We start from the raw sequence: 54336 nt of genomic DNA, 5'->3' as shown, positions 1-54336 counted from the left end.
CGAGCGCCCCAGCCACGAGATCGCAGAGGCGGTGGCAAGTGGTGCCGCCGATCTCGGCATCGCCGCGACCTGGGCGGGTCTTTCGCATCTGGAGCAGAAGCCGTTCTTCATCGACAGGCTCGTGGTGATCGCCGCGCGAGACTGGCCCGGCCTCAAGGGCCACACCGCCAGCCTCGGCGACCTGCTCGGCGAAGCCTTTGTCGGCCTGAGCGCCGGCCATCCCTTGCAGGAGCACATCACCCGTCAGGCCGCCCGCCTTGGCGGCCATCTGCACTTCCGCATCCGCGTGCCCGGCCTCGACAATGTCTGCCGGCTGGTCGCCCAGGGCGCCGGCATCGCCATTGTGCCCGAAAGTGCCGCGCGCCGCTCCGCCCGCACGTTGCGCAGCCTACGGTTGACCGACGACTGGGCAACACGCCAGCTCAATCTCTGCGTCCGCAGCTTCGACGAGTTGACGCCGCAGGCAAAGCTGCTCGCCGCGGCCTTGGCCTGAACCCGACAACGGAACGCCGGCGGTGGCAACCGGCGCAAAGCGGTGTGGCCGTTCACGCTAAAACAACACCTTGCTTTTCAAAAGTCTGCGACGTAGCTTATTTGCATATAGGCAAAATAATTGCCGGTTTTCTTTCTCTTTATGAAAGACGGGGGCTTTGCGGGAACATCTCGATCTGACCGACCGGCGGCTCGTCAAGCAGCTGTCGCAGGATGCGCAGCCGGGCATCAACCGCCTCGCCGAGATGTTGGCGATTTCGGTGCCGACGGTGCGCTCGCGGCTGCGCAACCTGCTCGACCGCAACCTGCTCAAGGTCGTCGGGCTCTTGAACCTCACCGAACGCCCCGAGTTGATCTCGGCCATTGTCGGCATCAATGCCCAGGGGCGCGGCCGTGCCCGCGAACTGGCGCAGCGCATTTCGGAACTGCCCTTCGTCAATTCGGCCTCGGTGGTCACCGGACGCTTCGACATCATCGTCGACGTGACGGTGGCCGGTGACGTCGCCGATCTCTACCGCGTCACCAGCGAGCTGATCCCGGGTGCTGGCGAGCCGGGCGAAGTCGTGCGCAGCGAGACCTTCGTCGTCATGGCGTCTTGCAACAAATGGGTCAGCCTGCCGGAAGGCTGCTGGTCGGACGATCGCAAGGAGCCGGCATGAAGATCGCGGTTCTCGGAGGCCTCGGCCTGCAAGGCCGGGCGGCCATCGCCGATCTCGTCGCCAGTGGCGTCGAGGAGGTGGTTTGCGTCGATACCGCGCCGGACGGCCCTGCCCGGCTTAACGGCCTGGCCGATCTTTCCCGTGTGCGTTTCGTCGTACCCGAGGGCGCGATCGGCCCGGCCCTGACCACCGTGCTGGCCGATGTCGACGCCGTCATCGACCTGTTGCCGCAACCGCTGATGCGCGAGGCGGTGCAAGCCGCGATCGCAACCCGCACGCCGCTGATCACCACCAACTACGGCAAGGCGATCGCCGACCTGGCGCCGGCCGCCGAACAGGCCGGTGTGCCCATCATGACCGAATGCGGGCTCGACCCCGGCATCGACCTCGTGCTCTACGCGCGCGCCGCGCGCCAGTTCGACGCGATCACCGCGATCGATTCCTATTGCGGCGGCATCCCCGAGCCGAAGGCGATGGCCAAGCCGCTTTGCTACAAGGTGAGCTGGAACTTCGACATGGTTCTGGTCAGCCAGAACCGCGACAGCGTGATGATCGAGGACGGGCAACGCGTCGCGGTGCCGGCTGGCCAGCAGCACCACAATCCTTTCATCCATGAGATCGAGGTCGCGGGCCTCGGCATGCTGGAAGCCTTCCCCAACGGCGATGCGCTGCATTACGTCGAGATGCTTCCCGCGGCGAAAGGGCTGCGCCGCTCCGGACGCTATACGCTACGCTGGCCGGGATGGTCGGCCTTCTGGGCACCGCTGAAAGAACTCGGCTTCCTCTCGGAAAAAAAGGTGCCCGGCACGGGCGCCAGTCCGCGCGAATTCCTCGGCCGGCTGCTCGGCCCGCAATTGCAATATGGCCCCGGCGAAAAGGATCTGTGCGTGATGCGCAATGTCTTTTCCGGCCTCGAGGGCGGCCGCGCCAAGACGGTCACTTCGGACCTGATCATCGAGCGCGACCTGGCTTCGGGCCTGTTCGGCATGAGCCTGGGCGTCGGCTATCCCGCCAGCATCGTGGCGCAGATGCTGGCGCGCGGCGAGATCACCAAGCCCGGCCTGCTCAACCCGCTGCTCGACGTGCCGGACATCAGCTTCTTCGACGAACTGGCCCGGCGTGGCATCACGGTTTCCGAGACGGTGGCCCGGGACTGAGGAAAGAGATTTGCGAACGGTGGCCGCCGCCGGCAACGGCGCTGCCGCTCAAAAAGCACCCCGAAGGGTGAAACAACAACGTGGAACAATAAAACAAGGAGGAATGCCAAATGAAGATTGTCAGACTTTTCATCGCCGGACTCGCACTCGCCGGCCTCACCACGGCCGCCAGTGCCGGCGCGCTCGACGACATTACCAAGCGCGGGGAACTGCGCGTTGCCGTGCAGACCCAGGGACCGCCCTTCTCGCTGGTCGGCGCCAATGGCGAGCGCACCGGCAGTTCGGTCGAACTTGCCGAACTGATGGCCAAGGAAATGGGTGTGAAAATCACCTTCCTCGACTTCGACTGGGATGGCTTGATCCCCGCACTCTTGTCGGGCAAGGCCGATCTCTTGGTCGCCGACATGACGCCGACGCTGGCGCGCGGCATGAAGGTCGCTTTCACCACGCCCTATATGTACACAGGCAGCACCGTCTTCACCAAGGCCGACAGCAAGTTCAAGACCACCGAGGACTGCAAGGCCAAGGGCACCAAGATCGCCGTGCTGCTCGGCGCGACCGGCGAGAAGGAAGCCAAGGCCGCCTTCCCCGATGCCGACATCAAGAGCTACAAGGGCGGCGGTCCGCTGCTGCTCGACGCCGTCAACAACGGCCAGGCCGACTGCGGCGTCAACGACGTCTCGGCGGTCAAGGGCCAGTCGACCGCCTACCCGGCCGGCACCTTCACCATCATGCCGGACCTGCTGTCGAAGGAGCCGCTTGCCTTCGCCACTCGCTACGACGAGCCGGACTTGCTTGTCTGGATGAACCTGTTCCTCAACCAGGTCACCATCGACGGCCGCCTGCAGAAGAACCTCGACTACTGGGTCAATTCCGACGCCTGGAAGAAGGATCACTGAGAAAATAGGGGGTAGGGAGTAGGGGAGTAGTGAGTAGGGAATAGTGACCGGTGAATGGAGAATCGCCCATTCCGGACACGCTTCGCTACTCCCCACTCACTACTCCCTACTCACTGTTCACGCCCATGCTCGAAAATTTCAGTTTCCGCACCATCGTCGAATATCTGCCCCTGTTCGGGCAGGGCCTGGTCACGACCGTCTGGCTGTCGGCGCTGTCCTTCGTCGGCGCGCTGATCGTCGGCATCGTGCTGTGCGCCATGGGCCTGCAGCGCGGCTGGCTGTTTCGGGTTCCGGCCAAGGCCTATATCGACGCCGTGCGTGCCACGCCGTTGCTGGCACAGCTCTATTTCCTCTATTTCGGCCTGCCCCGGCTCGGCTTCGTGTTGCCCGAGCTGGTCGTAGGCATCCTCGCTTTGTCACTGAACAGCGGCGCCTATGTCGCTGAAATCATTCGCGCCGGCATCCTGTCGATCCCGCGCGGCCAGGTCGAAGCCAGCGTCGCCTCGGGCATGACCTACGTCCAGCGCATGCACCTGGTCGTACTGCCGCAAGCCTTCAAGGTGACGATCCCGCCGCTGCTCGGACAGGCGATCGTGCTGGTCAAGGATTCCGCTCTGCTGTCGCTGATCTCGGTCGCCGAACTGACGCGCGCCGGCCAGTTGCTCGCTTCCGACCGCTTCATGCCGGCCGAGGGCTTTCTCACCATCGCAGCCTTCTACCTGCTGCTCTACTACTGCTTGAAAGGACTGGCCGTGCTGTCCAGCCGCTGGCTCGGAACAGCGGGGGCGCGGACATGATCTGGCAACAGTTCCTCAGCCTCGCCGGCTCCTATCCCCTCGCCTTGCGCGGCCTCGGCATGACCGTCGTGCTGTCGCTGATCAGCCTGGTGCTCGGCACCGTGCTCGGCTTCGGCCTCGGCATCTTGCGCACCGGCGGCAACCGGCTGATCGCCGGCGTCATCGGCGCCTGGGTCGACCTGATCCGCGGCACGCCGTTCCTGGTGCAGATATTCCTGATCTTCTTCATCCTGCCGGAATTCGGCGTCGAGCTCGACGCCTTCACCGCCGGCATCATCGCGCTGACCAATCTGGCCGCCTGCTTCATCTGTGAGATCGTCGTCGCCGGCATCCGTTCCGTGCCGACAGGCCAGGTCGAGGCAGCCCTTGCATCCGGCCTGTCGCGCTGGCAGCGCATGCGTCAGGTGGTGCTGCCGCAGGCGATGCGCATCGTGCTGCCGCCGCTGGTCGGGCAATATGTGCTGCTGATCAAGGATTCTTCGGTCGTCTCGGCCATCGGCCTGACCGACCTCACCCGCGTCGGCTGGCTGGTGGTGCAGCGCGTGCCCAACGGTCTCCTGGTATTCTTCCTTGTCGGCGTCGGCTATTTCATCGTCTGCTATCCGCTGATCATGCTGGCTCGCCGGCTCGAACGCCGCATGGGCGCGGCCCATGGCGAGGTGCAGCTGTGACATCGAACCCCAAAGGGCCAACAGACATGACCAATGCGGGTCTCAACAAAACGGGCATGATCGACTTTCGCGGCGTCAACAAATGGTTCGGCTCGCTCAACGTGCTCAGGGATATCACGCTAAGCGTCGAGCCGCGTGAAGTGGTCGTCGTCTGCGGACCGAGCGGCTCCGGCAAGAGCACGCTGATCCGTTGCATCAACGGGCTGGAGACGATCAAGGACGGCGATCTCGTCGTCGACGGCCAGCGCCTTGGCGACCGCGCCACCAACATGACGCAGCTGCGCACCGAGATCGGCTTCGTCTTCCAGTCGTTCAACCTCTACCCGCACAAGACCGCGCTCGAGAATGTCACGCTGGCGCCCATCCATGTCCGCAAGATCCCGCGCGCCGAGGCCGAGCATGCCGGGCGCGAATTGCTGGCCAAGGTGGGGCTCGCCGACAAGGTCAACGCTTATCCGGCGCAGCTCTCCGGCGGCCAGCAGCAGCGCGTGGCGATCGCGCGCTGCCTCGGCATGCGGCCCAAGATCATGCTGTTCGACGAGCCGACCTCGGCACTCGACCCCGAAATGATCTCCGAAGTGCTCGACGTCATGGTGGCGGTCGCCGAGGAAGGCATGACCATGATGGTGGTGACGCACGAGATGGGCTTTGCCCGCAAGGTCGCCCAGCGCGTGGTGTTCATGGATGCCGGCGCCATCGTCGAAAGCGGCACGCCCGATGAGTTCTTCTCGCACCCCAAGACCGACCGCAGCCGTGCCTTCCTGAGCAAGATTCTCAGGCACTGAGGACCGTTGGGCTTGGAATGCAATGGCCGTTCGGACCGAAATTCGGTCCGGATCGTCGCGTCAGGCGACCAGCTGCCCTTCCGCCGCGGGCGAAGGGGCAAACCGTCCGGGATCAGGCCGCCGTCGGGTAATCCGTATAGCCCCTGGCGTCGCCGCCATAAAACGTCGCCTTGTCCGGCGCGTTCAGTTCGGCATTCCGCTTCAGCCGGCTGACGAGGTCGGGATTGGCGATGAACAGCTTGCCGAACGCGACAAGGTCGGCGTAGCCGTCCCCGACAGCCTTTTCGGCCAATTCCTTGTCATAGCCATTGTTCACCAGCCAGGCACCGGTGCCGCCGGCCTTGCGGTAGGAGGCCTTGAGGTCTTCGTAATCGAACGGCCTGTCGCCCTGGCTGAAGTCGCGCGCGCCGCCGGTCGCGCCTTCGACGATGTGGACATAGGCGAGGCCCCGGCTGCCCAGGCCCGCCGCAACATGGTTGAACAGAGGCTGCGGATCGGCATCCGAAGCGTCGTTGGCGGGCGTTACCGGCGACAGCCTGATCCCGGTCCTGCCGGCGCCGACAGCGCCCGTGACCGCGTCGACCACCTCGAACAGGAGGCGCGCCCGGTTTTCGATGGAGCCGCCATAATCGTCGGTGCGATGATTGGTGCCCGAGCGCAGGAACTGGTCGACGAGATATCCATTGGCACCATGGATCTCGACGCCGTCGAAACCCGCTACCTCGATCGCCGCCTTGGCGGCGCGGCGGAAATCATCGACGATGCCGGGGATTTCGGCCGCGTCGAGCGCGCGCGGCTCGGAGGTGTCGACGAACTCGCCGCTGCCATCCGGCTTGACCAGGAACGTCTTGGATTTTGCCCTGATCGCCGATGGCGCCACCGGCTTGCCGCCACCAGGCTGCAACGAATTGTGCGAGATGCGTCCGACATGCCAGAGCTGGACCACGATCTTGCCGCCACCTTTATGAACCGCGTCCGTGACACGCTTCCAGCCGGCAAGCTGATCCGCCCCGTAGAGGCCGGGCACGTCGGCATAGCCTTGGCCTTGATGGCTGATGGCGGTTGCCTCCGTCACGATCAGCCCCGCCGTGGCGCGCTGGCCGTAGTAGGTGACCGACAGGTCGCCGGGTACCGCATTGGGTGAGCGATTGCGCGTCAGCGGCGCCATGACGATGCGGTTCGCCAGCGTTAGGTCACCGGCCCGCAAGGGATCAAAGAGGGTAGCCATGAGAAATGCCTTTCATGCATTTTGGGGGAATGGGGAGGATCGTCAGAGATCGGACAAGGCAGCCTGGAAGGCGGCGATGGTTTCTTCGTTGCGCTTGTAGAACACCCATTGGCCGACCCGCCGCGTCGTAACGAGGTCGGCAGACGCCAGCGTCGCCAGATGTGCCGAAACACTGGACTGAGCCAGGCCGCGGTGGTCGAACTGGCTGGCGCAGACGCCCATCTCGAGCGGATGCGCCTGCGCGGCGAAGTGCTGTTCAGGCTCCTTCAGCCACGCCAGGACATCCCGTCGAAACGGATGCGCCAGCGCCTTCAATATGATGTCGTGGTCCATCTTCACCTGCATCGATCTCAACCGATATATAGATCGGGCAGAGGCGATATGGCAGGTAATCCATGCCATTTTTGAGGGTGATCGGAGAACGTTGCTCTCAGGTCACGGCCGGACCGCAATAGCGCCGCCGGGTGCTTCCGTCGCCTGTTGAGGGATGCGCTCCCATCAGGTGACCGACAGCACTTTGCCCGTGTCGTGCTGACGTACGAAATCCACGCGGGTGCCATCCCAGTGGTAGGAGTAATGCCGGCCCTGCACCGGGACGGGAATGACATCGGGCCAGAAGATGCCGATACATTGCCCGTCCGCCATCCGCACGCTGTTCCACACCAGCCCGTCGCTGCCTTGCGCCCGCAGCGCCCGCCCTTCCGCCTGCGAGGCGGTGTAGTCGTCGGGGTCTAGCACGCCGGGCACCGCGTTGACGTCGTCGAGGTCACGGTCGACGCTGCCGATCAGCACGCGGAAATCCGCCGTCCAGCCCGGATCCTCACTGGTGGCGCGCATAAAATTCTGGTGGTGGTGGATGGTCTCGGCCAGCGCCACCTCCTCGCTGTCGCCGGCATAGTAGATGCCGTAGCTGCCATCCGAGAAACGGCCGGGCCGCAGCGTCGAACAATGCACGAAGGGCGCCATCACGAAGCTTGCGCCGGGACCCGACACCCGCCTTGCGGCAGGCACCTTGCCGAGCTCGCCGATCTCGAGCCGGATGCGCGGATTGGTCTTCGCCTCGACGGCGGCCAGCGCCTCCCAGTCGCGCGGGTCGGCAATGTCCTCGAACAGGTCGATCGGCGGATGGATGGAGCGGATGATGCGAAAAGTCTGGTGCCAGTGGACGCGGCGCCGGACCGCGAGCCCACTCACCATGCGCCACGCTCCGCATCGAGCCATTCACGCATGGCCGCAAGATCGGAAATTTCGCCACGCAGCATCAGGTCGAGCGCCGACTGGCCGCCGAAGGTCGCGTTGGGCTTGCGGATCCAGGCATAGCCGCGCGCCGGCTCTGTGAAGAGATAGCGCAGGCCCTTGTGGATGCCCATCAGATGCGCCATGCGGGTGCGCAGGTCGCGGTCGATCCGGCCGATGCCGCCTTCCTTCCAGCGTGCCCAGGTCCGCGCCGACATGCCGCCAAGCAGGATGCAGGCCTCGAGATCTGTGAGGTTCCACGCCTTGAACAGATTGACCGTGGTGCGCGCCAGCGCACCGGCCTCTTCCTCCGAAATGGCGCTGCCGACCGTGGCCGGCGTGGCGACGATGGACTGAAGTTGCATTTTGCTCACCCTTGCTACTGGCAGAGATATAGCATGTATTTGCCAATTGGCAAGTACGGAGCTAACGTTCCTCGCCCCCATGAAATGGGGGAGAGGTGGCTCGGCGAAGCCGAGACGGAGCGGGGGATGGCGCAGCCCTGGAAGAATTCAGCGCGACCTCATCAGCGCCGCAGCCCCTCTCCGACCGCTTCGCGGCCACCTCTCCCCCACTCCGCTGGGGCGAGGAACTCCTGCAAGGTCGGCGCCAGTGTCGTGCCTACTCCGCCGCCTCATACCCAGCGATACCCTTGATCTCCAGAAAATCCTCAAGCCCATACTCGGCATACTCGCGGCCGTTGCCCGACTGCTTGTAGCCGCCGAAGGGCAGGCCGGCGTCCCAAGTCGGATAGTTGATGTAGACATTGCCGGAGCGCATGCGCGCCGCCACGTCGCGGGCCTTCTGGATGTCCTTGGCCTGGATGTAGGAGGCCAGGCCGTAGACCGTGTCGTTGGCCTGCTCGACCGCCTGCTCGACCGTGTCGTAGGGCATGATCGCCAGCACCGGCCCGAATATCTCCTCGCGCGCGATGCGCATGTCGTGGGTGACGTCGGCGAACACGGTCGGCCTGATGTAGTAGCCACGGTTGAGTTCGGCGGGGCGGCCGGGGCCGCCGGCGACCAGCGTCGCACCCTCGTCGACGCCGGCCTGGATCAGGTCCTGGATCTTGTCGAACTGAACCTGACTGACGACAGGGCCAAGCTTGGTGTTGGCGCCGTCGGCGGGGCCGACCACGAACTTTTCCGCCGCCGCCTTGGCGTAGCCCGCCGCCTCGTCATGACGGTCGCGCGGCACGAACATGCGCGTCGGCGCATTGCAGGACTGGCCGCTGTTGCTGAAGCAGCCGGCGACGCCCTTGCTGACGGCGGTGGCGAGGTCGACATCGGGGAACAGGATGTTGGCCGACTTGCCGCCAAGCTCCTGATGCACGCGCTTGACCGTGTCGGCAGCCGCCTTGGCCACCAGGATGCCGGCCCGCGTCGAACCGGTGAACGACATCATGTCGATGTCGGGATGGCTGGACAGCGCCTGGCCGACGCCGGGGCCGTCGCCGTTGACAAGATTAAACACGCCTTTCGGCACGCCGGCCTCGTCGAGGATCTCGGCGAAGATGATGGCATCGATCGGCGCGATCTCCGATGGCTTCAGCACCATGGTGCAGCCGGAGGCGAGCGCCGGACCCACCTTGCAGGTGATCTGGTTCAGCGGCCAGTTCCACGGCGTGATCAGGCCGACGACGCCGATCGGTTCCTTGACGATCAGCGAGGAACCCTTGACGTGGCGAAACTCGAACGATTTCAACACTTCCGCCATCTTCGTCAGATGCGCGAGGCCGACGCCCACCTGGCTGTCGAGCGCGAACTGGCGCGGCGCGCCCATCTCGCGCGACACGGCGAGCGCTAGGTCGGAACTGCGCTTCTTGTAGACCGCGATGACGCGATTCAGGATATCGAGGCGCTCCTCCACCGAGGTGAAGCCGAATGTGTTGAAGGCGCGCTTGGCCGCGGCCACCGCCTTGTCGACATCGGCCTTGGTGCCGAGCGATATCTGCGCGAAGGCATCCTCGGTCGACGGATCGATGACATCGAGCGTCTTGGCCACAACAGGATCGACCCACGCGCCATCGATATAGAACTGCAGATCGTGTGACATGGTTTTCTCCTGGGGGCGCGTCGCATGGCTGTTTCGGCCGTGATATATGGCTAGAAATAACGATGCGCAAACGCCGCTGTCAAACGCAACCCCCGAAGTGGTTGAGCCAGCACGCCAGTGATTGAGCCAGACGCGTTGGGCCAGCGAACCCAGCCGTTTTCGATGACATGGATGAACTACAGCAGCGTGTGTCCTGCCTCAACCAGACGCTGTCTCGCCGCATCCCGGTCCGCCGCTTTCACCAGCAGATGATCGCCGTCGAAGGTGGACACCAAGAAGATGCCCAGCCCGTTTTCCGACAGCGGCCGGATGACCGACAACACGATGCCGGTTTCGTCGAAAGCAAACGGCCCCTGCAATTTGAAGGCGACCCAGTCGCCATCGTGCTTGACCGTGCCTGGAACGCGATCCTCCAGGCAAGTGATCGAAAGCTCGTCATCGGTCCTGGTGATGCTGACGAAGCCCGGCCCGTCCGCCCAGCCGGGAATGCTGTCGCTCGCCCCGAGCCGTGAAATCGCGTAAATCCCTGGAAGTTGCTTCAATTTGATCCTGGCAGCCATCTTCGTACCATTCCTCCGCTTGCCCGCTATCGCGTCAATTTCTTGCTCATATAGACCGTCATGCCGCCCATGAACGGCTCCTCCCTGTCGATCGTATAGCCGTGCCGTTTATACAGCGACACATTGGCCTCGAAAGCGCCGTTGGTCAGCAGGCGCAGCTGCGGACGGCCTGCTTCGATCGCCTTGCGCTCGGCCCGCTCCAGCAGCAGCCGGCCGATCCCCCTGCCCTGCGCCTCCGGCGCGACGCAGACATTCTCGATCCAGAGATGGTCGTCGGCAAGCATGGTTTCGATCATCCCGACAATGCGGCCCTCTTCGATGGCCAAGTCGAACGGATGCTCGGCAACGGCCTTCTCATAGTCGGCGCGCATCGGCAGCGGCTCGCGGCCGATCAGCGGCACCCATTTGCCATAGGCTGATCGCACGATGTCCCTGATCGCGGCGGCGTCAGCGGGTTCGGCCGGCCGGAACCGGATGGAGGAATTGATGGTCATGACAGGGCTCCAGACATGGAAAACCCCGCCGGTGGGTGTCGCGGGCGGGGCTGGAAACGAGCGAACCGGATCTATCCTGCCGGGTTTTGTCGTCGCGCAATGAGCTTGCCCCTCCGCACTGAACTGCGGCGGCGTCGTTTGGCGAGGGTAGGCGCGAGAACGAACATGCCGCCAAGCTGGAATAGGAAGGGCAGCGCTGTCAAGGCAGCGTCGCCATCTCCGGGGGTCGCGTGCGCCTCAGCGGTCGATCCTTGCCGCTTGTTGCGGCGAGTAGCGCTCTCCCTGCACGGCAATCGCCGAGACCGCGTTCTCGATGTTGACCAGATCATCCTCCGTCAGCGCCACGGTGGGCGACGCGATGTTCTCCTCCAGTCGGTTGAGTTTGGTGGTGCCGGGGATCGGGACGATCCAGGGCTTTTGCGCCAGCAGCCAGGCAAGCGCGACCTGCGCCGGAGTCACCTTCTTCTGCGCCGCGATCGCGGCGATGGCGTCGACCAGCGCCTGGTTCGCTCGCCTGGCCTCCTCCGCGAAGCGCGGCACGGTGTTGCGGAAGTCGCTGCTGGCGAACGTCGTGTCGGCGTTGATGGCGCCGGTGAGGAAACCCTTGCCCAACGGGCTGAAGGGCACGAAGCCGATCCCCAGTTCTTCGAGGACCGGCAGGATCGCCTCCTCGGGTTCGCGCCACCAGAGCGAGTATTCGCTTTGCAGGGCGGCGACCGACTGCACCGCATGCGCGCGCCGGATGTTGCGAACGCCCGCCTCGGAGAGGCCGAAATGCTTCACCTTGCCTTGGCTGATCAGCTCCTTCACCGTACCCGCCACGTCTTCGATCGGCACGACCGGATCCACGCGGTGCTGATAGAGCAGGTCGATGCGGTCTGTTCTCAGCCGCTTGAGCGAAGCCTCGACGACCTGGCGAATATGCTCCGGCCGGCTGTCCATGCCCTGGTGTCCGGCCGTCCCGGCGATGTCGATGCCGAACTTGGTCGCGATCACCACCTGGTCGCGGATCGGCTGCAGCGCTTCACCGACGACCTCCTCGTTCTTGAACGGTCCATAGACTTCCGCCGTGTCGAAGAAGGTTATGCCGCGCTCGAAGGCCGAGCGGATCAGGCGGACTGCATCCGGCGTTTCCATCGGTGTCCCGTAGGACTGGCTCATGCCCATGCAGCCGAGCCCGATCGCCGAGACTTCGAGGCCGCTGTTTCCAAGTATGCGCTTTTGCATTTCAATTCTCCTTCGGTGTGATCCGCACGGTCGCGGCGCGGGCGCGCGCGGCGATCATCGGCGCGAGATAAGGGCTCGCCGCGTATTTCGCCCGGTAGGCATCATCGATGCGTTCATTGACGGTTCCCTCGACCGGCTCGAAGGTGACATCCCTGGTCATGCCGGCAGCAGTGATACGGCCGGCCTTCTGGGTGGTCGCCGCCTGATACCAGCGCGACTGCCGGCCGTTGTAGCCACGCACATAAAGTGCGCCGTCGGCGACGACCGACCAGATCCAGGTCGGCGTGCCCAAGGTCACGCCGTCATCGCGCAACGGCGAGATGTACAGATCGTCGGCTGCCGCGATCTTGTCGAGTTCGTCCTTCGACCACGGCATTTCCTTATGCCTTCTTCTCGCCGTCGGCCTGTTCGAAAACCTTGCGGGCAATGCCCAGGGCCGTGGCCGCCGTCGGCCATCCGGCGTAGAAGGCAAGATGCGTGATCGTTTCGATCAGTTCATCGCGGGTGACGCCATTGTCGAGCGCCCGCTTCATGTGGAAAGGCATTTCGTTGATCCGGTAGTTCGAGACCAGGCTGGTGACGGTGACGAGGCTGCGGTCGCGCGGCGAAAGGCCTGGGCGCTTCCAGACATCACCAAACAGCACCTCGTCGGTGTATTTGCCGAGCGCTGGCGCGATATCGGAGAATGGGCTTTTGGGTGCGTCTGTCATGAGAGCTTCCTTCGTTGAGGGTGTATCCGGAAATGGATCCGGGAACCGCCGTGTCAAACCCCGTATTGTTCGTCGCTGACCTTCTCCATCCAGTCGACGAGCTTGCCGTCGAGCGCTTCGGCGATGGCGATGTGGCTCATCGCCGTGGTCGGCGCGGCGCCATGCCAATGCTTCTCGCCGGGCGCGAACCAGACGATGTCGCCGGGGCGGATCTGCTCGACCGGTCCGCCTTCGCGCTGCACCAGGCCGGCGCCCGAAAGCACGATCAGCGTCTGGCCAAGCGGATGGGTGTGCCAGGCGGTGCGCGCGCCGGGCTCGAAAGTGACGGTGGCGCCGCTGACCCGGGCGGGTTCGCTGCCCTTGAAGGGCGCATCGATGCGCACCGTGCCGGTGAAATACTCCGCGGGGCCTTTCGCCGAGGCTTGCGAGCCGCTTCGTTGGATATCCATGGTTTTTTCCTTTTTTCTCGGCGCCCGGCAACTCACCGCCATGGCTCCAAGGCCGTCGACTTCGGCGGCCCGATTGGATGGAGTGTATTTAGCGCCCGTGATTAGCCGCGATTAGGTGCTATATCCGGCATGTACTTATGAGAAAGGCTCATCAATGCCTCGCGACAATCTGAACGAACTGACCGCCTTCCTCGCCGTCGCGCGCGAAAAGAGCTTCACCAGGGCGGCGGCGCAGCTCGGCGTCTCGCAATCGGCGCTTAGCCACACGGTGCGCGCGCTGGAGGAGCGGCTGGGCGTGAGATTGCTCACCCGCACCACGCGCAGCGTGTCGCCCACCGAGGCCGGCGAGCGCATGGTGCGCTCGGTCGGACCGAGGCTCGACGAGATCGAGGCTGAGCTCACCGCGCTCAGTGCCTTGCGTGAAAAGCCCGCTGGCACCATCCGCATCACCGCCGGCGAGCATTCAGCCGATGTGATCCTGTGGCCTGTTTTGGCGAAATTCCTGCCCGACCATCCCGACATCAAGGTCGAGATCATCGTCGACTATAGCCTGACCGACATCGTCGCCGAGCGCTTCGATGCCGGCGTGCGGCTGGGCGAACAGGTGGCGCGCGACATGATCGCCGTGCGCATCGGCCCGGACATGCGCATGGCGGTGGTCGGATCGCCTGCCTATTTCGCCATCCATCCAAAGCCGCGCACGCCGCAGGACCTGACCAATCACAACTGCATAAACCTGCGCCTGCCGACCTATGGCGGGCTCTATGCCTGGGAGTTCGAAAAGGCCGGGCGCGAACTGAAGGTGCGTGTCGAGGGCCAGCTGGTGTTCAACACAAGCGCGCTGCGCATGAACGCGGTGCTGGCCGGCCTCGGCCTCGCCTATCTGCCGGAGGAGCAGGTGACGGCGCATCTGGCCGATGGCCGCCTGGTGCGGGTACTGGCCGACTGGTGCGCGCCTTTCCCCGGCTATCATCTCTACTACCCCAGCCGGCGCCAGGCGACGCCGGCCTTCTCGCTGTTGGTCGACGCGCTGCGCTATCGGGGGTAGAGCGTGATCCCGAAAAGTGGAACCCGGTTTTCTCGGACAAACGGTTTCCGCTTGTCCAGGGATCATGCTCAAAAAAACAGATAGAGCCCCATCCCGATTCTCCCGGGATGGAACAGGCTCAAGCGCGGCTGGACTGTGTCCACTGTCGTTCTATCTTCCAGGGTGTCAGCACCGGAGCCATCGCGATGACCGAGACCGACCTCTATCGAGGCTACATCGATTGCCTCAACAATCAGGATTGGGAGCGACTGCATCGCTTCGTCCATGACGAGGTGCACTACAACAGTGAGCGGGTCGGCCTGTCGGGTTATCGCAAGATGCTGGAGCGGGATTTCCGGGAAATTCCGGACCTCTTTTTCGACGTCCAGATCTTGATCTCCGAGCCGCCGTTCATCGCGAGCCGCTTGCAGTTCAACTGCACGCCGAAGGGAACTTTCTTCGGTCTTCCCATCAACGGCCGGAAAGTCTCCTTCAGCGAGAACGTCTTCTATGAATTTCTCAACGACAGGATCAGGAATGTCTGGTCGGTGATCGACAAGGCAGCGATCGAAGCGCAGCTTGATGCCATGTGATGAATGCCTCCTTCTTGCGGCCGGTGGTAAACTTGCGTCAGTGGCAGGATTTGTTGTGGCTAGGGCGATCTGTGCCATTGCTAAAACAGACCGTTCATAAAAATCGATCATTCTGACAATAACAATTCGTTGGAAAGATCGTTTCAGGAATGGCATTCTCCAAGGATACTCGCCTGGAGAATTGCATTGTCTTCCCTGACCAACATCGCGAACGATATTCCGAAAAGCACGATTTCCGCCGATCTGGCCGCAGGCCGCAAGCGCCTCGATTCGGTGTGGAACGGCATCATCCCCGGCATCGTCCTTGTCGCGATGATCACCGGCGTTGCCTTTTCGGCCCGCAATGTCTCCGGCTTCGCCCTGTTCAGCCCGATGATCCTCGCCGTCGTCGCCGGCATGGTCTATTCCAATATGCTCGGCACGCCCGCCCATGCCAAGGCCGGCATCGCCTTCTCGCAAAAACGCCTGCTACGCTTCGCCATCGTGCTGCTCGGCTTCCAGCTGACTCTCGGCCAGGTCGTCTCGATCGGCGCCGGCGGCGTCGGCATCGTGGCGGCCACCCTTGGCGCCACCTTCGTCTTCACCATCACGCTTGGCCGCCTGATCGGCGTCGACGCCAAGCTTGCGCAGCTGATCGCCGCCGGTACCTCGATCTGCGGCGCCTCGGCCATCGTCGCCACCAACATCGTCACCGATGCGCGCGACGAGGACGTCACCTACGCCGTCGCCTCGATCACACTGTTCGGCACCGTGGCCATGCTCGGCTTTCCGTTGCTGGCTCCCGTGCTCGGCCTCGACCAGCACGCTTTCGGCCTGTGGGCAGGGGCCTCGATCCATGAGGTCGCGCAGGTCATCGGCGCCGGCTTCCAGAACGGCACCCAGTCCGGCGAGATCGCCACCGTCGCCAAGCTCACCCGTGTCGCCATGCTGGCGCCGATGGTCGTCGCGCTCGGCCTGATGGCCCGCCGCGGCAGCCGCGATCAAGCTGGGGCGCGGCCGCCCATGCCGTGGTTCGTCGTCGCCTTCGTCGCTATCGTGGCGTTGAACAGCCTTGTCGCGATCCCCGCCGAAGTGAAGACGGCGATGGCGCTCGCCACCGCCGTCATGCTGACCATGGGGCTGGCCGCCATGGGCCTGCAGGCCGACATTTCGCAGCTGCGCTCGCGTGGCCTGCGCCCGCTGGCCCTCGCCTTCTCGGCCTTCCTGTTCATCGGCGGCTTCAGCCTGATGCTGGTGAAGTTTGTAGGCTGATTAGTCCTCGAACGAACTTGCCGCGACATAGATCGCGGCCAGCGCTTCGACGCCGGCTTGGTCGGCCTTGTCGAAGCGGCCGGGCAGCGGGCTGTCGAGATCGAGCACACCGAAGACGCCGTTGTCGTCTTCCAGGAGCACGACCAGTTCCGAGCGCGAATCGGCGTCGCAGGCGATGTGGCCGGGGAAATCGTGGACGTCCTTGATCAGCATCGAGGTGCCGAGTTCGACCGCGGTTCCGCACACGCCCTTGCCGACGGCGATGCGCACGCAGGCCGGCTTGCCCTGGAATGGGCCGAGCACCATCTCCTCGTCCGATGCCAGGAAATAGAAGCCGGCCCAATTGAGGTCGGGCACCATCTGGAAGATCAGCGCCGAGGTGTTGGCGGCATTGGCGATCGAGTCGCCCTCGCCGTCGAGCAGCGCCTTCAATTGCGTGGCAAGGTCGCGGTAGAACGCGGCCTTGTCCGAGGTGTCGATCGCCTTGGCGGCAAACATGGCTTGTCTCCGAGCTGAGAATCGCGGTTCCGTTTCCGGCAAGCTGCACCAAACGACCACCGGGCCATATTAGCGTGAATTCCATCCCCCGCGAAAGCCGCAAGATCAGGATCGCCGCCGCAATCATCGCGGACGTGCGGCTCGATCTTGCCGCCGGGCTATACATGAAGGCGCTGGTGCTGCGGTTGAGTGGGAAGTAGCAGCATCAATACGAGCGTCCTTCTCCCCGTTCACGGAGAGAAGATGGCGGCAGCAGATGAGGGGCAGCGCGACGCTCGCAACAGGCCCGTTGCCGCGGCGAAGGACTGGATATGGAAAGGTCGCACTCTCCTTGCGGAGCGTTGGAGCCGCCCTTCACCTGCCTGCCGGCATCCTCTCCCCGTATAGTGACGGGGAGAGGGACGATGTTGTCGCCGCTTTCGCCAATCGCTGGCGTCGCGGCTCTGAATCCTAGTAGCCGCCGCCTGCCGGTGCCGCATCCTTCGGCGGAACGTCGGTGATCATCGCCTCGGCGGTGATCAGCAGGGCCGCGATCGAGCCGGCGTCCTGCAGCGCAGTGCGAACGACTTTCGCCGGATCGACGATGCCGGCCTTGATCATATCGACATAGGTCTCGTTCTGGGCGTCGAAGCCCTGATTGTGGTCCTTGCTGTCGGCGAGCTTGCCGACCACGATCGAGCCTTCGACGCCAGAATTCTCGGCGATCTGGCGGATCGGCGCTTCCAACGCCCGCAGAACGATCGAGATGCCGGCGGTGACATCGGCATTGGCGCCGTTCAGGCCTGACAGCGCCGATTTGGCGCGCAGCAGGGCCACGCCGCCGCCGGGCACGATGCCTTCCTCGACCGCCGCGCGCGTTGCGTTCAGCGCGTCGTCGATGCGATCCTTCTTTTCCTTCACTTCCGACTCGGTGACGCCGCCGACGCGGATAACGGCAACGCCGCCTGACAGCTTGGCCAGCCGTTCCTGCAGCTTTTCCTTGTCGTAGTCGGACGTCGTCTCCTCGATCTGGCCCTTGATCTGGGCAACGCGCGCCTGGATGGTCGCCTTGGTGCCGGCGCCGTCGACGATCGTGGTGGTATCCTTCTCGATCAGCACGCGCTTGGCGCGGCCGAGCATCTCGATGGTGACGTTTTCGAGCTTGATGCCGAGATCCTCGGAGATCATCTGGCCTGCCGTCAGTACCGCTATGTCTTCCAGCATCGCCTTGCGACGGTCGCCGAAGCCCGGCGCCTTGACCGCCGCGACCTTGAGGCCGCCACGCAGCTTGTTGACGACCAGCGTGGCCAGCGCCTCGCCTTCGACGTCCTCGGAGATGATCAAGAGCGGCCTGCCGCTCTGCACCACGGCTTCGAGGATCGGCAGCATCGCCTGCAGATTGCCGAGTTTCTTCTCGTGGATGAGCACATAGGGCTCTTCCAGTTCGGCGCGCATCTTGTCGGCATTGGTGACGAAATAGGGTGAGAGATAGCCGCGATCGAACTGCATGCCCTCGACGACGTCAAGCTCGGTTTCGGCGGTCTTGGCTTCCTCGACGGTAATGACGCCGTCATTGCCGACCTTGTCCATCGCCTTGGCGATCATGGCGCCGACGCTGGCATCGCCATTGGCGGCGATGGTGCCGACCTGGGCGATCTCGGCCGACGATTTGACCTTCTTGGCCTTGGCCTTGATTTCCACGACAACGGCGGCGACGGCCTGGTCGATGCCGCGCTTCAAGTCCATCGGGTTCATGCCGGCGGCGACCAGCTTGGCGCCTTCGCGCAGGATCGAGGCGGCCAGCACGGTTGCCGTGGTGGTGCCGTCACCGGCGAGGTCGTTGGTCTTCGAGGCCACTTCGCGCACCATCTGCGCGCCCATGTTCTCGAACTTGTCGGCAAGCTCGATTTCCTTGGCGACGGTGACGCCGTCCTTGGTGATGCGCGGCGCGCCATAGGCCTTGTCGATGACAACATTGCGGCCCTTGGGACCGAGGGTAACCTTGACGGCGTTGTTGAGGAGCTCGACGCCGCGCAGCATGCGGTCGCGCGCGTCGGTGGCGAATTTGATTTCCTTGGCAGACATTTTTTCAATCCCGTTCGTGTGGTGAAGCAAGCAGTTCGCCGGAGCCTGGCCAGGCCGGTCAGGCGGCCTTCTTGGCCTTGACGCTCTTCTCGGTAACGGCAGTCTCGCTCTTGTCGATGACGCCAGTCTCGCTCTTGTCGATGACGCCAGTCTCGCTCTTGTCGATGACGCCAGTCTCGCTCTTGTCGATGACGCCCATGATGTCGGCTTCCTTCATGATCAGAAGATCCTCGCCGTCGATCTTGACCTCGGTGCCCGACCATTTACCGAACAGGATGAGGTCGCCGGCCTTGACGTCGAGCGGCACAAGCGCGCCGTTTTCGTCGCGTGCGCCGGGGCCGATGGCGACAACTTCGCCTTCCTGCGGCTTTTCCTTGGCAGTGTCGGGGATGATGATGCCGCCCTTGGATTTGATATCGCCTTCGGCGCGCCGGATGACGACGCGGTCGTGGAGTGGCCGAAACTTCATGAGAACTTCTTTCTGGGGCCGGCTTAGGCGGCCGCGCCCATCCTATAGGCGCTTTGGCACTCGATAGATAGGAGTGCCAAAATTATTCGCGACCAAAATTAAATATTGAAAAGTATTATTTCGGCACCCGGTTTCGTGGTACCCAAAACCGGTCAAATAATTCAAAAAATTGAATTTTGCCGGTCGAGTGCCTATTTATCGGACAAGTTCACTTTCACGATTTCAGGGCACAAGGAGATTTCCACAATGGCCGACGGCAATCAGACGATCATGGAAAAAGCTGAAGCCCGCTTTGTCGACAAGCAGAAGAAGACGGCGGAGCGCAACAAGGCCACCGCCGAGTACATGTCCGAGGCAAGGGCCAGGGAAATCAAGACGGCAAGGCTGAGGCAATTGCGCCTGGCCAAGGAAGAGGCCGACCGGGTCGCGGAAGCCTTGAATCCGACGCCGAAGAAGAAGCGGGCGGTGAAGAAAGCCTAAGCAATTCCAGGAAGAGTGCGAGCGCTTTCCCTTGGGAATTGCGCCAAAACAAAGGAGGCAAGAACATGAGCCTGACCTTTCCCAACCACAGCCGCAGCTATGACGAAGCCGGCAAGCGGATCCGCTTCGTCGGCCATGACGGCATGTTCCAGATTTCCTTTTCCGTCGCCGCCGATGCGATGACCAAGATCCAGCCGCGAACCAGCGCCACCGAAGCCGGCTACCTCGCCACCTTCGACATCGAAAGCAGCGTCATCCGCGATGTGGCGTCGAAGGCCTACGACCGCACACGCAAGAGCATGTATGTGTTGACATCGGACGATTTCCGCTGAGACCCGCTTCCGAACGCGGTGGCCCGGATCAGGCCCTGCGTTCTGCTCCCTGCATTGCAGTGCACTGACGGCTAGTGCATGTCGCCCAAAAGTGCCTCGGTTTTGGGATGATGACATGCATAAAAACAACGACCCAAAGCGCATCGCATGAATCCGTTTCCACGCGACGCGATTTGGGAATCAGCCCTTGCGTTCCGCCCTCTCCCGGCGTTTGACGTCGCGGACATTCATCTGCACCACCATGTCCTCGGCATCGCGCGGGCTCATGCCCACCATCACTCTTTGCCGCACCACGGCGGGCTGGCCGGTGAAGACATCGATGATGGTCCAGCTCTGGGGAAGCTCCATGCGCAATGCGTAGCGATTTGCCATCTGGCGTCCCGTCTTTCGGCCCGGCCGCTCTGTCGAGCCTCAACCCTTGATCAAGAAAAATACGGCAGCCAGGATCATTACCGTCCAGGCTATGACCGATAGCTTCAACGCCATGCCGCCATGCGTGACCAGGACCTCGCGCAGTCGAGGCACGATACCCGCCGGCCGGGCTCGCACCGCCCCTGCGGCGGGCGCCTTGACGCCCTGTTTCCCAAAGACCGGCAGCAGCGACGGTTCACGCACGAAGATGGCCTCGAATGTCAGGGAAAAATCGGCAAGCAAGGATGCTCGCTTGACCTCCATAGCACCCTTTTCGCCGGCGCCCGCATGCCAAATCAAGAATGGCACTACAGAAACGATGGTACAATGATGCTAGCCGGAACCGCGGTTGACGCTCAAGCGGCGGCGCTGCGACCCTTCACGCCGGGCTCGGCCTTGAAGATGCGGATCGTCGCCGCCAACTTGGCGAAGGATAATTCGAAGCGCTTGGCTTAATCCCCACCACTTTTCCCTCTTGAACGCTCACCCAATCTGGCCTAGCCTTGGCTTGAGAAAAGGTTTTTCCAAACATTTCCGATCAAGCTCGGCCATCGACCGGGCTCTGTTTCGATCTATAAGAGAAAACCTTTTCTCAAGCTAAGGATTTTCGGCGCGATGCCATCGGACGATCAGCCTGTTCCGGTCTTTCCCAAGCCTGTCACCTTGCGTGACGTGGCCGCGCAGGCCGGCGTCAGCGTCGCCACCGCCTCAAAAGCGCTCAACGACCAGGGGCGCATGACCGCCGAGACCCGCGAGCGCATCCGCGAGACGGCGCGCAGCCTCGGCTTCCGCCCCAACAGCCTGGCGCAGAGCCTGCTCAGGCGCCGCAGCTTCACCGTCGGCCTGCTCACCAACGATACTTATGGCCGCTTCTCGCTGCCGCTGATGTCGGGCATTTCGGACGCGCTGGTCGACAAGGGTGTCTCGGTGTTCCTGTGCAATGTCGAGGAGGATCCTCGGCTCGGCCAGATGCACGTGGACGCCATGCTCGATAAGCGCGTCGACGGCATCATCGCCACCGGCAAGCGCATCGACCGCCATCTGCCTGTCGATCTCTCCAACCTGCGCGTGCCGGTGATCTATGCCTTCACCCAGCCCGATCCCGACGCCGTCGCCTTCGTTTCCGACGACGCCGGCGGCGCGCGGCTGGCCGTCGAGCATTTCTGCCGGCTCGGCCGCTGGCGCATCGTCCATGTCAGCGGACCGGCGAGCTTTGCCGTGGTCCACGCCCGCGCCCAGGCCTATCGCGACGTGCTCGCCGAAAACGGCCTGCCGGTCACCGAACCGCTGCTCGGCTCCTGGTCGGAAGCCTGGGGGCACGAGGCGGTAGCGCAACTGTTCGACGGCAAAAGCGACAGGCCGGACGCCGTCTTTTGCGGCAACGACCAGATTGCGCGCGGCGTCATCGATGCGTTGCGCGAGCGCGGCCTCGACGTGCCCAATGATGTCGGCGTCATCGGCTTCGACAATTGGGAGATCGTGGCGGAAGCGACGCGTCCGCCGCTGACTTCGGTCGACATGAACCTGACCGCGCTCGGCCGCGAGGCCGGGCTAACCCTGCTTTCACTGGTCGGCGGCACACCCCCCGCGCCGGGCATTCGAAAACTGCCGTGCCGGTTGGTGGTGCGGCATTCCTGCGGCCGTCCGATGGACGGCTGACAACGAAGCGCCGCGCGAGCGACGCCAAGCCGCGGACAGCGGCCAACCCTGGAGGAGGAGAACATGAGGAACCTGATTGCCAAACTGGCCCTGGCCGCTGCCGTTCTGGGCGGAGGCCTCGGCACTGCCGCCGCCGAAACGGCCAACATCTGGGTGCGCGCCGACGGCTCGAATTTCATGCCGAGGATCGTCGACGCCTTCAACAAGGCGCACAAGGACCAGGTCAAGCTCGACATCATTCCCAATGCCGAGATCATCCCGAAATACGGTGCGGCCGCCGCCGGCGGCACGGCGCCCGACGCGCTGTCGCTCGACCTGATCTATACGCCCTCCTTCGCTGCCGCCGGCCAGTTGGAGGACATCACCGACTGGGCCAAGTCCCTGCCCTATTTCTCCAGCCTGTCGCCGGCGCATGTGAAGACCGGCACCTACAAGGACCATATTTACGGCCTGCCCTTCTCGGCCGACGCATCGGTGCTGATCTGGAACAAGAAGCTGTTCAAGCAGGCCGGGCTCGACCCTGAAAAGGGCCCGGCCAACTGGGCCGAGATCGCCGCCGACGCCGAAAAGGTCAACGCGCTCGGCGGCAACGTCAAAGGCTTCTACTTCTCCGGCAATTGCGGCGGCTGCAACATCTTCACCTTCACGCCGCTGATCTGGGCCTCCGGCGGCGACATCCTCTCCGCCGACGGCTCGAAGGCGACACTCGACAGCCCGCAGTTGCGCGGCGCCATCGATCTCTACCGCTCGATGGTCAAGAAGGATCTGGTGCCGGCCGGCGCGCAGACCGATACCGGCGCCAACTTCTTCGCGGCGTTTGCCGCCGGCAATATCGGCATCTCGCCGTCCGGGGCCTTCGCCATCGGCGCGCTCAACACCCAGTATCCCAATGTCGATTACGGCGTCACCTTCCTGCCGGGCAAGGATGGCGGCTGGTCGTCCTTTGCCGGTGGCGACAATTTCGTCGTCACCAAGGGCACCACGAAGCTCGCCGTGGTGAAGGAATTCCTGGACTTCGCCTATTCGCTGGAAGGCCAGACCATCCTGGCGAAATATGGCAGCCTGCCGGTGCGCGGCGACATCGCCAAGGACGCGCTGAAGGATCTCGATCCCCGCTACCAGATCGCCGCCGAGGCCATGGCCAAGGGCAAGACGCCCTATTCGGTGGTGTTCAACGATTTGATCAACTCCGCCAACGGCCCGTGGACGCAGATGATCAACGAGGTCTTCTTCGGCGACGACGTCGACGGCGCGATCGCCAACGCCCAGGAGACCATGCAGTCGATCATCGACCAGGCGCCGCAGAAGTAAGCGCCAACCCCACCTCCCCCTCGAGGGGAGGTCGGACCACAGGTCCGGGTGGGGTCGTCTCGGCAGTGCTCGACGGTCTTTTTCGTCGGCGCGTTGCGGACAGGACCCCACCCCCGGCCTTCGGCCGGACCCTCCCCTCGAGGGGGAGGGGGACGAAGCGCCAAGGAACAGCCATGACAACCATCGCCACAGCCACCACTGCCCCGTCCCGTGCCCGAAAACTGGTCGGCGCCGGGCGCCGGCAATGGATTGGCCTCATCTACGTTGCGCCGGCCGTGGCCTTGGTGATGGTGTTCTTCGTCATCCCGCTCGGCATGACGGCGTGGATGTCGCTGCACAACTGGCCGTTGATGGGCGAGCACTCCTTCATCGGCTTCGACAACTACTTCGCGATCCTGCGCGACACCAGGTTCTGGAACGCGCTCAAATTCACCGGCTACTACACCGTCATCGTCACCATCGCGATCTTCGTCATTGCCTTTCCGCTGGCGATCTTCATCGAAAAACCGCGGCCGCTGACCAACCTCTACCGGACCGCCTTCTTCATGCCGGCGGTCGTCGGCTTTGCCTCGGCGAGCCTGCTCTGGTCATGGCTCTTGAACGTCGATTCCGGCCTGTTCAGCCCGGCCGCCTACGAGCTCGGCCTGATCGACAAGAAGTTCAACCTTCTGGCCACCTTCCAGCCGGCCTTCTGGTCGATCATCGCCATGGTCGTGTGGAAGGTCGCCGGCTTCACCATGATCATCCTGATGACCGGCCTGCAATCGATCCCGCAGGATCTGCAGGAGGCGGCCGTCATCGATGGCGCCGGGCCGTTCGCCCGCTTCCGCGCGATCACTCTGCCGCTGATGCGCCGCACGCTCGCGCTGGCGCTGATCCTGTCGGTCGCCGGCTCCATCCTCGCCTTCGACCAGTTCTACATCATCCTGCGCGGCGGTCCGCGCAACCAGACGCTGACGGCGGTCTACTGGATCTTCAACCAGTCCTTCGTCTCGTTCAAGCTCGGCTATGGCGCCGCACTTTCGATGGTGCTGCTGGTGATCCTGGTGGCGCTCAGCCTCATCCAGCTCTGGCTGCTGCGCAAGCCGGAAGGGATCGACTGATGGCGCAGGCAATATCAGCCCGAGGCAAGCTCGCCGCCCGCTTGGCCAGGCACTCCACCGGCATCGTCGCCTCGGTGCTGTTCGTGGCGCCGATCGTCTGGACCGTGCTGTCGGCCTTCAAGCCGGCCGCCGAAGCACGCCTGCCGCCGCTGCCGCCATGGCCGACCACGGGCTTCTCGCTCGAAAACTACGCCACGCTCAACTCCTTCGGCGACGGCCTGTGGGCTTCGGCGCAGAACAGCATCTACGTCTCGGTGATGACCGTCCTGCTGTCGGTCATCGTCAGCGTGCTGGCCGGCTACGGCTTCTCGCGCTTCCGCTTTCCGTTCAAGGACCTGTTCTTCGTCCTCATCCTGTCGACGATCATGATCCCGTTCCAGTCGATCCTGACGCCGATCTTCCTGGTGCTGACCAAGCTTGGCCTGCACAACACGCTGACCGGGCTGGTCGGCGTCTATGTGACGCTGCAACTGCCGTTCTCGATCTTCATGATGCGCAACGCCTTCGACGCGGTGCCACGCGAGATCGAGGAGGCCGCCCGCATGGACGGCGCCGGCAACGCCACCATGCTGGTCAAGGTGATGCTGCCGCTGGTCTGGCCGGGCGTCGTCACCATCGCGCTGTTTGCCTTTCTCGGCGCCTGGAACGAGTTCCTCGCAGCCCTCGTGCTGATGACCGACCAGTCAAAATTCACGCTGCCGGTGATGATGACCGCGCTTCAGTCGGGCCGCTTCGGCGCCATCGACTGGGGCGCCGTGCAGGCGGGCGTTACCGTGATGATGGTGCCGTGCCTGATCCTCTTCCTCGCTCTGCAACGCTTCTACATCCGCGGCCTGATGGCCGGGGCCGTCAAATAATCGACCAAATGGAGTCCAGTTCATGACCGCATCGCCATCCCCGCGGCCCGCCGCAACGAGAAAACCCAAGCTTGCCTTCCGTCCGCTGCCGGTGCCGCAGGTCGACGTGCACGGCTTCTGGGGCGACCGCGCCGACGCGGTCGCCGCGCGCACCGCCAACATCCTCTACGAGCGCTGCGTCGAAGCCCGCATGCTGGAGCAGATCGACCCGGACCGCCCCTCGCCCGGCGTCGTGATTCCCTTCCATTCGCCCTCGCCCGACGAAGCGGACCGCCAGGGCGCCGAGTTCACCGGCTCAACGGTCACCACGCAGATGTTTTGGGATTCCGATCTCGGCAAGACGATCGAGACTGCGGCCTATTCGCTTTACCGGTGCAAGAACCCCGAGCTGGAGAAGAAGATCGACGCCGTCATCGATATGTATGGCAAGCTCCAGCAAGAGGACGGCTATCTCTCCAGTTGGTACCAACGCATCCAGCCCGGCAAGCGCTGGACAAACCTGCGCGACTGCCACGAACTCTATTGCGCCGGGCACCTGATCGAGGGTGCGGTTGCCTACTACCAGGCGACGGGCAAGCGCAAGCTGCTCGACATCATGTGCCGCTATGCCGACCACATCGCCTCGGTGCTCGGACCCGAGCCCGGCAAGAAAAAGGGCTATTGCGGCCATGAGGAGGTCGAGCTGGCCCTGGTCAAGCTGGCGCGGGTGACGGGCGAGCAAAAATATATGGAGCTGGCGAAATACTTCATCGACCAGCGCGGCCAGCAGCCGCATTATTTCGACGAGGAAGCGCGCGCCCGCGGCGCCGACCCGAAAGCCTATCATTTCAAGACCTACGAGTACAATCAGTCGCACATTCCGGTGCGCGAGCAGGACAAGGTCGTCGGCCATGCGGTGCGGGCCATGTACCTCTATTCGGGCATGGCCGACATCGCCACCGAATATGGCGACGACACGCTGCGGGTGGCGCTCGACCGGTTGTGGGACGATCTCACCACGAAAAACCTCTACATCACCGGCGGGCTTGGACCGTCGGCGCACAATGAGGGTTTCACCAGCGACTACGACCTGCCCAACGAGAGCGCCTATGCCGAGACCTGCGCGGCGGTCGGCCTGGTGTTCTGGGCGAGCCGCATGCTCGGCATGGGACCGAACAGGCGCTATGCCGACATGATGGAGCGCGCGCTCTACAACGGTTCGATCTCGGGTCTGTCGCTCGACGGCTCGCTGTTCTTCTACGAGAATCCGCTGGAAAGCCGGGGCCGGCACAACAGATGGAAATGGCACCGCTGCCCGTGCTGTCCGCCCAATGTCGGGCGCATGGTGGCTTCCATTGGCAGCTATTTCTACAGCCTGGCGGACGACGCACTTGCCGTTCATCTCTACGGCGACTCGACAGCCCGCTTCGAGATTGCGGGCACGCCGGTCAGCCTGACGCAGGCGAGCCGCTATCCCTGGGACGGCGCCGTCGAGATCACGCTCGAACCGCAGGCGCCAGTGGAGTTCACCCTTCACCTGCGGGTGCCGGGTTGGAGTTCCAGCGCGACGCTTCAGATCAACGGCGAGACGGTCGAACTTGCCGGGATGACCAGCGACGGTTATGCCGCGATCCGGCGTGTCTGGAAGAAGGGCGACAGCGTCCGGCTCGATCTCGAAATGCCGATCGAGCGGCTCTACGCCAATCCCGAGGTCAAGCAGGATGCCGGCCGCGTCGCGCTGTCGCGCGGACCGCTGATCTACTGCGTCGAGGCGACGGACAATGAGACCCGGCTGCACCGTCTCGCTCTGCCACGCACGGCAGATATAGAGGCGCATGATCAGCCCGGGCTTCTCGGCGGCGTGGTGACGCTTTCAGCCACGGCACAAGCCGACGCCGGCTGGCAGGACGGGCTCTACCGCTCGAAGCCGCCAGCAAGCGTCGAGACGCGGCTGACCGCCATCCCCTATTTCGCCTGGGACAACCGTGAGCCTGGCGAGATGCTGGTGTGGCTGCGGGACGGATGACGGCCCCTCCCCACGCGCTTGGAGACACCATCCGGCTTTGGAAAACACCGTCCGAACAAAGGGATAGAGCCGGATTCTGATTCAGCCCGGATCGAAATCTCTAGCGTTTGGCTGTGGCCTTGGACTTGTTCAAGGCGATCGCCGCGCGCACGAGTGCCTTGAATGCCTCCTCGTCCACTTCCTCGCCTTTCTGGAAGTCAATGGCACGCCGTGTATTGCCTTCGAGACTGGAGTTGAACAGGCGCGTCGGATCGGGCAGTGCAGCCCCCTTGGCGAAGGTCAGTTTGACGAGGCTCTTGTAGGTCTCGCCGGTGCAGATGATGCCGTCATGTTCCCACACAGGGACACCGCGCCATTTCCACGTCTCGACCACCTGGGGATCGGTTTGCCGGATCAGGGCGCGCAGCCGGCCGAGCATCTCGCCGCGCCAGTCGCCGAGTTCCTCGATCCTGCCGTCTATCAGCTGGGATGGAGATTTGCCGTCCTGCATTTCGGTGTCTGTCATGTCGTTTCTCCTCCGAGCTTCGATGGATAGAGCAATCCCGGCAAAGTGTGCAGCGGTTTTGCGTCCGCAATTGCGTAGAACACCCTGGAGCACTCACATGCGCTCGCCAGGCAATTGGCTGGCCTGCTTCACCCAGGCGCTGAATTGGGCCTCGTCGAACGCATCGTCCTCATGGATGTCGAGATAACGCGTGTCCTTGCTCTTGGATTCGCCCGGTGGCACCGGATCGAGCGACAGGCCGCGGAAGAAGGCTACCTTGATGTAACGGGTGAAGCAGTGAAAGCTCAGGAACCAACCCTCGCCTTCGACGCCGTAGAACGGCGAGTTCCATTTGACGGCCTTGTGCACGCCGGGCACCGCGCGCTCGATGAGCGCATCGAGGCGCTCTCCCACCTCGCGCTTCCAGCCCGGCATGGCCGCGATGTAGGCCTGCACCGGAGCGTCGCCACAACCCTTGGCGATCTGCGGGTTGCCGCCCGAAAGCAGCTTCGGCTCAGCCTTTGCGGGTTTGGTCGACTTTGCCATGCCTTCCTGTCTTGTTCGCTGGCCTATCCGATGGCACGCTGCACGCTGCGCGTCTTAGCAACATAGGGCAGCACGAACATATAGAGGCCGCTGAACAGCAAAAGGAAGAGCGGCGGGAGTGGCGAATAGACCACCCAGGCAGGCGGCTGCCCGAACGCCATGGTGACGAAGTTGGCGACGACGGTTGCCGTGAAGATGATCGACAACCAGCGATGCGTTTGCCTGATCCATTTGCTCCAGTCCAAGATTACCTCCCTTGAAAAACGCGTGAAATAGGACGCCTTACCAGCGCGCCAACTGGGTGATCTGCACGAGATTGCCGCAGCCATCGTTCAGCTTGGCGATTGTCGAGCCGGTCACCTCGGTCGGCGGCATGGTGAACGTGCCGCCGTTCGCCGCGATGCGCTCGTGGTCGCCCTTGATGTCGTCGGTGAAGAACATCACCGCCGGCTGGCCTTGCTCGAACATCGCCTGCTGGTAGGCCTTGGCCGCTGGCTGGTCGTTGAGCGCCAGTTGCAGTTCGGTGCCCTCGGGCTCGTCCGCCGAGGCGACCGTCAGCCAGCGGAACGGCCCGTTGCTGAAATCGGCCTTCTTGGTCAGGCCGAGCACACCGGTATAGAAGGCAAGCGCCTTTTCCTGGTCGTCCACGTAGATGCTGGTCAATTTGATCTTCATCGTCTTTCTCCACAGTTTTGCTGGCGGCAAGGCCACCCTTTGAAGTCAGGTTCACTTTTCAATCCGGTTCTGACCGGGGGACCTCAGTCTGTCCGCGCCAGGAGCTCTTCCAGCTTCTCGAAAGATTGCGGCCAACCCATCTTGGCGCCGCCATAGGCACGCCTCTGCTCGGGCCGGAAGCCGGCTTGCTCCATGCGCAAATGGGTTCCCGTCGGCGTCGGGGTGAGCGTGAAAGTCACCACGCTTCTGAGATCGAAGGCTGGGTCGTGATGCGCCAGGTTCCAGGTGTAGGACAGCGTCCTGTTCGGTTCGACGGCAAGCACCTCGCAATCCAGAACGCCACCCCAATCGGCGCTGATGTTGAAGCGATGGCCGACGACCGGATTGAAATCGTTCTTCATCAGCCACTCCTCGATCAGATGTGGTTGCGTCAGCGCGCGCCAGAGTTTCTCGGGCGGATGGGAAATCTCCCGCTCGACGACGACGGTGCGGGTTTGCATCGGCGCTTCATTCACTGGTCCATCCTTTTGAGCAAATCCTCGAGATCGTCGAACCGGCTTTCCCAAAACCCCGCCATCTGGCGCGTCCAGTCCATCAGCGGTGCCAGCGCGCCGAGCTGCGCGCTGTAATGCGTCTGACGGCCCTGATGGCGGTCGCGCACCAGCCCGGCCTGTTTCAACACGCCAAGGTGCTTCGACACCGCCGGCTGCGAGACGCCGGATTGCGTCGTCAGCGCCCCTACGGTCTGCTCGCCCTGCCGGCATAGCCGTTCGAAGATCGCCCGCCTGGTCGGGTCGGCGAGCGTCCTGAAGAGCATGTCGTGAGCGTCCGGCATTCGTGATCGATAACCCATTGGCTATTGGTTGACGTATAACCGCGGGGATATATGTTCGTCAAGTAGGAGATTTGGAGAGGCCGGCGGGAACCTGGACTGCGGCGTGGACGCGCCCGATCTCCTGCGCCACCAATTCCTGCAACTGCCACAGATTGCGGTCGCGGATGCCGCAGGCATCGAGATGGCGGATCGTCTCGAACAGATACTCGGCCCCCGAGCCCCAATGGCCGACAGCCCTGGCGAGCGTCGCCGCGATCTCAGGCTTGTCGAGCTTGCCGGCATAGCGCGGATTGGCGGGGTCGACGACGAAGCCGAGCGCCTGGCTCACCCCGCCCCCGGTTCTCACCTGCAGCCAGCGTGGCACGTTGACGGCGGGCAGGATGGTCATCTCGCGGCGCAGCAGCGCTTCGAGATTGGCGGCTACAGGCTCGGCGATCTCGAACACCATGCCCTGGCATTGGCCGCCCCGGTCGAGCGCCATCATCAGGCCGGGCTGCTCGAGCGTGCCGCGAAAGCGCTGCACCGTGAAGCAGAACGACCGGTGCCAGCCTCGCGCCACTGCCCGCTCACCGCCCCGCACCTCGCCGGCCGGCTTCCACAGCAACGAACCGTAGGCGAACAGTTTCAGCGGCCCGGCGGGTGCCGAGCCCAGGATCTCGTCGCGAAATCGCGCATAGTCGGCGTCGGTCATGTAGACCATGCCCGGCGTCGGCCCGGCATCCTCGACAACGCGCATTGTACGGGCCACCAGCGCCTCGGTCAGCGCCATCGGCGCCTTGCGCGGCGCGGACTTGCGCGGCGATACGGAGGAAATGGCTTCGTTCATCCCGGTGCTCCCAGCCTTGACGCCATGTTGCCGAAGGCTGGGGGATTCTCAAGGGTCTATCGGCGGGCGCGAAATCCGGCCGCCAATTCTAGTGCTTGGTACTGCCGCCACCGATCGGTATGCGCTTTGTCCTGCTCTGCGCCTTCTCCGTTTTCGGCAAGGTGACGGACAGCACGCCGTTGCGGAAATCGGCCGCAACCTTATCCTCCGCAACTTCGAAGCCGAGCGGGATGCGACGTTCGAAGCGGCCATAGAACCGCTCGGAGAACTGACGCTCCTTGTCGTCGGTTTCCGCCTGTTTTTCACCGCGCAACGTCAGGACGCCGTCATCGAGCAACACCTCGATGTCCTTCTCCTCCATGCCGGGTATCTCGGCCGTCACGCGGATCTCCTTGTCGGTTTCGGAGATTTCCACGCTGGGCCAACCACCGCCGAACGAAGACAACCTGCCCATGGACGGAAGCCGCGAATCGAAGCCGCGGAACATGTCGTCGACCAGGCGGCTCATCTCCCGATGCAGGTTCATGAACGGGTCCTGGTCGCGGTCGCGAAAGAGGGTCGGAGCCTGGCTGCCTTCACGGCTCCACGGCATGAGATCACGAATGGCCATTGCATTTCTCCTTTCTTGATCTTGTTTGTGGTTCCTTTTCCTGCGCTGTTTGCCATGCTCCGGGGACAATGCGCCGTCCGACCTCGCCCCATTTGCGCTCGCTCTGTTCTGGTCCGCTCCACCTTGGAACGCCCTCGACCCGTCAGGGGCCTCGCGCGCCTTCATCGCCTCCGATGCACGCGGCTGCACCGGCCGATCCGGAGCCGACACGGTCGATCTGGCGTGGACGGTGATGAGGTCAAGGCCCAGTAATGCAATGTGATCGGGGGCTTGCAAGCCTCGCCTCATCCTCGGTTTCCGGCGACGCCCTCACAGGGGCAATGCAAGTTCACCGCTCAGCCTATGACAGCCACGTCCGACGCGATGACGGTAGCGGGCGCGGACCTGATCTGGACCATCGCCACCACCCTCGGTTCCGGACCCAGCGATCTGCAGGGCGATCGCCGATACAGGCAGTTAAGGACAGACGCGGACAAATCTGGACATTGGCCCGACAGTTCCGGTTCCCGCCTTTGCAAGCGAGGCAGATCCATACCGTCGACCACAGCTTACGCGCGTGCAAATCGTCCCGCGCGCACCCCGTGAGGCTGCGGAACGAGATCGCCTTCGAGACGTTGTCTCCAGGTCGGAGGAAACCATGAACGACGCCCCGGCAACGCCTATCGGCAGGTCCCTGTCGCCGGGCGAGCTGGTTACCGTGATGTCCCATTTCCACCGCGCCGAAATTGCGCGCATGGCCGGTTGGCGTGACCGCCTCGACCGCACCAGCAATTGGGCGATCACCGTTGTCGCGGCCATGTTGTCCGTGTCGCTGTCGACGGCCAGCGCACATCACGGCGTCCTGCTGTTCGCCATGCTGCTGGTCCTGCTGCTGCTGTGGATCGAGGCGCGCCGCTACCGTTTCTTCGATGTCTATCGTGCCCGCGTGCGCCAGTTCGAGCGCCACTATTTCGCGCAGATCTTCTCGCCTCAGCCCGACTTCGCATCCGACTGGCTGCTGATCCTCGGTGAAAGCCTGCGGGCGCCCAAATTCCTGGTCTCGCAGCGTGTCGCGCTGGTGCGTCGTTTGCGCCGCAACTACATCCACATGATGCTGATCCTGCTGCTCGCCTGGATACTCAAACTTTCGACACCGAGCCTGATCGACCAAGGCGTTCCGGCCGGTTTCGTCGGCACTTTGCGCCAAGCCGTCAGCGCTGCGGCCCTGGGCCCGATTCCGGGATATGTCATCGTAGTGGCGATCGCGGTCCTCTATGCCGGACTGTTCGCCGCGGCCTTCCTGACACCCGGCGATGATGGCGAACTGTCCTTCGGCGACGTGCATGTATAGCCCGAAGCAGGGCGCAAAAATCATTACCGAACAGCGGGATGAGGCGAAATCCTGAATCAGGATCCGAACGGCATGTTCGGTTCCGCTTGTAAAACGCAGCGCCGATGCCATCTAGTTCGTATGGATGCCGGCGCGACTCGTCGGTCGGGAGACGTAAACGAAGTGACACAGCGAAGCGGCAGCGCCGACCTGCCGCTGCATGGCGGACGGGTTCCGAAATGGCTGGGCGATCGCATGACGCGCCTGGGCGCGGTGTTGTGCGAGGCGATCATCCATCACTATGGCCGCGACGAATTGCTGCGCCGGCTGGCGCATCCCTTCTGGTTCCAGTCCTTCGGCGCGGTGATGGGCATGGACTGGCACTCCTCCGGCATCACCACCAGCGTCATCGGCGCGCTGAAGCGCGGGCTGACGCCGCTGTCGGGCGAACTCGGCGTCCATGTCTGCGGCGGGCGCGGCACCCATTCGCGCAAGACCCCGCATGAGCTCGAGATGATCGGGGAGCGCGTCGGCATCGACGGCACGGCACTCGCCACCGCCAGCCGGCTGGTCGCCAAGGTCGACAGCGCCGCCGTGCAGGATGGTTTCGATCTCTATTTGCACGGCTTCATCGTTACCGACGACAGCCGCTGGGTGGTCGTCCAGCAAGGCATGAACGGCGATAGCAAGCTGGCGCGCCGCTACCACTGGCTCTCGGAGGGCCTGAAAAGTTTCGTCGACGAGCCGCATGCCGCGATCGAGGGCAAGCGTCAGGGTGAGATCGTCAACCTGACCGACCACCGCGCCGAGGCTTCGCGCAGCGGCCAACTCGACCTGTTGCGCCAGCTCGGTCCCGACAGGATCGTGCGTGAATTCGCGGCCATCGAACCGCCGGCGGCTCCCGTCACCGCCCAGCCGATGCTGCCCAACCTGATCATGCCCGCCCACCATGATGTCCGCGAAAGCGATATCGTCATGCGCCGGCTGCACGGCAATATTTCCGCGGCGATCGAGAGCGGCCCGGCGGATTTTCCCGAACTGCTGCTGGTGCCCGGCGTCGGCGCGCGCACCGTGCGGGCACTGGCCATGGTGGCGGAGGTCGTGCATGGCGCGCCGTGCCGCTTCTCCGATCCGGCGCGGTTCTCGCTTGCGCATGGCGGCAAGGACCGGCACCCCTTCCCGGTGCCGCTGAAAGTCTATGACGAAACCATCGCGGTGATGAAGTCCGCGGTGCGCAAGGCCAAGCTCGGCAACGAGGAAGAGCTGGGAGCCCTGCAGCGGCTCGACGGACAGGCGCGGCGGCTGGAGCGCTACGTCACCGGCCCGAGCCTGAAGGAAATCGTCGCCGGCGAGTTCGACCAGTCGCACCAGCTCGGCGGCCGCAGCGTCTTCGGCTGGGAGCCGCCTCCAGGCGAGGCTTTGCCGGGCGCCAAAAAGTCGGGCTAGATCGCTCGGTCGCTGCAGCTTGCCGCCTATGTCGGCATTTGCCAAAAAGATTGGCCCGACCCCGTCGCAACCTTGCGCTGCATTGCACGTTTATGGGCAACGCGTGCGACTTGATCCGCGTTGAGGGGTTGGATGACCAGGCACTGCCCGCAAGCGAGATTTCTCCCCGCCATTCTCATCCCGTTCACCGTCCTTGCTTTTGCGGGCACGGCCTGGGCCGCGCAGCCGGCCGGACACGCCTCCGGCATGGGCGGCTCGGCGGAAGGATTGTTCGTCGCCGAGATCGTACTTCTGCTGCTGGTCGGGCGTGGGCTGGGTGAAATCTTCCAGCGTTATGGCCAGCCGGCGATCATGGGCCAGTTGATCGGCGGCATCCTGCTTGGCCCTTCGCTGTTCGGCTTGATATGGCCAGGCGCGCAGCATCTGATCTTCTCCACCGACCCGGCGCAGAAGAGCATGATCGACGCCGTCTCGCAGCTCGGCATCCTGCTCCTCCTGCTGTTGACCGGCATGGAGACGGATCTGCGCCTCGTGCGCCGCGTCGGTGCCGCCTGCTTCTCGATCTCGATGTCCGGCATCGTCGTGCCCTTCGCTTGCGGCTTCGCGCTGGCGCAGGTCCTGCCGGGCTCACTGCTGCCCGATCCGACGCAGCGCATCGTCGCCGGTCTGTTCCTCGGCACCGCGCTGTCGATCTCCTCGGTCAAGATCGTCGCCATGGTCGTGCGCGAGATGAACTTCATGCGCCGCAATCTTGGCCAGGTCATCATCTCCTCGGCCATCATCGAGGACACGATCGGCTGGCTGATCATCGCCGTCACCTTCGGCATCGCCACCAATGGCAGCTTGCAGGTGCTGCCTCTCGTCACCACCGTGGCCGAAGTGGCGCTGTTCATGGTGTTCTCCTTCACCATCGGCCGCCGGCTGGTGTTCACCCTGATCCGCTGGAGCAATGACAGTTTCCGCAGCGAATACGCCGTCATCACCGTCATCCTCATCATCATGGGCGTGATGGCGCTGATCACCAACCTGATCGGCGTGCATACCGTGCTCGGCGCCTTCGTCGCCGGCATACTGGTCGGGGAATCGCCGATCCTGTCGAACCACATCGAGAGCCAGCTGCGCGGCGTCATCACGGCGTTGTTCATGCCGATCTTCTTCGGCATGGCCGGCCTGTCCGCCGACCTCACCGTGCTTGCCGATCCGACGCTGGCGCTGCTGACGCTGGCTCTGGTGATGATCGCCAGCGTCGGCAAGTTCGGCGGCGCCTTCATCGGCGGCCGCTTCGCCGGCATGTCATTGAAGGAGGCAACAGCCGTCGGCAGCGCCATGAACGCGCGCGGCTCGACCGAGGTCATCGTCGCCAGCATCGGCCTGTCGATGAACATCCTGTCCCACAACCTGTTCACGATGATCGTCACCATGGCCGTCATCACCACGCTTGCCATGCCGCCGATGCTGCGCTGGGCGCTCGGCAGGCTGCCCGTCGGCAATGCCGAAAAGCAGCGCGTCGACCGCGAGCTGCTCGACGAGCGCGGCTTCGTCTCCAGGCTGGAACGTCTGCTGCTTTTGGTCGATGACAGCCCGGCCGGCAAGTTCACGGCCTATCTCGCTGGCCTTGTCGGCGGCGGCAGCGGCATGCCGACCACGCTTCTCCACCTCGAGGGCGGGCAACTGCCCGGCGCTGTCCGCGACAAGGGTCCGGAACGGGCCTCCAGGGAGGTCAAGAAGGGTGCGGCCAGAAGCGCCAGGGCCGTCAGAAAGGCCGAGGACACGCCCGTCGACAAGGTCCACCTCACGGCCCGCACCGAGCTCGAAGCCACCGCCGAGACGATCGCGACGGAAGCCCGCAAGGGCTACGGCCTCCTGCTGGTCGGGCTGGAGAACGCACTGACCGACAAAGCCACCTTCAGCGGCGCGCTGAACGATATCACCAGTGGCTTCGACGGCCCGCTCTGTCTGGTGCTGAATGGCGCCAAATCCACCGGCAAGATGCCGATGCTGCGCGCCGGCACCACGATACTGGTCCCCGTCAACGGCACCGAGGTCGCACGGCGCGCCGCCGATTTCGCCCTGGCGCTGGCGCGGCCGCACCGAGCCCGCGTCAAGGTCCTTTATGTCTCACAGGTCCGCAAGGGCGGTCGGCCGGACTCGGTCTCGCATCGCCGCGAGGAGGCCGTGCTGAAGGACGTCGTCGATCTCGCCGACCGCTACGGCGTCGCCGTCGACACCGCGATCCGCACCCGCGCTACGCCGGACAAGGCCATCGCCAGGGAGGTGACCAAGGGCGCGGCGATGGTGGTGATGGGCGTCACCCAGCGGCCCGGCGAAGAGCTGTTCTTCGGCGACACCGCCACGGCGGTGCTGGCCGCGGTCGCCTGCCCGGTCGTGCTCCTGGCCAGCGAGCGCGTCAGGCGAGCGGAAGCCGAGGAGGCGGCAACCGAGACCGGCGCCTGATGCCCCCGGCCAAGGTTTGCGGCCTAGATGCCGAAGAACTGCCGCCCGATCATGTATCCCAGCGCCGCCACGATGAGCGGAAACAGCGCCGGCGCCGCCTTGCTGAGGAAGGAAGCTTTCGTGTCCTTGGGTGGCACATAGCGTGCATTGCCGAGATTCTTGGTCATTGCGTACCCCGCGCCAAACCAATCAGTTTCGCGCATATCGTTGTCCCAAAACCGCTGCGCGGTTCCGGTCGACATGCATTAGAAAGAACTTATTAACAGCACGGCCAAATTAACGGCTTGCAAAGAAATTAGATCGAATAGCCAACCATTTGGGGGGCATGCATCCGTGCCGTTGCGGTCGAGATAATTATCATGTTAAGTTGTTGGTCGTTGCATCCGGGCATGACCGCCCCCACAATCCGCACCAAGAAGCCCGCGCCAGGAAAGCCAATACCAAGAAAGCCGCACCAAGAAGGTCCGCACCCAGAAGGCCCGCACCAAGACGGGCCGGCGAAAAGACAGGAACTGTTTGGAGGAGGAACAACATGCACGCCGCCCATCACGTCAGCGTCGCCGACGGCGAGGCTTTCCTGTCGACATCGCGCCTTTTGTTCGGCCCGATCACCCAACGCTTCTCGCGCGGCACGGTGCCGTCGATCCCGCAGCTCGTCTCGGTCAACCTCGGCGCCTGCCGGCTATCCGAGATCAAGGCCAATTCGCATCTTGTGGTCAACGACCGGCTGTTCTGGCGCAGCTTCGATCCCGACGCGATCAAAATCCTGGTGCAGCTGCGCGGCCGCAGCCGCTTCGAGCAGCAGCAGGTCGCGGTCGACCTCGGCCCGCAATCGGCTGTTATCTATGACCCGGTGCGCAGCTATTCCCTGCAGAACCTCTCGGATGTCGACCAGCTCATCCTGCAGGTGCCGCGCTCGACCTTCGGCGACGACACGCTCGCCCGCCTCTCAGCCCCGCTGCCGCTGCCAGGCAATGGCGACAGCCTGACCCACATCGTCTCCGGCCTGATGCAGATGGCGATCGGCGAGGCGCACAAGCTCGACGAGGCCGGCAGCCGGCGCGTCGGCGACAGCCTGGTCCAGCTCGTCAACGGCCTGATCCAGGCCAAGCCGATGGCGCCCGAATTCCGCCGCTCGCCGCTCGAAGCCCTGCGCGAGCGCATCGTCGCCTATATCGACGCCAACCTGGCGCGCAGCAGCCTGTCGGCCGAGGATATAGCCCGCCACATGGGCTGCTCCCGGCGCTATCTGCACCGCGCCTTCGAGGGCGAAGGGGCGACACTGGAACGCTTCGTCTGGGACCGCCGGATCGAACGCAGCAAGGAAGAATTGTTGTCGCCCGCCCGCGCCTCGGCCTCGATCTCCGAAATCGCCTTTGCCTGCGGCTTCAATTCGAGCGCCCATTTTTCACGCGCCTTCAAGAGCCGGTATGACGTGGCGCCGAGGGAGCTGCGCGAGCGGCTGCGGGCGGTGGTGCATTAACGGACGGAACCGGCTTTGAATGACGGAGCTTGGACCCAAGTCGCCTCTTCGCAGATCGAGTTCTGAATGGATGCTTTGCGCAGCAACGCCGGCGGCCGGGGGACCAGCACGTGCCGAACGTGACTTCAACGTCCTCGATCCGAGGTGAAAACACATAAAATCGTCGCCTGTCACGATGTCCAGGTCTCGGAGGAGCATAGCGTGCTGTGGAGAATAGGCTTGTCGCTCGACAATGCGACGAGGCGCTGGAGCACCTACAGAAAAGAGAACCAATAGTATTGGCCTTGCGCACCGCCGGAACACAACTCAAGCAGAATGTCGGCAATGGTAAAAAAATAATCAAAACCGATCTTCTGGCTTGCGCTTCAATCTATCCACCCCGCTCCCGACTTCCTTGAACAGCTCCTTCTGCCGCACTCGAATCGTCGGCATTGGGGGCAAAATAAATAATCACACAGACAAAGGCCCGTCTCGACTTTCTCTTTATTGAGGAATATCGTTAAGACATTACTAAATTAGAGAAATGGTGGGGGCCATGATAAAAAAGTCGATTTATGCCTACAGCCTAAGTGGGAAGAGCATCCGCGTCAGCATTGTGTCAGCTCGCCTGAGAGTGATACTGGATCCAGATGGCACGATCGGGGTCGACACGCTCGACCCTCTGACTGATTTCTTCGACGGTGCGAATCCCGCACTCGTGCTTCCGGATATGATCAGTAGTTACAAGCCATTTCGCGATGATGGCCTGAAGATCACTGTGGCGGATCTCAGCAAAGCGAAGACCGTCCATGATGTCACGACGATCGTTTTGCGAAAGTACAAGAAGATGGGCTGGAAGGTCCTGATCGGATGAGGACCTTGCGATTGTTGACGGTGCCTGTCGTGTCGCTGCTGTCACTGAGTTCTGCAGCGGCCGCGGAAGAGTCCGTGGTTGAACGGTACGACCTCAACCACGATGGCTATCTGGACAAGGGCGAGATGCACATTCTCGCCCTCCACTATGCCAGCCCCGTATTGCGCGCCTACGATGTCGCTCCGACCGACGGCAAATTGAGCGCAAAAGAGATTCAGGCCATCTACGACACAGCGGAAAGCCGTCTCACGGACGACGAATCCGTGCAGGCCACTGTCGGCCCGCTTTACGACAAGCTTTCGCAAGACAATGGGCGCTTGCCGATCAAGGATGCCAACGTCGATTTTACTGGCATCGATGCGGCGATAGAGACGGGTGAGAAAGACCTTGAGCCGGAATGCTCGGTCAAGCAGAAGCTTTTCCTGCGCCGCGACAAGGTCGACATGTCGCTCTATGACAACACGCTCGGCGCTGAGCAGGCAAAGGGAGCGTCGATCCGGGTCGATCATGACTACGTAGCCGGTCAGACGACCGCGACCATCGACGCCGCCACTGCCATAGTCCTCTTCCGCAATGCATGCCCGGATCCGGGCGTGCAGGACATAGCTGAAGGCTTCCTGGCTGGCTATTCACTGGCCGCCTACTCGGACCTGACAGGCGAATTCGGGTCGGGCAATCGGGATCTCGAAAGCAACGCCGAGATCGGCCTGGATGGCCAGCTTCAGCTTCAGGGTGGCCTCTTCCGATACACTTACGTCACCGCCGGCGCGTATTATCTTACTGACTTTCATGGTGAAGCTAGCGGCTACGGTTTCCAGGCAACGGTTCAGCCCTACGATGAGCGGTACCATCTGGGCATCACGCGCAAGGATAACCCCTATGTCAGCTGGTACGTTACGCCGATCCTTCGGGTGGACAGCGTGCAGGTCAACGACGGCGGCTTGACCGGACTGGCTGACAACACGCGATACCTTTGGCTGGGCGGAGATTTCGAACTCACTGCATTCCTCTATCCCGAGAAGTTCGGTCACCGCTTCTATGCCAAAGCCAACGCCAATCTCTACTGGGACGCGATTGGCGAGCGGTTTGTGGATCAATACGGCGCCGGTCTCTTCTACAACGTCGACCCTGCCGGAAACACCTCCGTCTCGGCGGAGTACGTGTACGGCACCGACCGCAAGAAGCTTCAGCACGAGGAAAAGGTCACGCTCAACTTCAACGTGAAGTATTGAGCTTGAGATTGGCGGCAGCCGCGCACCGCGTGAGCTACGCGAGCGGCTGCGGGCGGTGGTGCATTGATGCGCGATCTGCGCTTCCGCGCAACCGTCCGCCGCCCCTTGCGCCAGACCTAAACCCGCCAGACCTAGATCCGCCAGACCTAGATCCGGCAGACGGCCATGACGAAGAACTCGCGGTAGCAGAAGTCCGGATCGTCGAGCAGGCGATCGGGCCACTCTCTCAACTCCCGCCAATAGGCCTGGTCGGCGTCAGGCAGGGCATAGCCTGGCGCGACGCTGGCAAAATAGGCCAGCAGGTCGCGAACATAGTCGCGCGTGAAGCGCGGCGCGGGCGCCCAGCGCTCGACCAGCCAGCCCTTGCGGCTGACGACCTCCAGGCCCGCCTGTCGCAGGCGCGCCGGAAGCGTCGAACCGCAATCGGTGCCGAGCACGCCCCGGTCGCGAAATCCCTTGAGCCTGGCCGCCATGAAGCGCGCCAGCAGGGCGCGGTCCATGGGCAGGATCTGCAGGATGGTCGAATCGAAATCCTTGACGGCGAAGATACCACCCGGCTTCAGCACCCGCCTGGCCTCGCCGACGGCAAGCTCGAACTCGGCAGGAGTCAGATACTGCATGACATTGCCGGACCAGACGCAATCGAACGAGGCGTCGGCGAATGGCAGCGACAGGATGCTGCCGACATGCGTGGCAATTTCCGGCGGCCCGGACAACGTGCCCGCGAGCGCCTCGACCCGGGCGATGTTTTCGGGCGCAAGGTCGAGTGCCGCGATGAAGCCGGAGGGGCCGACGGCCCTGGCGATCAGCGGCAGGAAGCCGCCGCTGCCGCAACCGGCGTCGAGCACGCGCCAGCCCGGGCGGATGCCGGCGTCGAGCAAGGCCGCCTCATATTCGGGCCGCGACGATTCGAAATGAAGGTCGAGCCAGCCCGCCTCGCTCGCTTCATGGCCGGTGGACGTTTGGTTCCTGGCAGACAAATGATTACCCCCCTTATGCCCCGCCACGGATAGAAGCGCACCCAACGGCATCACGCAATGCCCTGCGGTTGTTCGAAGCAGACGCTCCGCGCCCACGCTGGAGGTCGCGGCCGCGCTGGGAACCGCTATGCCTTGAGCGTCGGCTCGGTATTAGGCTCCAGCGCCTCTTCCGCCTCATGCTCGTCCGGCAGGACATCACCATGCACGCCCAGCGGCCGGCCTATCCAGACCGGATCGACCAGATGGTCGCGCTTCGGGTTGGTCGTGTTCGGGTGGATGAGGATGCTCAGGCCGCGATGGTTCAGCATCAGCCACGGCACCAGCGAAGCAAAGACCTCATTGGCGAACGAGACCTGGAACATCGCCTGCTCATGCGGCCCGACTTGTCTGTCATGCCAGGCCCCCAGGCGCACGCGAAACCGTTCGCCAATGCGAAGACGCAGCCATTCCGCATGCTGCCGCTCGGCCTGCCCGGCGTAGTAGATGTGGGCGTGATAGCTGGCGATCTCGGCGAGTGGTCTTGGGTTGGCTTCGGTCACCTCGATACCTCCCTCAATGTATGTCGCTCCCGGCGGAACTCTACCCGAAGCACGGATGCCTTGTCTGCACCTGACATCCGCTTGTCACGACCGCAATGCGTGAGACGGCTCCGTTATTCGCCGGTGCCGGAGAACGACCGGAGCGAGAGCTGATCCTGAATGGCTGTTTTGCGCCCTATCTCGGTCGTTGCGGCTGATGCCGTGAGCGCCCGAAAGCTGCCAATCATCGAGACTATTGCCTATGGCTTCTTACCGCTATGATTGCGGGCGGCAGGACTCTACTGATCGATTCCCAAATGCGGAGTTCTTGGAGATGAAAAGTTGGTGTTTTCCGGCTCCTCAGTGATATTTGTCGCTTGGATCAGTGATATTTAGGTCACTTATGGGCGAACGAATTTCAACATTAACAAATCGACTGGGTGGCAGGTTCACTAGTTTCGGTGCCTTCTTGGAAGGTATTGGTCGACCCGCCGTCACAAAAGCAAAATTTGTAAATCTTGCACCGACCGACCAAGCTGACAAGGCCGGTGTATATTCCGAAGCTTTGCTCTTCGCGACGACAGACCCGAAAGTGAACAATATAGCGCTGACAGGGCCTTATGGTTCAGGAAAAAGCAGCATCATCCAATCGTTCCTGAAAAGATACCGAAGACCTTCACTTCACATATCTCTTGCGGCGTTCGTGAAAGAGGCCAGTCCACCAGGCGACAAAGAAGCTAGCACCCCAAATCTCAAAGTGAGCCGGCAGGAGATTGAAAGAAGCATACTGCAGCAGATGCTGTATGGTGCAGATGCCAACAAACTTCCGCTGTCGCGCTTTAAGCGAATTCAATCCCCTGGCGTCCTGTCGATCTTCAAATCGCTGTACATCATGTGCGGCTTACTTTCGATTTGGTACGTATTCAAAAAGCGGGAAGCGATAATCAGCGGCACCTTTTTCGATCCACTCGAATTCAGCAATTGGCCTAACTTCACAATATTCGGGTTTTCGTTGCTTTTTTTGTGGGCTGCGCTGCACAAATTTTATGTCGCCAGCTTTGGGCTGTCACTCAAAAGCATCTCTCTAAAAGACATAGAAATTAGGCCGGCATCAGACAATCTCGATTCAATACTTAACCGTCATTTGGATGAAATTATCTACTTCTTCCAGTCAACAGAATATGATCTCGTAATAATAGAGGATCTGGACAGATTCGAAGATGCAGAAATATTCGTGACGTTGCGTGAAATCAACGGCTTGGTGAATGCGAACGCGGGAGTCAGGCGAACTATTAGATTTCTTTACGCACTGCGCGACGACGTATTTGTTAATACGGACCGGACCAAGTTCTTCGAATTCGTCATTCCAGTTATTCCCATCATAAACGCTTCGAACTCGATTGATATGGTGCTGGAGCAGGGAAAGAGGCTTGAACTCGACGGTCGTCTTGATCGACAATTCCTTAGAGAGGTCTCCCGGTATCTAGACGACTTGAGACTTATTCAAAATGTCTTCAATGAATACGCCATCTACGTCGCTAATTTGGAGACCGACGACGAAAATACTCTCAACGCCAACAAGCTTCTTGCGGTCCTGATATATAAGAACGTCTACCCCAGGGACTTCGAACAACTGCACCGGGGCGAAGGCAATCTCGCTGACATTCTGGGCCGCCACGATGAACTCGTTGCGCACGAGGAGGTGGCCTGTAAGGCAGAGATAGCGGAAATCGAACGAAAGATTGACGTTGCCGAAAGGCAGACACCCTCTGATCTGAAAGAATTGCGCCAAATCTACGCAATGACGCTCGTTCAGATGCTTCCTGCGAACGTCAATAGCATCAGCCTTGACGGGCAGTCTTGGATCGCACTTCACTCGCTCGTTGGGCACGACGCGTTTGAACAGTTAATCGCACTTCCTCATATTACCTTCCGCGATGTCTATAGTAGGGGACAGCGGACCGATATCTCGGCCTTGCAGAACGAAGTGGATAGGGAGAAAACCTACTTTCAGCGCAAGGCGGAAATTGAAAGCAAATCTGAAGCCAACAAGAGCGAGAGCTTGCAACGGATTCGCGAGCTTAGAGCGAAGATCGCGACACTTCGAACAGCCAAGTTCAATGAACTCGTGCGTTCAAGCGCCGACCGTGTGACTGACCTTTTCGACGGCTTCGGCGAGAAGGGCGAGTTGGCTCGCTTCTTGATTCTAGAAGGCCATCTGGACGATACGTATTATCAATATACGTCACTGTTCCATTCTGGTCGGCTGTCGCCTAATGACAACAAGTTTCTCATCCAGATACGGGCGTTCTTTACCCCCGACCCCGACTTTCAGATTGACAACCCAAATGAGGTCATCGCAGCGATGCGCGAAGCGGACTTCGGGCAAAGCTATGTTCTTAACGTCAAATTGGTTGACTGCCTTCTAAACGAGGCGAGCCGGTACAGCGATCAGACTCGTAGGTTTTTCGAGTTCATCGGGTCCCAGTTCGAAGGCTGCGAAGATTTCTTAGAGGCCTACTACGCCACGGGACGCGCCGTCCCCAAGTTGCTTTTCCGCCTGGCTGACGAATGGAGGCAGTTCGTTCCGACGGCAATCGCCAGCAAGCGCAGTCTTTCCCATATTACACAGTTGGTAACCAACCTGCCGGAAAGGGCGCTAGAAACACTAGCACGCAATGGCGACGAGTTCCCAGATTTCGTCGCGGCGAAACTCTCTGAAATTCTGGCACTTGCACCTGACTTGGCACCCGAACGCCTCGAGCGCATTGGCTTCGAGGTTCGAGACCTTCCGGCAATAGGAAAGTTAACCGGCATCGTGCGCTTCATGGCAAGACGTGGCCTTTTTGAACTCTCGATTGCCAATGTGGAACACATCTATCGCGAGGTCATGGGCGAGACCAATCTCATGGCGTTTCGCGAGTGCAATTACACTACGCTGCGTTCGCTCACAGATCCTGCCTTGATCATCAGGGTCGAACGCGATCTTGATATCTATCTTAGCGACGTGCTCCTTGAGCTTCACGACAATTCTGGAGAAGATGCGGCAGCCATAACCGATCTCCTAGGTCGTGAGGAACTTGACGAAGACAATCTTCGTGAATTTCTCGGTCGACAGACGGCTCTCCTGCCAGCGCTGGAGGGTGTTCCGGAGAAATTGCACGCCACGGTATTTGAGCTGCGACGTATCACGCCGACATGGGACAATTGTATCTCGTTCATGGGAGGCAGTGGCTTCGCAGCGGAAATTCTGGTGGCCTATCTTGATCGGAAAGATGTGCGCGCGGTAATTCTGAAGCACAGTCTGCGTAACGGTCCCGAGACACTGCCGCTATGCCAATTCCTTGTTAACGCGAATGCACTGAGCGATGACAGTTACCGGGAATATGTCCGAGCGTTGCCCAATACGTTCAAGAATTTTCCCAAAAGCCTCGATTCTTCGAAGCTTACTATTCTCATAGAGGAGCGCAAGATCACCTTTTCAAAGGAGACCCTTGAAAGCCTAGACGTCAATACAGACTTGCCGGTCCTTTTCATGGCAGAAAACATCGAAGCTTATCTCACCGATCCCGGAATGTTCGGTCTCGACGACGTCTTCCGAGAAGGGCTTCTTCAAGCCGACATAGCAGATGACGATAAGCGCGCGATAATCGACCTGATGGATTTGAATACGCTAACGGAACTGCCCAAACGAGCAGCACTCATAGGCCCGATTCTTGACCGCACCAACGTTCGTATATCAGGCATTGATGCGGCTAAAGCGCGGTCACTGATCCTGAATTCAAGGCCCGTTGAGACGCAGATTTCCCTGTTCAACAAGTTTCACTCGACTATGGCGGTCGACGAAGCGCGCGAAGTGCTTGCGGCGCTTCCATATCCGTTTTCTGAGATCACGACAGGATATCACACTCCAAGACTGCCAAGATCAGATGAAAATCGTGCATTGGTCCAATGGCTTGAGACTCGCGGAATCATCTCTTCGTGGAGCGAGGGAGGTGGTTGGTTCCTGGGTGATGAGATACGGGTAAATCTCAAGAGGCGATGAAAAACTGGTAGTTATACAGTCTTCTAATAGACAGCAGGTTTCAATGAGATGCCATTAAATTGGTGTTTTTGGAATTCTTACCGGTGGCTAACCAGGTTGTTGGTTCTCCCAAAAATCAGTCCACCTGACCCCAATTCGCTAAACCTGACAGTCTGCTTGCGTCCCCTAACAAGACGTTCGGAGACCCATGCCCCAATCGTAACGAGACGCTTGCCCTCATCCTCCCGCCAATCTTGGCAGCAGGAAAATCTCCGCCCCGGGCGGCAGCTCCTTGCTCCACGTGTCGCGGTAGATCGTGCCGTCGATCGCCACGGCAATGCCGCGATCGATCCATGGCTCGAAGCCGGGATACTGTTCAGCCAGTTTCCTGAACAGCTCCCTGATGTCCTTGGCTTCGACCTCGACCTTGCTCTTGCCGCCGGCGAGCTGGCCGAGGGCGCCCCAAAGGGTGACTTCGACCATCGGCGCTACGGTGTGCTGATATTCAGGTGAGGCCGGCCTGCAAATGGCAGGTTCCTGCGCTTCCGGTGCTCACGTACTTCAAGTACGCTCCGCTCCGGTTCTCGGAACCCGCCACTTTCGGCTCGGCCTGACCTGAATCTCAACACACCTTATCCCTAGCTTTCGCCCTACCCTTCCCGTTCCGCCTCGATCGCCGCGAGAATCCGTGGCGGGGACATCGGGATGTGGGTCATACGCACGCCGGCCGCGTTCGACACCGCGTTGGCGATCGCCGCCAGCGGCGGCACGATCGAGGTTTCGCCGACGCCGCGCACGCCATAGGGGTGGTTGGGGTTGGGAATCTCCAGGATCTGCGTGTCGATCATCGGCAGGTCGGAGCAGACCGGGATGCGGTAGTCGAGGAAGCCGGCGTTCTGCAGCCGGCCGTCCTTGCCGTAAATATACTCCTCGTTCAGCGCCCAGCCGATGCCTTGCGCGGCGCCGCCTTGGTACTGGCCCTCGACATAGGTCGGGTGCACCGCCTTGCCGGCATCCTGCACCACCGTGTAGCGGATGACCCTGGTCGATCCGGTCTCGGGGTCGACCTCGATGTCGCAGATATGGGTGGCGAAGGACACGCCGGCGCCATCGGCGACGAGTTCGCTGTGGCCGGCGATCGGCCCGCCGGTCTTGCCGGATTGGGCGGCGATCTCCTTCAGCGACAGTTTGCCGAGATTGCCGTGCTTCTCGCCCTTGGCGACCGCATGGCCCTGTTCCCAGACCACGTCGTCGACGGCAATGTCCCACATCTGCGCGGCGCGCTCACGCAGGATCTTGATCGCGTTGCGGGCAGCCGAGATCGTCGCCATGGAGGACGAGAAGGTGCCCCGGCTGCCGTCGGTCATGTCGTTGTAGCCGAGGCTCGACGTGTCGGCGACGATCGCCTTGACCTGGGCATAATCGATGCCGAGCTCCTCCGCCGCCACCAGCGACAGCGAGGCGCGGGACCCGCCGACGTCCACCGTGCCGACGGCAAGCGACACCGACCCGTCCATGCCGATGTTCAGGTCGGTGCAGGTCTGGCCGCCGAAATTGAACCAGAAGCCGCAGGCCATGCCCCTGCCCTGGTTCTTGGCCAGAGGTGCCTTCATGTGCGGATGGTTCTTCACCGCTTCCAGCGTCGGGCCGATGCCGATCGGGCCGTAGACCGGCCCATAGGACGATCTCGTGCCTTCCTGCGCGGCGTTCCTGATGCGGAAGTCGACAGGGTCCATGCCGATCTCCTTGGCGAGTTCATCGACAGCACTTTCCACCGCGAAAGCGGCCATCGGCGCCGAGGGCGCGCGATAGGCGGCGGTCTTGGGCCTGTTGACCAGCACCTCGTAGCCGACGGTCTTGACGTTCTCGAGCTTGTAGCAGGCGAACGCCGTCATGGCGCCGATCTCGGCCCAGGAGCCGGCATAGGGGCCGCAGGAATAGCGCAGCGTCGCTTCGGCGGCGGTGATGGTGCCGTCCTTGCGGGCGCCGATCTTGACGTCGATCGAGGTGGCGCTGGTCGGGCCCGAGGCGCGGAACACCTCGTCGCGGGTCATGACCAGCTTCACCGGCCGTCCGGCCTTGCGCGACAAGGCAAGCGCCACCGGCTCGGCCCAGACATGGGTCTTGCCGCCGAAACCGCCGCCGATCTCCGACGAGGTGACGCGCAGCTTCGAGGCTTCCATGCCGAGCAGTTGCGCGCAATGCTGGCGGTAGACGAAATGGCCCTGCGTGCAGACCCACAGGTCCGCGGTGCCGTCGGACGAGACGCTCGCCACGCAGGCATGCGGCTCGATATAACCCTGGTGCGTCTGCTCGGTCTTGAAGGAGCGCTCGACGATGAAATCGGCGTGGCCGAAACCCTGGTGGACATCGCCATGGCCGAACTGGCTGCGCTTGGTGACGTTGGAGGGCTTTACCGGCTTTTCCTCGAGGCCCTCGGTGAAGATGGCGTCGTTGATCAGGGGTGCCGTGTGCTTCATCGCCTCGTCGACGTCGGTGACGTGCGGCAGCACCTCGTAGTCGATCTCGATCAGCTTCAGCGCCTGCCTGGCCGTGCGGGCGTCGACAGCGGCGACAGCGGCCACCGCATGGCCGTCATAGAGCGCCTTGGTGCGCGCCATGCAATTGTCGAGGATGTCGTACATGGCGGCATCGCCATCGGTGAGGTCGGGCAAGTCGGCGGCGGTGATCACCGCCTTGACGCCGGCAAGCTTCTCCGCCTTCGAGGTGTCGATCTTGCGGATTTTGGCATGTGCGTGCGGGCTTCTGAGGACACGCCCGACCAATTGCCCGGCCATGTTGAAGTCAGCGCCGTAGCGGGCGCGGCCGGTCACCTTGTCGACGCCGTCGGGACGGATGGGGCGCGTGCCGACGGATGCGAATTTACGCCCGGAAAAACGCGGATCGAAGTTCATGCGTGCGCTCCCTTCATCACGTTCGCCGCGTCCTGGACGGCGCGTACGATCTTGTCGTAGCCGGTGCAGCGGCAAAGGTTGCCGGCCAGGCCGAAGCGGATTTCCTCTTCGGTCGGGTCGGGGTTCTTGGCCAGAAGATCCTTGGCCGCGATCAGGAAGCCCGGCGTGCAGATGCCGCATTGCAGGGCGGCGTGTTCGAGGAACTTCTGCTGCAGCGGATGCAGCTTGTCGCCATGCGCCATGCCCTCGACGGTCTCGATGCGCCGGCCCTCGGCTTCCGCGCCCAGCACCAGGCACGAGCACACCAGCCGGTCGTCGACGATGACGCTGCAGGCGCCGCAATCGCCGGTGCCGCAGCCTTCCTTGGCGCCGGTCAGCCCGAGCCGATCGCGCAGCACATCGAGCAGCGTTTCGTCAGGTTGGCAAAGGTACTCGACGCTGTCGCCGTTGATTGTGGTTGAGACTGCTACGCCGGCCATCATTTGCCTCCTGCACGTGTATAAGCCGAAGTGGCGGCACGCCTGGCCAGCACACCCGCGACCTTCCTACGGAAATCGATTGTACCCCGCTTGTCGTCGATCGGGCGGCAGGCGCCGGCGCAGACCTTGGCGAGCCGCTCCAGTGCCGCTTCGTCGAGCTTCCTGCCGATAAGCGCCTCGGCGGCCTCCTCGACCAGAAGCACGGTCGGTGCCGCCGCACCCAGCGCCACGCGGGCCGCCTTGATGACGCCGTGTTCGTCGATCGTCAGGTTCACCCCGGCGCTGACCACGGCGATATCCATCTCCGTGCGCGGAATGAACCGCAGATAGGCATCGCCCGAACGCGGCGCCTGGCTGTCGAGCAGGATCGCCTCGATGATCTCGCCCTTGGCCAGCGACGTCTTGCCCGGCGCGGTCGGCACGGCCTCCACGGCAATGGTGCGCTTGCCCGAGGGACCGACGATCACAGCCTTGGCTCCGGCCGCGACCAGCGCCGGCACGCTGTCCGCCGCCGGCGAGGCGTTGCAGAGATTGCCCACGATGGTGCAGCGCCCCTGCACCTGTTTCGAGCCGATCAGCTTGGCGGCTTCGACGACGCCCGGCCATGCCTTCTTCAGCGCCTTGTTTTCGCCGAGCACCGCGCAGGGCACCGCAGCACCAATGCTGAAGCCTTCGGCCGTTTCCCTGATCTCGCCCAGGGACGCGATCGCCTTGATGTCGACGATCAGGTCGGGCTCGACAAAGCCGCCCTTCATCCTGACCAGGAGGTCGCTGCCTCCCGCGAGAATGGCCGATGTGCCGGCTGATCCGGCCAACTGGCCAACGGCATCTTCTATTGAAAGCGGACGTATGTAACGCATCGTCTCCCCTTGGTCATCTCGATCTCAGCGACCGTTATAAACACTCTCCTCATAATGGCTATCCGGTTCCTGGTTTTCGGCGATTGGGCCAGGCGTCATAAAATCGAGTCCCAAATCGGTCTGAGCTGCCGCAGGCCATGGACAGACAGGCCCGTAGCCGGAGCCCGAAAAATCTGACAGCCTGTGTCGGACTGGCCAGGCCCCGTTCGTCCTAGGGGCGTCGAACAGGCATCATGAAAGGATAGGATATGCCCGGTACCGTACGTTTACACCGCGTTCTCACCACCAGCCCGGAAAAAGTCTATCGCGCCTTCGTCGAAGGCGACGCGCTGGCCAAGTGGCTTCCGCCGAACGGCTTCACCTGCACGGTCCATCAATTCGAAGCCAAGGTCGGCGGCACGTTCAAGATGTCCTTCCGCAACTTCACAACCGGCGACAGCCATTCCTTCGGCGGCGAATATCTCGAACTCGTTCCCGGCGAGCGCCTGCGCTACACCGACAGGTTCGACGATCCCAACCTGCCCGGCGAGATCCAGGTGACGGTCATCCTGAAGAAAGTGTCGGTCGGCACCGAAATCGACATCACCCAGGCCGGTATTCCGGACGTCATTCCGGTCGAGGCCTGCTATCTCGGCTGGCAGGAATCGCTCAGGAACCTGGCAAAGCTGGTCGAACCCGAGATCAATCAGTAGGGCAATCTCAAGCCCCGTTCGCGGCGGTGTCGACCGCTGCGAACGGTGTTTAGGCCCTTCGCGGGACGTCGCCACACTTCTGGCCCGCTGAAGCCCGGCACTTGGACTGTGGCAGGCACGGTCATTTGTCGCTAGCAATTCATCATCGGTTTTTGATGCGGAGGCGCAAAGCATGAGCTTGACCAATCGCGACATCGTCGAGCTGACCGAGTGGCGGCGCAAGCTGCACCGGCAGCCGGAAATCTCGAACGAGGAGGAGAAGACGGCACAAGAGGTCGTCTCCTTCCTCGCCGACACGGGACCGGACAGAGTGTTGACCGGATTGGGCGGCCACGGCGTCGCGGCCATATACGACAGCGGCAAAAACGGACCGACCGTCCTGTTTCGTTCGGAACTCGACGCGCTGCCGATCGAGGAGCTGTCGGGCGTGCCGCACGCCTCACGCGTGCCGGGCAAGTCGCATATGTGCGGCCATGACGGGCACACGGCAATCCTCGCCTCGCTTGGCCGCCAGTTCGGGCGCGAGCGGCCTGCCAGCGGCCGCGTCGTGCTGATGTTCCAGCCGGCGGAAGAGACTGGCAATGGCGCGGCCGGCGTCGTCGCCGATCCCCGTTTCGGCGAGATCGCGCCGGATTTTGCGTTTTCGCTGCACAATCTGCCTGGCGTGCCGTTCGGCGAGGTGCGGCTCAAGCCCGGCGTGGTCAACTGCGCCTCGCGCGGCATGCGCATCGTGCTGGAGGGCAAGACCGCGCATTCCTCCATGCCCGAGACCGGCATCTCGCCGATGCTGGCGATCAGCGAAATGATGCCGGCTTTGCCCGCGCTCGGCCGCGCGACCTTCGCCGATGATGATTTCTCGATGGTCACCGTCACCCATGCCGCGATGGGCGAAGCCGTGTTCGGCATCGCGCCCGCGCATGGAGAGGTCTGGGCGACGCTGCGCACCCGCCGCGACGAGCGCATGGCGGATCTGTGCGCTGCAGCCGAGGCTCTGGTCACCGAGATCGCCGGCCGGCATCGGCTTTCCGCGCGCTTCGACTATCACGAGATCTTCGTCGCCAGCGTCAACGCACCGGACGCCGTGGAGCATCTTCAGCGCGCGCTCGACGAAGAGGGTGTGGCGCACGGACAAGAAGCCCTGCCGATGCGCGCCTCGGAGGATTTCGGCCTGTTCGGCCATAGCGCCAAGTCGGCCATGTTCTTCCTCGGCGCCGGCGAGCGGCACCCTGCCCTGCACAATCCCGACTATGATTTTCCCGACGACCTGATCCCGATCGGCTCGAGGATTTTCATGCGCACGGCACGCAATCTGCTGGGCTGAGCTGCAGTCGCGGCACCACGAACGACTTGTGCCTACGGCCTTCTGTTTGAGGGCGGGCCAACGGATCCGCGTTCAATGATCGTGGTCGGCAGGATGAGCCTTTCGGGCGGTTGTGTGTCGCCCTTCAACCGCCGGATGAGCAATTCCGCGACGCCCTTGCCAAGCGCGTAGACGGGCTGGTCGATGACGGTGATGGGCGGGGTTGTCACGCTGGTCCAATCCGCATCATGGAAGGTGATCAGCGAAATGTCCTGCGGAACCCGCAACCCGCGCTCGCGGATCACCTTGAATATCTCCAGCGCTATGACGCTGTCGGAAGCAAGGATCGCCGTCGGACGATCTGGTCCGGACAGCAGCTTGTCAGCAATCCTACGGGTTTCGACAGGGCTTGTCGCGCCAAGGCAAACGTGACGCTCTGGCCGGTCCATCCCAGCCTCTCGGCACACGGTGAGGAAACCGTCGATACGCTCACGGACCGACGACGTGTAGATTTGCCCGAGATCGCGGTATTCCTGCCCTTCGGCGTCGACCGCGGTCACATAGGCGATGTTGCGGTGGCCGGCATCCGCAAGGATGCTGGTTGCCCGCATGGCGATGCCGCGATCGTCAACGGTGACGGTGTCGACATCCAGGTCGGGCAGCGCCCTGTCAAGCAGCGCAAGCGGCCGGCCAGAACGATGGATGTCGCGCAGGTGTGATATGTCGCGCGATTCCGATGGCGTGACGATCAGCCCGTCGACACGCTTGCCGATCAAAAGCCGCACGGCCGCCTTTTCGACTTCGATCCTCTCGCCGGAGTTGGCCAGGATCACGTTGAACCCGGCCGCCCTTGCCGCATCGCTGATGCCGCGCACCGCCAGGCTGAAGAACGGGTTCTCAATGTCGCCGACAACCACCCCGATGATGCCGGACCGGCCGGTCGTCATGCTGCGGGCCAGTTCGTTCGGACGATAATCCAGTGCCTTGGCCGCGGCCATGACGTCCGCGCGGATCGTATCGCTGACGACGCCGTATCCGCCGAGCACGCGCGCGGCTGTCGCTTTCGACACGTCCGCCGCGCGGGCGACGTCGCTGACTGTTATCGAGCGGGTTTTGGGCGCGGTTCTTTTCATCGGACGAACGACTACAAGAGTTGTTGACGGAAGGTCAATCTGGCGATAACCATTATCGAAGAGACCGGTCTCACGCAATAAGAGACCGGTCTCTTTGAGAGATGAACGAGCCAGGAGGCATGATGACAGCCCCCGTGCGAGCCGCTTCCGCGGCGACCAACGATGTGAGGCCTGAAATTGCGGGCTCGACGCGAATGCCAAGAAGAACGTGCCAACAAAAACAAACCTTCAGAGTGGAGAGAAGACATGAGCAGGATTGGAATTCTCAAGTCGCTGATGTCGCCGGCAAAGACCGGCGCAATGGCACTTATGGTTCTGTGCATCGGAGCGGGTCTAGTTTCGCGCGCCGCCGCGGCGGATGACAATCCCTATGGCCTCATCGATGCGAAGGTCATCAGCGTCGGCACCATGGGAGACGCCAAGCCATACGCTTTCACCCAGGCGGATGGCACATTCACCGGGTTCGACCTTGAATTGTTTCGCAACGTCGCCGGCCGCCTTGGATTCAAACCCGACCAGGTGATCTTCACCGGCCAGGAATTCTCGGCGCTTATGCCCTCGGTTGCCAACGGGCGCTTCGATGTCGCGGTCGCCGCGATCGGGACGACGGATGCGCGCAAGAAGACTGTCGACTTTTCGGATGGCTATCTCGCGGGCTATCTCTCGGTGCTTACCGCCGACAAGGCCATGAAGTCGGCGGACGGGCTCAAGGGCAAGCGTCTTGGCGTCGTCCAGGGTACGCTGCAGGAAATCTACGCAGCGAAGAATTTTGTCGGAACGGATCTCGTCAAATTTCCTGACAACAATTCGGCCGTCTCGGCGCTCAACAATGGCACGGTGGATGCTCATTTCCTCGATTACGAGGCAGCCAAGGACTATGCGGTTCGCTATCCGGACTTGAAGATCGCGGTGAACATCCCCTCCTTCGATGCGCCCGCGGGCTTCGTCCTGCGCAAGGGCAACGACAAGTTTCGCGAGGCATTGAACACCGCCCTGCATGCGGCGATGCAGGACGGCACCTGGAAGACGCTCTACGAGAAGTGGTTCCCCGGTTCCCCGATGCCTGACCAGTACCTCCCCAAGAAATAACCGCGACTCAGCCCCCCGCCGGGGCCCGCGGCGGGGGGCTCGTCGGCATTTCCAACCACGACAATATGGGTTCGATCTTCCGCAACGCCGCCGCCTTCGGCGCCGATGCGGTGC

59 protein-coding genes and 2 pseudogenes (1 of these 61 only partly in view) are annotated in these 54336 nt (G+C 62.6%); 29 read left to right on the top strand and 32 right to left on the bottom strand.

Annotated features, from left to right (window positions below; all coding sequences use genetic code 11):
- The 7 genes from LB568_RS27710 to LB568_RS27680 form a co-directional block, all read left to right on the top strand.
- Positions 1 to 493, top strand: the 3' portion of a protein-coding gene (locus LB568_RS27710; RefSeq protein WP_224731804.1) for a LysR substrate-binding domain-containing protein. 380 nt of this gene lie to the left of the window's left edge; the window shows 493 of its 873 coding nt (coding positions 381–873); its start codon lies beyond the left edge, outside the window; it ends in the stop codon at positions 491 to 493.
- A 157-nt stretch (positions 494 to 650) separates the two neighbouring features.
- A complete protein-coding gene (locus tag LB568_RS27705; protein WP_013894264.1) occupies positions 651 to 1151 on the top strand; it encodes an Lrp/AsnC family transcriptional regulator in 501 nt (166 codons plus the stop codon).
- Positions 1148 to 2308 carry a saccharopine dehydrogenase family protein gene (locus LB568_RS27700; RefSeq protein ID WP_224731803.1) on the top strand — a complete coding sequence of 387 codons (1161 nt, stop codon included), beginning with the start codon at positions 1148 to 1150 and terminating at the stop codon, positions 2306 to 2308. Before LB568_RS27705 ends, LB568_RS27700 begins: the two co-directional genes overlap by 4 nt.
- A 110-nt stretch (positions 2309 to 2418) precedes the next feature.
- Positions 2419 to 3207, top strand: a complete 789-nt coding sequence (locus LB568_RS27695) for an ABC transporter substrate-binding protein (RefSeq protein WP_224731802.1) — start codon at positions 2419 to 2421, stop codon at positions 3205 to 3207.
- Between the two features lie 125 nt (positions 3208 to 3332).
- On the top strand, positions 3333 to 4004 hold the full coding sequence (locus tag LB568_RS27690; protein ID WP_224731801.1) for an amino acid ABC transporter permease: 672 nt from the start codon (positions 3333 to 3335) through the stop codon (positions 4002 to 4004).
- Entirely contained in the window at positions 4001 to 4675 is a 675-nt protein-coding gene (locus LB568_RS27685) for an amino acid ABC transporter permease (RefSeq protein ID WP_224731800.1), read from the top strand. Before LB568_RS27690 ends, LB568_RS27685 begins: the two co-directional genes overlap by 4 nt.
- Before the next feature lie 26 nt (positions 4676 to 4701).
- On the top strand, positions 4702 to 5460 hold the full coding sequence (locus LB568_RS27680) for an amino acid ABC transporter ATP-binding protein (RefSeq protein WP_013894259.1): 759 nt from the start codon (positions 4702 to 4704) through the stop codon (positions 5458 to 5460).
- A 112-nt stretch (positions 5461 to 5572) separates the two neighbouring features.
- Here LB568_RS27680 and LB568_RS27675 read toward each other — a convergent pair whose 3' ends face one another.
- From LB568_RS27675 to LB568_RS27625, 11 genes are all read right to left on the bottom strand, one after another.
- A complete protein-coding gene (locus LB568_RS27675) occupies positions 5573 to 6688 on the bottom strand; it encodes an alkene reductase (RefSeq protein WP_224731799.1) in 1116 nt (371 codons plus the stop codon).
- 42 nt (positions 6689 to 6730) lie between these two features.
- Positions 6731 to 7021: an ArsR/SmtB family transcription factor gene (locus LB568_RS27670; RefSeq protein WP_013894257.1), complete on the bottom strand. Its 291-nt coding sequence runs from the start codon at positions 7019 to 7021 to the stop codon at positions 6731 to 6733.
- A 165-nt stretch (positions 7022 to 7186) separates the two neighbouring features.
- The gene (locus LB568_RS27665; protein WP_224731798.1) at positions 7187 to 7885 is read right to left on the bottom strand and encodes an RES family NAD+ phosphorylase; all 699 of its coding nucleotides are present in this window, start codon (positions 7883 to 7885) and stop codon (positions 7187 to 7189) included.
- Entirely contained in the window at positions 7879 to 8289 is a 411-nt protein-coding gene (locus LB568_RS27660) for an MbcA/ParS/Xre antitoxin family protein (RefSeq protein ID WP_013894255.1), read from the bottom strand. The genes LB568_RS27665 and LB568_RS27660 overlap by 7 nt, the downstream gene beginning before the upstream one ends.
- Before the next feature lie 256 nt (positions 8290 to 8545).
- Positions 8546 to 9979: an aldehyde dehydrogenase family protein gene (locus LB568_RS27655; protein WP_224731797.1), complete on the bottom strand. Its 1434-nt coding sequence runs from the start codon at positions 9977 to 9979 to the stop codon at positions 8546 to 8548.
- Positions 9980 to 10155: 176 nt separating this feature from the next.
- The gene (locus LB568_RS27650; protein ID WP_041164707.1) at positions 10156 to 10539 is read right to left on the bottom strand and encodes an ACT domain-containing protein; all 384 of its coding nucleotides are present in this window, start codon (positions 10537 to 10539) and stop codon (positions 10156 to 10158) included.
- A 26-nt stretch (positions 10540 to 10565) separates the two neighbouring features.
- Complete coding sequence (locus LB568_RS27645; RefSeq protein ID WP_224731796.1) at positions 10566 to 11033, bottom strand: GNAT family N-acetyltransferase; 468 nt, start codon at positions 11031 to 11033, stop codon at positions 10566 to 10568.
- Positions 11034 to 11270: 237 nt separating this feature from the next.
- Positions 11271 to 12260, bottom strand: a complete 990-nt coding sequence (locus LB568_RS27640; RefSeq protein ID WP_224731795.1) for an aldo/keto reductase — start codon at positions 12258 to 12260, stop codon at positions 11271 to 11273.
- Between the two features lies 1 nt (position 12261).
- Positions 12262 to 12636 (bottom strand): DUF2255 family protein, encoded by a 375-nt coding sequence (locus LB568_RS27635; protein WP_013894250.1) that lies wholly within the window; start codon positions 12634 to 12636, stop codon positions 12262 to 12264.
- A gap of 4 nt (positions 12637 to 12640) precedes the next feature.
- On the bottom strand, positions 12641 to 12970 hold the full coding sequence (locus tag LB568_RS27630) for a carboxymuconolactone decarboxylase family protein (RefSeq protein WP_224731794.1): 330 nt from the start codon (positions 12968 to 12970) through the stop codon (positions 12641 to 12643).
- Positions 12971 to 13023: 53 nt separating this feature from the next.
- Positions 13024 to 13419 (bottom strand): cupin domain-containing protein, encoded by a 396-nt coding sequence (locus LB568_RS27625; protein WP_224731793.1) that lies wholly within the window; start codon positions 13417 to 13419, stop codon positions 13024 to 13026.
- 154 nt (positions 13420 to 13573) lie between these two features.
- On the opposite strand from LB568_RS27625, the gene LB568_RS27620 reads away from it, so the two are divergent.
- The 3 genes from LB568_RS27620 to LB568_RS27610 all read left to right on the top strand — a co-directional run bounded on the left by LB568_RS27620 (position 13574) and on the right by LB568_RS27610 (position 16290).
- A complete protein-coding gene (locus LB568_RS27620; protein ID WP_224731792.1) occupies positions 13574 to 14467 on the top strand; it encodes a LysR family transcriptional regulator in 894 nt (297 codons plus the stop codon).
- A gap of 185 nt (positions 14468 to 14652) precedes the next feature.
- Positions 14653 to 15039, top strand: coding sequence for an ester cyclase (locus LB568_RS27615; RefSeq protein ID WP_224731791.1), 387 nt, complete (start codon positions 14653 to 14655; stop codon positions 15037 to 15039).
- 186 nt (positions 15040 to 15225) lie between these two features.
- A complete protein-coding gene (locus tag LB568_RS27610) occupies positions 15226 to 16290 on the top strand; it encodes a YeiH family protein (protein ID WP_224731790.1) in 1065 nt (354 codons plus the stop codon).
- Here the strand turns inward: LB568_RS27610 and LB568_RS27605 are convergent, their stop codons facing one another.
- The gene (locus LB568_RS27605; RefSeq protein WP_224731789.1) at positions 16291 to 16788 is read right to left on the bottom strand and encodes a GAF domain-containing protein; all 498 of its coding nucleotides are present in this window, start codon (positions 16786 to 16788) and stop codon (positions 16291 to 16293) included. It lies immediately after the preceding gene.
- A 74-nt stretch (positions 16789 to 16862) separates the two neighbouring features.
- On the opposite strand from LB568_RS27605, the gene LB568_RS33605 reads away from it, so the two are divergent.
- Positions 16863 to 16988: a hypothetical protein gene (locus tag LB568_RS33605; RefSeq protein WP_263497276.1), complete on the top strand. Its 126-nt coding sequence runs from the start codon at positions 16863 to 16865 to the stop codon at positions 16986 to 16988.
- A 250-nt stretch (positions 16989 to 17238) separates the two neighbouring features.
- On the opposite strand, the gene groL is transcribed toward LB568_RS33605, so the two are convergent.
- Together groL and groES are read right to left on the bottom strand one after the other, a co-directional pair.
- Complete coding sequence (gene groL / locus LB568_RS27600) at positions 17239 to 18852, bottom strand: chaperonin GroEL (protein WP_013894243.1); 1614 nt, start codon at positions 18850 to 18852, stop codon at positions 17239 to 17241.
- Between the two features lie 178 nt (positions 18853 to 19030).
- Positions 19031 to 19321, bottom strand: a pseudogene (gene groES / locus LB568_RS27595) (co-chaperone GroES); the annotation flags it as partial.
- A 246-nt stretch (positions 19322 to 19567) separates the two neighbouring features.
- Here groES and LB568_RS27590 point away from each other — a divergent pair.
- Together LB568_RS27590 and LB568_RS27585 are read left to right on the top strand one after the other, a co-directional pair.
- On the top strand, positions 19568 to 19801 hold the full coding sequence (locus LB568_RS27590) for a hypothetical protein (protein ID WP_013894241.1): 234 nt from the start codon (positions 19568 to 19570) through the stop codon (positions 19799 to 19801).
- A gap of 65 nt (positions 19802 to 19866) precedes the next feature.
- The gene (locus tag LB568_RS27585; RefSeq protein ID WP_013894240.1) at positions 19867 to 20133 is read left to right on the top strand and encodes a DUF1488 domain-containing protein; all 267 of its coding nucleotides are present in this window, start codon (positions 19867 to 19869) and stop codon (positions 20131 to 20133) included.
- A gap of 180 nt (positions 20134 to 20313) precedes the next feature.
- Here the strand turns inward: LB568_RS27585 and LB568_RS27580 are convergent, their stop codons facing one another.
- Both LB568_RS27580 and LB568_RS27575 read right to left on the bottom strand, forming a co-directional pair.
- Entirely contained in the window at positions 20314 to 20505 is a 192-nt protein-coding gene (locus LB568_RS27580; protein ID WP_023766176.1) for a hypothetical protein, read from the bottom strand.
- Between the two features lie 39 nt (positions 20506 to 20544).
- On the bottom strand, positions 20545 to 20787 hold the full coding sequence (locus tag LB568_RS27575) for a hypothetical protein (RefSeq protein WP_224731788.1): 243 nt from the start codon (positions 20785 to 20787) through the stop codon (positions 20545 to 20547).
- Positions 20788 to 21159: 372 nt separating this feature from the next.
- Here LB568_RS27575 and LB568_RS27570 point away from each other — a divergent pair, with 372 nt between their 5' ends.
- The 5 genes from LB568_RS27570 to LB568_RS27550 all read left to right on the top strand — a co-directional run bounded on the left by LB568_RS27570 (position 21160) and on the right by LB568_RS27550 (position 27479).
- Positions 21160 to 22203, top strand: a complete 1044-nt coding sequence (locus LB568_RS27570) for a LacI family DNA-binding transcriptional regulator (protein WP_224731787.1) — start codon at positions 21160 to 21162, stop codon at positions 22201 to 22203.
- Positions 22204 to 22266: 63 nt separating this feature from the next.
- Positions 22267 to 23514: an ABC transporter substrate-binding protein gene (locus tag LB568_RS27565; protein WP_224731786.1), complete on the top strand. Its 1248-nt coding sequence runs from the start codon at positions 22267 to 22269 to the stop codon at positions 23512 to 23514.
- Positions 23515 to 23687: 173 nt separating this feature from the next.
- Positions 23688 to 24617, top strand: coding sequence for a carbohydrate ABC transporter permease (locus tag LB568_RS27560; RefSeq protein WP_224731785.1), 930 nt, complete (start codon positions 23688 to 23690; stop codon positions 24615 to 24617).
- Positions 24617 to 25474, top strand: coding sequence for a carbohydrate ABC transporter permease (locus tag LB568_RS27555; RefSeq protein ID WP_140575030.1), 858 nt, complete (start codon positions 24617 to 24619; stop codon positions 25472 to 25474). The genes LB568_RS27560 and LB568_RS27555 overlap by 1 nt, the downstream gene beginning before the upstream one ends.
- 22 nt (positions 25475 to 25496) lie before the next feature.
- Positions 25497 to 27479: a glycoside hydrolase family 127 protein gene (locus tag LB568_RS27550; RefSeq protein ID WP_224731784.1), complete on the top strand. Its 1983-nt coding sequence runs from the start codon at positions 25497 to 25499 to the stop codon at positions 27477 to 27479.
- A 100-nt stretch (positions 27480 to 27579) separates the two neighbouring features.
- On the opposite strand, the gene LB568_RS27545 is transcribed toward LB568_RS27550, so the two are convergent.
- From LB568_RS27545 to LB568_RS27510, 8 genes are all read right to left on the bottom strand, one after another.
- Positions 27580 to 27984, bottom strand: a complete 405-nt coding sequence (locus LB568_RS27545; RefSeq protein ID WP_013894231.1) for a DUF1801 domain-containing protein — start codon at positions 27982 to 27984, stop codon at positions 27580 to 27582.
- Positions 27985 to 28077: 93 nt separating this feature from the next.
- A complete protein-coding gene (locus tag LB568_RS27540) occupies positions 28078 to 28509 on the bottom strand; it encodes a DUF1801 domain-containing protein (protein WP_013894230.1) in 432 nt (143 codons plus the stop codon).
- A gap of 23 nt (positions 28510 to 28532) precedes the next feature.
- A complete protein-coding gene (locus tag LB568_RS27535) occupies positions 28533 to 28754 on the bottom strand; it encodes a hypothetical protein (RefSeq protein WP_013894229.1) in 222 nt (73 codons plus the stop codon).
- A 37-nt stretch (positions 28755 to 28791) separates the two neighbouring features.
- Complete coding sequence (locus LB568_RS27530; RefSeq protein ID WP_013894228.1) at positions 28792 to 29184, bottom strand: VOC family protein; 393 nt, start codon at positions 29182 to 29184, stop codon at positions 28792 to 28794.
- Between the two features lie 83 nt (positions 29185 to 29267).
- Positions 29268 to 29684, bottom strand: a complete 417-nt coding sequence (locus LB568_RS27525; RefSeq protein ID WP_085984575.1) for an SRPBCC family protein — start codon at positions 29682 to 29684, stop codon at positions 29268 to 29270.
- Between the two features lie 11 nt (positions 29685 to 29695).
- Positions 29696 to 30019 carry an ArsR/SmtB family transcription factor gene (locus LB568_RS27520; protein ID WP_013894226.1) on the bottom strand — a complete coding sequence of 108 codons (324 nt, stop codon included), beginning with the start codon at positions 30017 to 30019 and terminating at the stop codon, positions 29696 to 29698.
- Between the two features lie 58 nt (positions 30020 to 30077).
- A complete protein-coding gene (locus LB568_RS27515; protein ID WP_013894225.1) occupies positions 30078 to 30845 on the bottom strand; it encodes a gamma-glutamylcyclotransferase in 768 nt (255 codons plus the stop codon).
- Between the two features lie 88 nt (positions 30846 to 30933).
- The gene (locus LB568_RS27510; protein WP_013894224.1) at positions 30934 to 31455 is read right to left on the bottom strand and encodes an Hsp20/alpha crystallin family protein; all 522 of its coding nucleotides are present in this window, start codon (positions 31453 to 31455) and stop codon (positions 30934 to 30936) included.
- A gap of 637 nt (positions 31456 to 32092) precedes the next feature.
- On the opposite strand from LB568_RS27510, the gene LB568_RS27505 reads away from it, so the two are divergent.
- The 3 genes from LB568_RS27505 (at position 32093) to LB568_RS27495 (ending at position 36664) form a co-directional block, all read left to right on the top strand.
- The gene (locus LB568_RS27505) at positions 32093 to 32785 is read left to right on the top strand and encodes a DUF2270 domain-containing protein (RefSeq protein ID WP_013894223.1); all 693 of its coding nucleotides are present in this window, start codon (positions 32093 to 32095) and stop codon (positions 32783 to 32785) included.
- Positions 32786 to 32947: 162 nt separating this feature from the next.
- A complete protein-coding gene (locus tag LB568_RS27500; RefSeq protein ID WP_224731783.1) occupies positions 32948 to 34210 on the top strand; it encodes a DUF763 domain-containing protein in 1263 nt (420 codons plus the stop codon).
- A gap of 132 nt (positions 34211 to 34342) precedes the next feature.
- Positions 34343 to 36664 (top strand): cation:proton antiporter, encoded by a 2322-nt coding sequence (locus tag LB568_RS27495; RefSeq protein ID WP_412033932.1) that lies wholly within the window; start codon positions 34343 to 34345, stop codon positions 36662 to 36664.
- Positions 36665 to 36687: 23 nt separating this feature from the next.
- Here the strand turns inward: LB568_RS27495 and LB568_RS27490 are convergent, their stop codons facing one another.
- On the bottom strand, positions 36688 to 36831 hold the full coding sequence (locus LB568_RS27490) for a hypothetical protein (RefSeq protein ID WP_013894220.1): 144 nt from the start codon (positions 36829 to 36831) through the stop codon (positions 36688 to 36690).
- A 365-nt stretch (positions 36832 to 37196) separates the two neighbouring features.
- Here LB568_RS27490 and LB568_RS27485 point away from each other — a divergent pair, with 365 nt between their 5' ends.
- The 3 genes from LB568_RS27485 (at position 37197) to LB568_RS27475 (ending at position 40232) form a co-directional block, all read left to right on the top strand.
- Entirely contained in the window at positions 37197 to 38147 is a 951-nt protein-coding gene (locus tag LB568_RS27485) for a helix-turn-helix domain-containing protein (RefSeq protein WP_224731782.1), read from the top strand.
- Between the two features lie 535 nt (positions 38148 to 38682).
- Positions 38683 to 39000, top strand: coding sequence for a hypothetical protein (locus LB568_RS27480; protein WP_224731781.1), 318 nt, complete (start codon positions 38683 to 38685; stop codon positions 38998 to 39000).
- A 5-nt stretch (positions 39001 to 39005) separates the two neighbouring features.
- Complete coding sequence (locus LB568_RS27475) at positions 39006 to 40232, top strand: hypothetical protein (protein WP_224731780.1); 1227 nt, start codon at positions 39006 to 39008, stop codon at positions 40230 to 40232.
- Positions 40233 to 40378: 146 nt separating this feature from the next.
- On the opposite strand, the gene LB568_RS27470 is transcribed toward LB568_RS27475, so the two are convergent.
- Together LB568_RS27470 and LB568_RS27465 are read right to left on the bottom strand one after the other, a co-directional pair.
- On the bottom strand, positions 40379 to 41212 hold the full coding sequence (locus LB568_RS27470) for a methyltransferase domain-containing protein (protein ID WP_224731779.1): 834 nt from the start codon (positions 41210 to 41212) through the stop codon (positions 40379 to 40381).
- A 125-nt stretch (positions 41213 to 41337) separates the two neighbouring features.
- Positions 41338 to 41751, bottom strand: coding sequence for a DOPA 4,5-dioxygenase family protein (locus LB568_RS27465; RefSeq protein ID WP_224731778.1), 414 nt, complete (start codon positions 41749 to 41751; stop codon positions 41338 to 41340).
- 382 nt (positions 41752 to 42133) lie between these two features.
- Here LB568_RS27465 and LB568_RS27460 point away from each other — a divergent pair, with 382 nt between their 5' ends.
- The gene (locus LB568_RS27460; RefSeq protein WP_224731777.1) at positions 42134 to 45775 is read left to right on the top strand and encodes an ATP-binding protein; all 3642 of its coding nucleotides are present in this window, start codon (positions 42134 to 42136) and stop codon (positions 45773 to 45775) included.
- A 216-nt stretch (positions 45776 to 45991) separates the two neighbouring features.
- Here LB568_RS27460 and LB568_RS27455 read toward each other — a convergent pair whose 3' ends face one another.
- The 4 genes from LB568_RS27455 to LB568_RS27440 all read right to left on the bottom strand — a co-directional run bounded on the left by LB568_RS27455 (position 45992) and on the right by LB568_RS27440 (position 50008).
- Positions 45992 to 46237 (bottom strand): MoaD/ThiS family protein, encoded by a 246-nt coding sequence (locus LB568_RS27455; protein WP_013894215.1) that lies wholly within the window; start codon positions 46235 to 46237, stop codon positions 45992 to 45994.
- A gap of 167 nt (positions 46238 to 46404) precedes the next feature.
- On the bottom strand, positions 46405 to 48669 hold the full coding sequence (locus LB568_RS27450) for a xanthine dehydrogenase family protein molybdopterin-binding subunit (protein WP_224731776.1): 2265 nt from the start codon (positions 48667 to 48669) through the stop codon (positions 46405 to 46407).
- Positions 48666 to 49148, bottom strand: coding sequence for a (2Fe-2S)-binding protein (locus tag LB568_RS27445; protein WP_013894213.1), 483 nt, complete (start codon positions 49146 to 49148; stop codon positions 48666 to 48668). The genes LB568_RS27450 and LB568_RS27445 overlap by 4 nt, the downstream gene beginning before the upstream one ends.
- Positions 49148 to 50008, bottom strand: coding sequence for an FAD binding domain-containing protein (locus LB568_RS27440; protein WP_224731775.1), 861 nt, complete (start codon positions 50006 to 50008; stop codon positions 49148 to 49150). Before LB568_RS27440 ends, LB568_RS27445 begins: the two co-directional genes overlap by 1 nt.
- A gap of 248 nt (positions 50009 to 50256) precedes the next feature.
- Here LB568_RS27440 and LB568_RS27435 point away from each other — a divergent pair, with 248 nt between their 5' ends.
- Positions 50257 to 50700, top strand: coding sequence for an SRPBCC family protein (locus LB568_RS27435; protein WP_023778963.1), 444 nt, complete (start codon positions 50257 to 50259; stop codon positions 50698 to 50700).
- Positions 50701 to 50872: 172 nt separating this feature from the next.
- Positions 50873 to 52021 (top strand): amidohydrolase, encoded by a 1149-nt coding sequence (locus tag LB568_RS27430; protein ID WP_224731774.1) that lies wholly within the window; start codon positions 50873 to 50875, stop codon positions 52019 to 52021.
- Between the two features lie 32 nt (positions 52022 to 52053).
- Here the strand turns inward: LB568_RS27430 and LB568_RS27425 are convergent, their stop codons facing one another.
- A complete protein-coding gene (locus LB568_RS27425; protein ID WP_224731773.1) occupies positions 52054 to 53133 on the bottom strand; it encodes a LacI family DNA-binding transcriptional regulator in 1080 nt (359 codons plus the stop codon).
- A gap of 276 nt (positions 53134 to 53409) precedes the next feature.
- Here LB568_RS27425 and LB568_RS27420 point away from each other — a divergent pair, with 276 nt between their 5' ends.
- Positions 53410 to 54222: an ABC transporter substrate-binding protein gene (locus LB568_RS27420; protein WP_412033933.1), complete on the top strand. Its 813-nt coding sequence runs from the start codon at positions 53410 to 53412 to the stop codon at positions 54220 to 54222.
- Positions 54210 to 54336 (top strand): annotated as a pseudogene (locus LB568_RS33875) (RNA methyltransferase); the annotation flags it as partial. The gene LB568_RS27420 and the pseudogene LB568_RS33875, both read left to right, overlap by 13 nt.

Source organism: Mesorhizobium sp. B263B2A (assembly GCF_020165775.1).
Lineage (GTDB): Bacteria > Pseudomonadota > Alphaproteobacteria > Rhizobiales > Rhizobiaceae > Mesorhizobium > Mesorhizobium opportunistum.
Note: the sequence above shows the minus strand (reverse complement) of the source record. Positions and strands in the feature narration are given on the sequence as shown.

Bases quoted from the DNA above. Each gene is read 5' to 3' on its own strand.
- LB568_RS27700 (WP_224731803.1), top strand. From the start codon at position 1,148: ATGAAGATCGCGGTTCTCGGAGGCCTCGGCCTGCAAGGCCGGGCGGCC.
- LB568_RS27695 (WP_224731802.1), top strand. From the start codon at position 2,419: ATGAAGATTGTCAGACTTTTCATCGCCGGACTCGCACTCGCCGGCCTC.
- LB568_RS27690 (WP_224731801.1), top strand. From the start codon at position 3,333: ATGCTCGAAAATTTCAGTTTCCGCACCATCGTCGAATATCTGCCCCTG.
- LB568_RS27685 (WP_224731800.1), top strand. From the start codon at position 4,001: ATGATCTGGCAACAGTTCCTCAGCCTCGCCGGCTCCTATCCCCTCGCC.
- LB568_RS27680 (WP_013894259.1), top strand. From the start codon at position 4,702: ATGACCAATGCGGGTCTCAACAAAACGGGCATGATCGACTTTCGCGGC.
- LB568_RS27675 (WP_224731799.1), bottom strand. From the start codon at position 6,688: ATGGCTACCCTCTTTGATCCCTTGCGGGCCGGTGACCTAACGCTGGCG.
- LB568_RS27670 (WP_013894257.1), bottom strand. From the start codon at position 7,021: ATGGACCACGACATCATATTGAAGGCGCTGGCGCATCCGTTTCGACGG.
- LB568_RS27665 (WP_224731798.1), bottom strand. From the start codon at position 7,885: ATGGTGAGTGGGCTCGCGGTCCGGCGCCGCGTCCACTGGCACCAGACT.
- LB568_RS27660 (WP_013894255.1), bottom strand. From the start codon at position 8,289: ATGCAACTTCAGTCCATCGTCGCCACGCCGGCCACGGTCGGCAGCGCC.
- LB568_RS27655 (WP_224731797.1), bottom strand. From the start codon at position 9,979: ATGTCACACGATCTGCAGTTCTATATCGATGGCGCGTGGGTCGATCCT.
- LB568_RS27650 (WP_041164707.1), bottom strand. From the start codon at position 10,539: ATGGCTGCCAGGATCAAATTGAAGCAACTTCCAGGGATTTACGCGATT.
- LB568_RS27645 (WP_224731796.1), bottom strand. From the start codon at position 11,033: ATGACCATCAATTCCTCCATCCGGTTCCGGCCGGCCGAACCCGCTGAC.
- LB568_RS27640 (WP_224731795.1), bottom strand. From the start codon at position 12,260: ATGCAAAAGCGCATACTTGGAAACAGCGGCCTCGAAGTCTCGGCGATC.
- LB568_RS27635 (WP_013894250.1), bottom strand. From the start codon at position 12,636: ATGCCGTGGTCGAAGGACGAACTCGACAAGATCGCGGCAGCCGACGAT.
- LB568_RS27630 (WP_224731794.1), bottom strand. From the start codon at position 12,970: ATGACAGACGCACCCAAAAGCCCATTCTCCGATATCGCGCCAGCGCTC.
- LB568_RS27625 (WP_224731793.1), bottom strand. From the start codon at position 13,419: ATGGATATCCAACGAAGCGGCTCGCAAGCCTCGGCGAAAGGCCCCGCG.
- LB568_RS27620 (WP_224731792.1), top strand. From the start codon at position 13,574: ATGCCTCGCGACAATCTGAACGAACTGACCGCCTTCCTCGCCGTCGCG.
- LB568_RS27615 (WP_224731791.1), top strand. From the start codon at position 14,653: ATGACCGAGACCGACCTCTATCGAGGCTACATCGATTGCCTCAACAAT.
- LB568_RS27605 (WP_224731789.1), bottom strand. From the start codon at position 16,788: ATGTTTGCCGCCAAGGCGATCGACACCTCGGACAAGGCCGCGTTCTAC.
- groL (WP_013894243.1), bottom strand. From the start codon at position 18,852: ATGTCTGCCAAGGAAATCAAATTCGCCACCGACGCGCGCGACCGCATG.
- LB568_RS27590 (WP_013894241.1), top strand. From the start codon at position 19,568: ATGGCCGACGGCAATCAGACGATCATGGAAAAAGCTGAAGCCCGCTTT.
- LB568_RS27585 (WP_013894240.1), top strand. From the start codon at position 19,867: ATGAGCCTGACCTTTCCCAACCACAGCCGCAGCTATGACGAAGCCGGC.
- LB568_RS27580 (WP_023766176.1), bottom strand. From the start codon at position 20,505: ATGGCAAATCGCTACGCATTGCGCATGGAGCTTCCCCAGAGCTGGACC.
- LB568_RS27570 (WP_224731787.1), top strand. From the start codon at position 21,160: ATGCCATCGGACGATCAGCCTGTTCCGGTCTTTCCCAAGCCTGTCACC.
- LB568_RS27565 (WP_224731786.1), top strand. From the start codon at position 22,267: ATGAGGAACCTGATTGCCAAACTGGCCCTGGCCGCTGCCGTTCTGGGC.
- LB568_RS27560 (WP_224731785.1), top strand. From the start codon at position 23,688: ATGACAACCATCGCCACAGCCACCACTGCCCCGTCCCGTGCCCGAAAA.
- LB568_RS27555 (WP_140575030.1), top strand. From the start codon at position 24,617: ATGGCGCAGGCAATATCAGCCCGAGGCAAGCTCGCCGCCCGCTTGGCC.
- LB568_RS27550 (WP_224731784.1), top strand. From the start codon at position 25,497: ATGACCGCATCGCCATCCCCGCGGCCCGCCGCAACGAGAAAACCCAAG.
- LB568_RS27545 (WP_013894231.1), bottom strand. From the start codon at position 27,984: ATGACAGACACCGAAATGCAGGACGGCAAATCTCCATCCCAGCTGATA.
- LB568_RS27540 (WP_013894230.1), bottom strand. From the start codon at position 28,509: ATGGCAAAGTCGACCAAACCCGCAAAGGCTGAGCCGAAGCTGCTTTCG.
- LB568_RS27530 (WP_013894228.1), bottom strand. From the start codon at position 29,184: ATGAAGATCAAATTGACCAGCATCTACGTGGACGACCAGGAAAAGGCG.
- LB568_RS27525 (WP_085984575.1), bottom strand. From the start codon at position 29,684: ATGCAAACCCGCACCGTCGTCGTCGAGCGGGAGATTTCCCATCCGCCC.
- LB568_RS27520 (WP_013894226.1), bottom strand. From the start codon at position 30,019: ATGCCGGACGCTCACGACATGCTCTTCAGGACGCTCGCCGACCCGACC.
- LB568_RS27515 (WP_013894225.1), bottom strand. From the start codon at position 30,845: ATGAACGAAGCCATTTCCTCCGTATCGCCGCGCAAGTCCGCGCCGCGC.
- LB568_RS27510 (WP_013894224.1), bottom strand. From the start codon at position 31,455: ATGGCCATTCGTGATCTCATGCCGTGGAGCCGTGAAGGCAGCCAGGCT.
- LB568_RS27505 (WP_013894223.1), top strand. From the start codon at position 32,093: ATGAACGACGCCCCGGCAACGCCTATCGGCAGGTCCCTGTCGCCGGGC.
- LB568_RS27495 (WP_412033932.1), top strand. From the start codon at position 34,343: ATGACCAGGCACTGCCCGCAAGCGAGATTTCTCCCCGCCATTCTCATC.
- LB568_RS27490 (WP_013894220.1), bottom strand. From the start codon at position 36,831: ATGACCAAGAATCTCGGCAATGCACGCTATGTGCCACCCAAGGACACG.
- LB568_RS27485 (WP_224731782.1), top strand. From the start codon at position 37,197: ATGCACGCCGCCCATCACGTCAGCGTCGCCGACGGCGAGGCTTTCCTG.
- LB568_RS27480 (WP_224731781.1), top strand. From the start codon at position 38,683: ATGATAAAAAAGTCGATTTATGCCTACAGCCTAAGTGGGAAGAGCATC.
- LB568_RS27460 (WP_224731777.1), top strand. From the start codon at position 42,134: ATGGGCGAACGAATTTCAACATTAACAAATCGACTGGGTGGCAGGTTC.
- LB568_RS27455 (WP_013894215.1), bottom strand. From the start codon at position 46,237: ATGGTCGAAGTCACCCTTTGGGGCGCCCTCGGCCAGCTCGCCGGCGGC.
- LB568_RS27450 (WP_224731776.1), bottom strand. From the start codon at position 48,669: ATGAACTTCGATCCGCGTTTTTCCGGGCGTAAATTCGCATCCGTCGGC.
- LB568_RS27445 (WP_013894213.1), bottom strand. From the start codon at position 49,148: ATGGCCGGCGTAGCAGTCTCAACCACAATCAACGGCGACAGCGTCGAG.
- LB568_RS27440 (WP_224731775.1), bottom strand. From the start codon at position 50,008: ATGCGTTACATACGTCCGCTTTCAATAGAAGATGCCGTTGGCCAGTTG.
- LB568_RS27435 (WP_023778963.1), top strand. From the start codon at position 50,257: ATGCCCGGTACCGTACGTTTACACCGCGTTCTCACCACCAGCCCGGAA.
- LB568_RS27430 (WP_224731774.1), top strand. From the start codon at position 50,873: ATGAGCTTGACCAATCGCGACATCGTCGAGCTGACCGAGTGGCGGCGC.
- LB568_RS27425 (WP_224731773.1), bottom strand. From the start codon at position 53,133: ATGAAAAGAACCGCGCCCAAAACCCGCTCGATAACAGTCAGCGACGTC.
- LB568_RS27420 (WP_412033933.1), top strand. From the start codon at position 53,410: ATGTCGCCGGCAAAGACCGGCGCAATGGCACTTATGGTTCTGTGCATC.